This is a genomic window from Streptomyces sp. NPDC055140, assembly GCF_053607285.1.
Genome location: NZ_JBSGTG010000016.1, coordinates 106,373 through 164,043 on the forward strand (window position 1 = coordinate 106,373; position 57,671 = coordinate 164,043).

A 57,671-nucleotide genomic window follows, 5' to 3' on the forward strand; every position below is an offset into this window, starting at 1 on the left:
TGAATGCTGGGCATGTGAACTCGGGGCCTGTGAACTCGGGGCACGCGAAGGGTGGTCCGGTGAATGCTGGGCACGCGGACGCCGGTCACGCGAGTGCCGGGCCCGTGAACGACGGTCACGCGAGTGCCGGGCCCGTGAACGACGCGGAGCGCCCCGCGGGAGCCACCGTGCTCATCGTCGAGGACGAGCCGAGCATCGCCGACGTCCTCGCGATAGCCCTGCGCTACCACCGCTTCGAGGTCATGACCGCGGGCACCGTCCGCGAGGGCCTCGCCCTCGCCACACGCACCCGGCCCGACGCCGCGCTCCTCGACGTGATGCTGCCGGACGGCGACGGCCGGGCGCTCGGGCGCGAGCTGCGCGCCCGCCGGCCCGATCTGGCCCTCGTCTTCCTGACCGCACGCGACGCGCCCGCCGAGATCGTGGGCGCGCTCGGCTTCGGCGACGACTACATCACCAAGCCGTTCAACATCGACGAGGTCGTGGCCCGGCTGGGCGCCGTCCTGCGCCGCACCCGGTCGGCCGACGTCCTGCCCGAACGCCCGCCGCTTCGCTATGGCGACCTCGAACTCGACGAGACGGCCTACACCGTCCACCGCTCGGGCCACACGGTCCAGCTCACGCCCACCGAGTACGCGCTCCTGCGCTTCCTCGTGCGCAACGGCGGCCGCGTCGTGCCCAAGGAACAACTCCTGCGGCACGTATGGCAGTACGAGCACACCGCCGAGTCGACCGTCGTCGAGACGTACATCAGCTACCTGCGGCGCAAACTCGAGGCACTGGGGCCGCCGTTGATCACTACGCGTCGGGGGGTCGGATACGGGCTTGCGGGTGGGGCGTGAACCGGGGGCGGGGCGCGGGTGAGGGCCTTCGTGGCCGACGCGGGCGGGTCCATGGCCGACGCGGGCAGGCGGCCGGCCGGGGCCGGCGGTTCCACTCCCTGCGCGCCAAGCTCACCCTCGTGAACGTCGCGCTGCTCGCCCTCGGCATCGTCGCCGCGACCGCCGTCAGCCTCATCGGGATGCGCCACTACCTCCTCGAGAACGTCGATGCCGAGCTGACGTCGTCACGCACCTCGCTCCAGCGCACCGGCCTCACCCTCAAACAGATCGAGTCGCTCAGCGAACTGGGCATCGCCCTCGACAAACTCTCCCCCGGCCCCAACTCGACCGACGCGGGCGCGAGTTCACTGCCGCGCAACGAAACCGTGTTCGTAGCCGTCGACCGGGCCGGCGAGCCCATCACCGTAGGCACCCTGCGCCCCACCGCCCGCCAGCGCGACCTCGCCTCCGCGGTCGACGACCCGAAGGCGCTCGCCACCGCCGACGAGCCGCGCGACGTCACCATGCACGGCGACCCGTACCGCGCGGTGGGCGCCCGCCTCGCCGACGGCACGACCGTGCTGCTCGCCACCTCAACGGCCAACGTCCAGACCGGCATCCACAAGGCGCTCAGGCTCGACATCGCCCTCGGCACGGGCCTGCTCGCTCTGCTCGCCGTCCTCACGATGATCGGCGTCAGCCACCGGATGCGGCCCCTCGAAGACATGGTCGAGACCGCGTCGGCCATCGCCGACGGAGACCTCGCACGACGCGTGCCGCCGCACCACGACACCGCCCTGGAGGTCGAACAGCTGCGGCTCGCGCTCAACTCCATGCTCCACCAGGTCGAAACGGCTTTCGAGACCCGCGAGCGCAGCTCCGCGCAACTGCGGCGGTTCGTCGCCGACGCCTCCCACGAACTGCGCACGCCGCTCGCCGCGATCCGCGGCTACCTCCAGCTCTACGACAAGGGGATGCTCCGCGACCCGGCCGAACGCACCCGCGCCCTGGGCCGCGTCCACGCCGAGGCCGACCGCATGAGCCGACTCGTCGACGAACTGCTCACCCTGGCCCGCCTCGACCAGGGCCCCGAACTGCACCTGCGGAACGTCGACCTGAGCCGGCTGGTCCGCGAAGCCGCCGACGACCTGCGCGTGCAGCAGCCGGACCGCCCGGTCCAGGTCGCAGCTGACGGCGCACTGCTGGTCCGCGCCGACGAGTCGGGCCTGCGCCAGATCCTCGGGAACCTCCTCGCCAACGTACGCACCCACACACCGGAGGACGCCCCGGTCAGCGTCTCGCTCGAACGCTTGGACGGGACGGTGCGGCTGTGCGTGGCCGACGAGGGGCCCGGGCTTGACGAAGAGGACGCGGCGCGGATCTTCGACCGCTTCTTCCGGGCGGGCGGAGGTGCCGGCAGCGGTCTGGGCCTGGCGATCGTGCAGGGGGTGGTGTCGGCGCACGGCGGCGAGGTGTCCGTGCGCACGGCTCCGGGGGCGGGGGTGCGGGTGACGGTGGTGCTGCCGGGGGGCGGGAGGCCTGTGGGCTCGGCTGCGGCTGAGGGGGTTTCCTTGGGCGAGGGTCCCGTTTCTCCTGGGTGAGGTTCCCGTTTCCCGTGGGTGAAGGGCCTCTGTGAGGGGGCCTCCTCGTCGGAGGCGGTCAGATCCAGCCGAGCTGCCACAACCGGAACACCCCGGTCCCGTCCGACAGATACTGCCCGCCGGTGATGTCCTCCGTACTGAGCACGTACTCCTTGCGCTGCCACAGAGGGATGAGCGGGACGTCGCGTGCGACCGCTTCCTGGAGCTTGCGGAAGTCGCCCATGGTGCGGCTGCGGTCCTCGTACTGCTGACTGGCCCGGATCAGACCGTCGACCTCTTTACTGCTGTATCCGTTGTGCATGCCGGACCCGGTGCGCACGAGCTGCGCGGTGAACGTGTCCGGATCGGGGAAGTCCGGCAGCCAGCCGACCGCGTACGCGTCGAGTTTCCCGCTCGCGTACCGCCTCTGGAAGTCGGTCCACTCGTAGTAGCGCAGGCTCACCTTGAACAACCCGCTCGCCTCGAGCTGCCGCTTGATCTCCTTCGCCTCCGCCGCGGACGCGGCGCCGCGCGAGTACCCGAACTCGAAGCGGACCGGCGTACTCACCCCGGCCTCCTGGAGCAGCGTGCGCGCCCGGCCGGGGTCCGGCTTCGGATACGCGTCGAAGAACGCGGTCGTGTGCCCGGTGATGCCGCGCGGGATCACGGAGTAGAGGGAGTCGACGGTGCCTTGGTACGTCGAGGCGACCAGCCGGTCCCGGTCGAGGAGCGTGGCGAGGGCCTGCCGCACCCGGCGGTCGTGCAGCGGGCGGCCCGTCCGCACGTTGAGGACGAGGTTCCGGGTCTCCGCGCTCTCGACCTCGGTGAGCCGCTCCCCCTTGTCGCTCGGCGCGTACGAGGCGAGCAGCGCGGGCGGCAGCTGCCGAGCGGCGACGTCGACCGAACGGGCCTTCCAGGCGGACTCGAGAGCGGCCGAGTCCTTGAAGTAGCGCAGGGTGGTGGGCTTCCCTACGCTCTTGACCGCGCCCTGGTAGCGGGAGTTGGGGACGAGCTTGGCCTGCTTGCCGGGCGTGTACGAGCTGAGGCTGTAGGGGCCGGTGCCGTCGACGCGGGTACGGGTGCGCAGGCTGTGCGCCGGGTACTGGGTGCTGTCGACGATGGAACCGGCGCCCGTGGCGACCTTGAACGGGAACGTCGCGTCGGGCGAGGCCAGCTGGAAGGTCACCGTCCGCGCACCGCTCGTCTCGACCTTGCCGAGGGTGTCGAGCAAGGTGGCGGGGCCCACCGGAGAGTTGATGGCCCTGACCCGGTCGAAGGAGAACTTCACGTCCTTGGCCGTCACCGCGCGACCACTCGGGAACGTCAGCCCGTCACGCAGCTCGCAACGGTAGGTACGCAGCCCCTGGCCGACGAACCCGCAGTGCTTCGCGGCATCCGGCACGGGCGCGGCGCCACCCGCGTCGAACGTCAGGAGTGACTGGAACACGTTGCTGTACAGCGCCCATGATCCGGCGTCGTACGCACCGGCCGGATCAAGCGATGTCACGGCGTCGGTCGTCCCGACGGTGATCGTCTTCCCCTGCTCGTCCCGATCCGGAAGAAGCTGCCATGCGCCGGCTCCGGCGGCGGCAAGCACCATGAACGTCGCAAAAACCCGCATGCGAATCGACCGCATCGCGCCCCTCCCCAGTGACGTGGATCACTGAATCACAGGAGTTTGAGCTGTGGGAAGGGAAGGTGATGAGGTTTCGAAGACCGAGAGGCACCCTGTGAGCAGCCTGTGAACAAGGGGGTTTCGAGCCTGTTTCGGGGCGGGGTGTTTTTGGGGAGGGAGAGGGGACGGGAGTGGGGGACGGGAGTGGGGGACGGGAGTGGGGGACGGGAGTGGGGGACGGGAGTGGGGGACGGGAGTGGGGGACGGCGGGCGGCTCCTTGTAGGGGGCCGGAGAGGTACCTCCCCGAGCCCCACCTCACGCCCTCTTCGACGCCAGCTCGACGACCGTGATGTCCGAGGGCGCGCCCACCCGCACCGGCGGGCCCCACGCACCGGCGCCCCGGCTCACATACAACTGCGTGTCGCCGTAGCGCTCCAGACCCGCGAGCGTCGGGTTCGCCGCGTCGGCGATGAAGTTGCCCGGCCAGAGCTGGCCACCGTGGGTGTGACCCGACAGCTGGAGGTCGACGCCGTGCTTCACCGCCTCGTGGATCATCACGGGCTGGTGGGCGAGGAGGACGGCGGCGCGGCCGGGGTCGCGGTCGCCTAGCGCCTTGTCGTAGTCGGGCCCGTCGCCGTAGTTCTCTCCGGTCACGTCGTTCACCCCGGCCAGGTCGAACGCGCCCATCTCCACGCGCGCGTTCTCCAGGGGCCGCAGGCCGATCTCACGGACGTGCTCGACCCATGGCTCGGCGCCCGAGAAGTACTCGTGGTTGCCCGTCACGAAGTACGTGCCGTGCCGGGCCCGCAACCCCGCTAGCGGCGCGACGGCCGGCGCCAGGTCCTCGACGCTGCCGTCGACCAGGTCCCCGACGACCGCGATCAGGTCGGGCTGCGTGGAGTTGATCGTGTCGACCACCCGCTGGGCGAACCCCCGGCCCAGAACCGGGCCCAGATGGATGTCGCTGACGACCGCGATCCTGAACCCGTGCGCGGAACGCGGCAGCCGGGCCAGCGGAACCGTGACCCGCTTCACCCTGGGCCCGCGCAGCACGCCGTACGCACCGTTCCCGACGATCCCGGTGGCCGCGACCACGGCGGCACCACCGACGACGCGAGAGACGAAGAGCCGACGCGAGGGGTCGGACGCGGCCGATGGCGTGACGGGCTTGGGCGTGGCGGTGGGGGTTGGGGTGGTGAGGGTTGGGGTGGTGGTTGCGGTGGGCGGCTCGTCGGGCTCGCGCGTCGGAACCAGTACGGGCTCCGGCACGGGCCCCGACTCCGCGCCGCCCGGCGCGGACCTGCGGTCGAGGTAACGCCGCAGCAGGGGGCGCACCACTTCACCCACCAGGACCGCGAGCACCAGATAGATGGAGAAGGCCATCCACAGGAACCCGGGCCAGGACAGAACCTGCTGCAACCAGAACGGCGCACCGGCCCGCTCGCTCGCCACCGCCGCGAACATCAGCAGCGGCCCCAGCACGAACACGACCGTGCCCGCCCGGCGCGCGAGACCGGCGCGGGTCGTGGTGTCGCGCACCAGACGGCGCCACGCGTACCAGTGCAGACCGGCGAAGGCCGCGAGCGAGGCGACCCCTGAGATCACTAAGACGGCGATCACGACGCCGCTCCCCCCGTTGCGTTCATCGCGCTGTTCGCAGTGGCGTTCGTAGTGGTGTTCATCGCTGTGTTCATCGCGTCACGCACGACGCAGGGCACGCAGTCCGCGGAACCCGATGCTCCCAACCACCGTCCCCAAGACAAAGGAGACAACGGCGAGCGTCAGATGCACCCAGAAGTAGGCGGTCGGGGCGCCTGCGTCGTCGAAGGCAAGCCCGCTCCCGTCCTTCCACAGGTTCTTGACGAAAGTGACCCAGATGACCCAGCTCCAGACACCGAAGGCGAGCAGGAACCAGGAGACGGGGCGGCTGAGCTTCATACCCTCAGTATCGCCAGTCCTCCGTCCGCACCGCCGCCGGGGTGGGGAGCAGGAGACACAGGCCACCTCGGCGGAGACTTACGAGACCCAGCCATGTACGTTCACGACCGTGCCTGCCTCGAATGAGTCGTATTTCACGACCGTCTCTGCCAAGACCGAGTCCCTTTTCAAGCGTTCCGGTCTGAAGCGTTCCGGTCCTCGGCGTGCCGGGCGCTGGTCCGCCGTCGCCGCCACGGTGGCCGCCTCCGCCACTCTCCTCTCGGTCTGCTGCGCCTCACCCGCACTGGCCGACGACAAGCCGGGGTCCTCCAAAGGCAAGGCGAAGCCGCCGGCCTCGATGTCGACCGTGGGCGGCGCGCAGCTGGGCAAGCCGGGCACACAGGTGAATCTGGCGAACGGCGCCCCCGTCCTGCCCAAGGATCTGAGCGCACGCTCCTGGATCGTCACGGACGCCGAGTCGGGCCAGGTACTCGCCTCGCACAACGCGCACTGGCGCCTGCCCCCCGCCAGCACCCTCAAGATGCTCTTCGCCGACACAGTCCTCCCCAAGTTCCCCAAGACGCAGACGCACAAAGTCGTCCCCTCCGACTTGGCCGGCATCGGCGAGGGCTCCAGCATGGTCGGCGTCAAGGAGGACTACACCTATACCGTCCACGACCTGTGGCTCGGCGTGTTCCTCCGCTCCGGCAACGACGCGGTCCACGTCCTGTCCGCCCTCAACGGCGGTGTCCCGCAGACCGTCAAGGACATGCAGTCCCACGCCGACGAGCTCCAGGCCCTCGACACCCATGTGGTCAGTCCCGACGGCTACGACTTCCCCGGCCAGGTCTCCTCCGCCTACGACCTCACTCTCTTCGCCCGCTCGGGCCTGCAGAAGAAGGACTTCCGCGAGTACTGCGCGACGGCGACCGCGAAGTTCCCCGAGTCGCAGAAGAAGGGCAAGACCACCAGCTCCTTCGAGATCCAGAACACCAACCGGCTCATCACCGGCGACATGGGCCTCGACCCCTACAAGGGCATCGCCGGGGTCAAGAACGGCAACACCACCAATGCCGGCGCCACCTTCACCGGCGTCGCCGAACGCAACGGCAAGGTCCTCCTCGTCACCGTCATGAACCCCGACTCCGGCGAGAACCAGGCGGTCTACCAGGAGACGGCCCGGCTCCTGGACTGGGGTTTCCAGGCCGACGGCAAGGTCACCCCGGTGGGACAGCTCGTCCCGCCCAAGAGCGCCGACACCGGCGGCGCCGACGACTCATCCGCCAGCCCGAAGGGCAACAAGGGCGCTGCCGCACCCGACAAGGCGTCGACCGGCCACGCCTCCGTCCAGAACGGCTCCAGCGGCATCGGTATCGCCCTGGCCATCACGGGCGGCGCCCTCATCCTCCTGGCCGCGGCCGCATTCCTCGTCAACCGCCGCTGGCCCCTGCCCGAACTGGTACGCCGCCTCCCCCGACGCTGACGGGACCCGTCCGGGGGCGCCACCGCTGTCCGGGATGCCACCGCTGTCCGGCTCAAGTGCACCGGCGCCGTCTGTCTCAGGCGGCGCCGGCCCGCACGCCCCCCGGCGGCTCCGCCCCCGGCTCGGCCTCGTCCGGCACCTCCGAGGAGGGCTGCCCCCGCGTGGCCGTCCAGGCCGCGCAGAACAACAGCAGCTTGGCCGTGAAGTTGATCCACAGCATCAGGGCCACCGGCGTCCCGAACGCCCCGTACATGCTCTTCGACGCCACCTCCTTCATATAGCTGCCCAGCAACAGCTTCAGCAGCTCGAACCCCGCCGCCCCCATCAGCGCCGCCGTCAACAGCTCCCGCCGATGCGGGTGAACCCCCGGCAGCAGCGTCAGCACATAGAGCAGCAGCAGGAAGTCGGCGAGCACGGCGATCGCGAACGCCACCGCCCTGAGCAGCGCGCCGCCCCATCCGCCATGGGAGATGCCGAGCTCGTCCGCCGTCCACCCCACCGCGCTCGAGGCGAGCATCGACGCCGCCAACGAGACAAGTCCGGCCCCACCCAGCCCCACCAGGACCCCGGTGTCCGTGACCTTGCGCATGACCGGGTTCTCCTCCGGGTCCTCCAACTCCCAGACGGCGCGCAGACACTCTCTTATCGAGCCGACCCACCCGATGCCGGCGAAGAGCAGCAACGCCCCCGCCACCAGACCCACCGTTGCCGCGTTCGCGACGAGCGCGCCCAGGTCCAACTGGTCGGAGATGCCGGGCACCTGCTCCGCGATCTTGTCCTGGAGCGTCTTCTGCCGCTCCTCGCTGAGCGTGCCGGCCGCGATCGCCGCGGCCACGGTCAGCAGCGGGAACAGTGCCAGGAAGCTGATGAACGTCATCGCCGCCGCGAGCCGCGTCCAGTGCACCTGGTCGAGCCGCTCGTAGGCGCACCATGCGTGCGTACGCATGAGCCGTGCGACGATCGGCCCGACGCCGGGGAGTCTCTTCAGCCAGTCCATGATCCGAGCCTGCCCTCCCTGACATTTCTCGCACGTCTCGCCGGAATCGCCGCCCGGAAGACAAGGGTCCGGCGGGCAACCCGACCGTCGTCGCGCGCTGCCCCGGCACCGATTTCCCTCGCGGCCGGTCCAACAGCGCCGCGGCCGACCCCCGCCACCCTTGGGCAGACGCATGCACCAACGGCGTCCCGTCTCCCGCTCCCCCCGCGTCCATCCCTTCCCCCGCCCCTTCCCTTCGCTCAGTCCGTTCCGTCATCGCCGGGTACCCCCGGCCACCCAATGAGCCCCGAGCCGCGCGGCGACCGCCCCGAGCGCCGCCCCCGCCGCCACGTCCGACGGGTAGTGCACCCCGAGGACCATGCGCGAGACGCACATCGCCGCCGCCACCGGCGGGACGAGCCGCGCCCCCGCCGGCCGCAACGCCCCGTACGCGACCGCCGCAGCGGCCGCCGAAGCCGCGTGCGAACTGGGGAAGGAATGCCGCCCCGCCGTCCGCACGAGCGGCTCCACGCCGATCTCCGCGCCCGGCCGCGGCCGCCGGACGACCCGCTTGATCCCCATGCTGGCCACGTGCGCCGCGGCGGTCAGCGCCGTACCGCGCAGCCACGCCCCTCGCCGCTCCCGGTCGACCGCCGCCCCCAACAGCCCCACGCCGAGCCAGAGCGCCCCGTGCTCCCCGCTCCAGGACAGTGCGCGCGCGGCCGTTGCCACGCGCCGGTCCGTACCGCAGTCGCGCAATGCCGACAGCAATCGGCGGTCCATATCGTCCATGTAGCTCACCCTGCGACTCAAAACACGCATAACTCAGACAATTTGGGGTGACACCCATTCAATCACCCATTTCGGTGAGGGCTTGGTTTGTTTGGGGTGAAAGGCCTATCTATGGGCGATACGGTCGCGGTCATGGCTGCCGATCCCGCTCCCCCCACCGCCCGCACGCCCGCCGTCGCCTCCGGCGTCACACCCCCCGGCCCAGCCGCCCCTGCCGCGCCGTCCACAACTGCGCCGACCTCTGCGCCCACACCCGCGCTCATCTCGCCGGCCGTCCCGGCACCCAGCACTCCCCCCACCACGCCGCCCTCCCCCGACGCCGTCCACGACGGCCCCTCCGGCGGCATCCTCGACACCGTCCCCATGACCGGCTGGGGCCGCACCGCCCCCACCGCCGCCCGCATCGTGCGCCCTCGCTCCTATGCGGAGGCGGCAGCCGTGGTCCGTGCGTGCGGGACGCCGGGCCACCGGGGCAACATCGCCCGTGGCCTTGGCCGGGCTTACGGAGACGCGGCACAGAACGCCGGTGGCAGCGTCCTGGACATGACCGCCCTGGACCGCATCCACGCGATCGACGCGTCCGGTGGGACCGTGCTGTGCGACGCGGGCGTCTCACTGCACCGCCTGATGGAAGTCCTCCTCCCCCTGGGCTGGTTCGTCCCCGTGACCCCCGGCACGCGCTACGTCACGGTGGGCGGCGCGATCGGCGCCGATATCCACGGCAAGAACCACCACGTCTCGGGATCGTTCTCCCGCCACGTGCTCGCCCTGGAACTGCTCACGGCCGACGGCGATGTGCGGATCGTCGAGCGCGGCAACGAACTGTTCGACGCGACCGCCGGCGGTATGGGACTCACCGGGATCATCCTCACTGCCACCATCCAACTTCTCCCTGTCGAAACCTCGTTCATGTCAGTCGACACCGAACGTGCCGTTGACCTCGACGACTTGATGGCCCGTCTGACCGAGACCGATCACCTCTACCGCTACTCGGTCGCCTGGATCGACCTCCTGGCCCGCGGAGCCTCGATGGGCCGCTCGGTACTGACCCGCGGTGATCACGCCCCGCTGGATGCCGTTCCCGCACGGACGCGCAGGGCGCCACTGACGTTCCGCCCCAGGAAGCTTCCGGCCGCACCCGGATACGTACCCGAAGGACTCCTGGGCCGCAGGACCGTCGGCCTCTTCAATGAGTTCTGGTACCGCAAGGCCCCCATGTCGCGCGTCGGCGAGATCCAGAGACTCTCCTCTTTTTTCCACCCCCTGGACGGCGTACCGCACTGGAATCGCATCTACGGGCGCAGTGGATTCGTCCAGTACCAATTCGTCGTCGGATATGGCCAGGAGGAAGCACTTCGCCGCATCGTGCAGCGGATCTCCGAGCGCCGGTGTCCCTCCTTCCTGGCGGTCCTCAAGCGCTTCGGCGACGCGGATCCCGGCTGGCTGTCCTTTCCCATGCCCGGCTGGACGCTGGCCCTCGACATTCCCGCGAACCTGCCAGGACTCGGCGCGTTCCTCGACGAACTCGACGAGGAGGTGGCCGGTGCGGACGGGCGCGTCTACCTCGCCAAGGACTCGCGGCTAAGGCCCGAACTGCTCTCGACGATGTATCCCCATCTCGATGAATTCCGCGCCCTGCGAGCCCAGTTGGACCCGCAAGGCGTGTTCCGCTCGGATCTGTCCCGGCGCCTCGGACTCTGACCGGAATGGGAACGAGTGCCGTGACCGGGGCTCTCGCACTTACCGGCAGTCCCGCTCCCCCACATCGCACGCACGTCGCATCCCCCTCACCCGGCACGGCCCCTCCGCACCGATTCACTTTTGGTACACCGCTCGGGCCGTCCGGGTTCCCATCCCGCCCCCACCGATTTCGGTCCCGCCCATTTGGAGTTTGGTTCTCATGAAGGACGCCTTCGGCACCCCCCAGTCCTTGCTCGTCCTCGGCGGCACCTCCGAGATCGCGCTCGCCACCGCCCGACGCCTCGTGGCCCGGCGGACCCGAACGGTGTGGCTGGCCGGCCGCCCGTCCCCCGCCCTCGACCGTGCGGCCGCCGCACTCCGCGACATGGGCGCCGACGCCCGTACCGTCGCCTTCGACGCGCTCGACTCCGAGGCGCACGAGGTGACGCTGGGCAAGGTGTTCGCCGAGGGCGACATCGACATGGTGCTGCTGGCGTTCGGGATCCTCGGCGACCAGGCCCGCGACGAGGACGAGCCGCTGGCCGCGGTGCGCGTCGCGCAGACCAACTACACCGGCGCGGTATCGGCGGGCCTCATCTGCGCCCGCGCCCTGCAGTCCCAGGGCCACGGCTCGCTGGTGGTGCTCTCTTCGGTCGCGGGTGAGCGGGCCCGCCGGTCCAACTTCATCTACGGGTCGAGCAAGGCCGGCCTGGACGCCTTCGCGCAGGGCCTCGGCGACGCGCTGCACGGCACCGGCGTGCATGTGATGGTGGTGCGCCCCGGCTTCGTACGGTCAAAGATGACGGCGGGCATGGCGGAGGCGCCGATGGCCACCACGCCGGAGGCGGTGGCACAGGCCATCGAGACAGGACTCCGGCGCCGGTCGGAGACCGTGTGGGTGCCGGGGGCCCTGCGCGTGGTGATGTCGGCGCTGCGGCATGTCCCGCGTCCGGTGTTCCGGCGCCTGCCGATGTAAGTCACGTCCGACAGCGGCCGGCCGATTCGCTTCGCGTCAGCGAGCCGGCTGTCGGCCCCGCTTCGAGCGGTCGGGGCCCTGCGCGGGAACTCCCGGGCCGCCGAAGGGGAACTCGCGCAACTTGCGCCAGATACCGTCGGCGCCCTGCTCGTACAGCGCGAACCCGGTGCACGGCCAGGCCGCCTCGTACTCGGCGAGCTCCGCGTACGCCCGGTCCATCGCTTCCTCCGCGATGCCGTGCGCCACCGTGACGTGCGGGTGATAAGGAAACTGCAGCTCGCGTGCGACCGGACCGGACGCGTCACGGACCTGGTTCTGCAGCCACGTACAGGCCTCGGCGCCCTCGACGACCTGTACGAACACAACGGGAGAGAGCGGACGGAAGGTGCCCGTCCCCGCGAGCCGCATCGCGAAGTTCCGCCCTGCGGCGGCGACCGCCTCGAGATGGGCCTCGACCGAAGGCAGCGACCTGTCCTCCACCTCGGTCGGCGGGAGCAGAGTGACGTGCGTGGGGATGCCGTGCGCCGCGGGGTCACCGAAGCCCGCGCGCCGCTCCTGGAGCTGGCTGCCGTGTGGCTCCGGGACCGCGATCGAAACGCCGATCGTTACGGTCCCCACGTCGTACTCCTGTCGTCGTGTGGTGGGCGGGTGGCGGTTCAGGCGGGGCTGGGGCTCAGTGCTTCGCGGGCAGCAGTCCGACCTTGTCGTACGCCTGGGCGAGGGTTTCGGCGGCGACAGCACGCGCCTTCTCCGCGCCCTTGGCCAGGATCGAGTCGAGCGTCTCCGGGTCGTCCAGGTACTCCTGGGTACGGGTCCGGAACGGTGTCACGAAGTCCACCATGACCTCTGCCAGGTCCGTCTTGAGCGCACCGTACATCTTGCCCTCGTAGTTCTGCTCCAGTTCCGGGATACCTGTGCCGGTGAGGGTGGAGTAGATGGCAAGGAGGTTGCTGACGCCCGGCTTGTTCGCCGGATCGAACCGGATCACGGTGTCGGTGTCGGTGACCGCGCTCTTGACCTTCTTGGCGGTGGTCTTCGGCTCGTCGAGAAGGTTGACGAGCCCCTTCGGCGTCGACGCCGACTTGCTCATCTTGATCGACGGGTCCTGGAGGTCGTAGATCTTCGCCGTTTCCTTGAGGATGTACGGCGCCGGGACCGTGAAGGTCTCGCCGAAGCGGCCGTTGAAGCGCTCGGCGAGGTCGCGCGTCAGCTCGATGTGCTGGCGCTGGTCCTCTCCCACGGGCACCTGGTCGGCCTGGTAAAGCAGGATGTCCGCGACCTGGAGGATCGGGTACGTGAAGAGACCGACGGTCGCGCGGTCGGCGCCCTGCTTGGCGGACTTGTCCTTGAACTGCGTCATGCGGGAAGCCTCGCCGAAGCCCGTCAGACAGTTCATGACCCAGCCGAGCTGTGCGTGCTCGGGGACGTGGCTCTGCACGAACAGCGTGCACCGGTCCGGGTCCAGGCCGGCGGCGAGGAGCTGCGCGGCGGCGAGCCGGGTGTTGGCCCGGAGCTCCTTGGGGTCCTGCGGCACGGTGATCGCGTGCAGGTCCACAACCATGTAGAACGCGTCGTGAGACTCCTGCAGCGCAACCCACTGGCGGACCGCGCCGAGGTAGTTGCCGAGGTGGAACGAGCCTGCGGTGGGCTGGATTCCGGAGAGCACGCGGGGACGATCAGAGGCCATGCTCCTCATTCTCTCAGGTGTCTCTCATTGATTGGAAACAGGTGAGCGACGGGTGCACGACAAGTGCTGAAACCGTGCACGGAGCGCTGTCGCCCACCCCGCCCGGCGTGTCGCCGGAACCTGGCCACAAAACCTGGCTTCGGAACCTGGCTTCGGTCTCCCTTCGGACCTTCCTTGCGGAACGAGTACGGAAAAACCTGTGCGACGGGTGGGAACCGATGCGAGGGGTGCGGTGTATCAACGATGTGAGGACACAGGGGGAGGTCCTGGAGGGGGGCCGCGTCGTCGACGACGAGCGTGCGGTGATCGCTCGCGTGCGCGCCGGAGATGTGGAGGCGTACGCGGTGTTGGTGCGCGCCTTCACCGGGCTGGCGCTGCGGGCAGCCCGGGCCCTAGGGGCGGGAGCGGACGCGGAGGACGTGGTGCAGCAGGCCTTTTTCAAGGCGTACTGCGCCCTGGGACAGTTTCGGGACGACTCGTCGTTCAAGCCGTGGCTGCTTGCGATCGTCGCCAATGAGACGAGGAACACAGTGCGCTCGGCGGTGCGACAGCGTTCGGTCGTGGGGCGGGAAGCGACGTTGGTAGAGGCCGAGCCGCTGATACCCGAGACCACGGATCCGGCGGTCGCGGCCGTCCACGACGAACGGCGGACGGCGTTGCTCGCCGCGCTCGAGGAGCTGAGCGAGGAGCATCGGCTGGTCGTCACATACCGGTATCTGCTCGAGATGGACGAGGCGGAGACGGCCGAGGCACTCGGCTGGCCGCGCGGCACCGTGAAGTCGAGGCTCAATCGCGCGCTGCGGAAGCTGAAGCGGATTCTTCCGGCGGAGCTGGACCCGCGGGAGGGAGGTGATGGGTATGAGTGAACCGCGTCACGAGGACGACGGGAGCCGGCGCCCCGGCAAGGGCTACGGGCCCCGCGCGGACCATGGGCTGCCGGCTGAGCTGCGGGCGCTGGGCAGGTCCCTGGACGGTCTGGGCCCAGGCGGCGAGTCGATGGCCGAGCGGGTGCTGGCGCAGATACTCGCCGAGTCCGTTCCGGCGCCGGTGGCCGAGCCGACGGCGGGCCCTGTCCGGGGGCGGCGGGCGCGTCGCTGGATACGGAAGCAGTGGCGGATGCTCACGGCGGGGCTGTGCGGAGTACTGACCGTGCTCGTGCTCACGCCTCCGGTGCGGGCCGCGGTCGCCGAGTGGTTCGGCTTCGGCGGGGTGGAGGTCCGGTACGACCCCTCGGCCCTGCCGTCGTCCGGTATGCACGTCCCCGGGTGCGGCACGTCGCTCTCGCTGGGCGAGGCCCGACGAGGCGCCGGATTCGAACCGCTGGTGCCGGGCGAGCTGGGGATGCCGGACGCCGTGACGGTGACCCGGGAACCGAAGTCGCGCTTCTTGATCACACTGTGTTGGCGCGAGGACGGGCGCACGATCCGGCTCGACGAGTACCCGGCGCAGCTCGACATCGGGTACACGAAATCGGTGCGCATGCAGCCGCGCTGGGTCGGCCTCGGCCGGGACACGGGGCTGTGGTTCGCCCAGCCGCATCTGCTCAGTTTCTGGATGCTCGACGGCAACGGCGACCGGTGGACCCGTTCCGAACGCACCGCGGGCCCGACGCTCCTGTGGACCCGCCGGCAGGAGATGACGCTCCGCCTGGAGGGAGTCGATTCCCGGGAGCGGGCGATGGAGATCGCACGGTCGGTACGGAAGCCGAACGCCGTCCGCTGATTCCCGCGGGCTGGGCCGGCGAACTCACACACCCGAGAACTCGCACACCGAAGTTGGGAACCCGGTCGGGTCGAGCGGTGTACCAGAAGTGAATCGACACGGGCGGGCCGTGCCGGGAGCAGCTGGGGGAACGGATGCGAACAGTACGAAGGCCGGCCGCGCTGGCGGTGGCACTGACGGCGGCACTCGCCGCGATGCTGCTGAGCGCGTCAGGGGCGTCGGCGGGCGGACCGACGAGCGTTCTGGTGGTGTCGCCCGAGAGCGGCCAGAGCGCGTCGCTCTACTTCAGTGACAAGAAGTACGAGCCGCTGGCGAGTCTCCTGGGCGAGCCGGACCAGGGGCGACGGGAGGAACCGCCCGGCTTGGGCATAGGCGCGGGGCGTCAGCTCAATGTCACATGGCTGGTCCACGACGTGCTGCCGTGGCGGGTCGACCGGGTCTATCCGGACTCGCCGGGCACGAAGGACGTCTGGATACACACAGCGACGCACGTGCCGGACTCCTACAACGGGTACTGGCACAAGGCGCGGAAGCCGGCGGAGCTGCGCGCGCTGCTGAAGGACCTCGGGGTCATGGGCGCGCGGTCCGAAAAAGGCGGGAGCCCGATCTTCCCGGTGCCCTGGCAGTCGCCCGACCGGTCCAGGGAAGCGCTCGGTGGAGCTCCGGCTCCGGCAGCCGACGGTCGCGATGGCGGGCCTTCCGGAGGCGCGCGGGCCTCGGCGGCCGGGTCGAACGACGGGGTGGACTGGTGGTGGGCGATACCGGGGCTGGCGGCGGGTGCCGCGCTGGCTCTGGTGCTGCGGCCCCTGGCCGACAGGCTGCCGGGTCGTCGCGGGACGGGCGGGACCCCGCCCGACGCGGGACCACGGCAGCAGCTGATCGATTCCTGAGGGTCGCTCTCCAGCTCTCACGGCTGAGGGAACGCACTGACCGGCCCGTCGGTGCGGCTGGTGACGGGCCGGTCAAGGGATCAGGTGAGGTCGACCTCCGGGTAGAGCGGGAAGCCGCTCAGCAGGTCGGACGCTCGCGTGGAGACCTCGTCGGCGATCTTCTCGTCCAGGACATGCTGCGCCTTGGAGGGCGCGCCCTTGCTGGTGGTGCCTGCTTCGGCGGCGGTGAGCACGCGGTCGATGAGGCCAGCGACCTCGTCCATCTCCGCGGTGCCCAGGCCACGGGTGGTCAGGGCAGGGGTGCCGATGCGGATGCCGGACGTGTACCAGGCACCGTTCGGGTCGGAGGGGATGGAGTTGCGGTTGGTGACGATGCCTGAGTCGAGGAGCGCGTTCTCGGCCTGGCGGCCGGTGAGCTCGTAGGAGGTGGCGACATCGATCAGGTTGAGGTGGTTGTCTGTGCCGCCCGTGACGAGGGTGGCGCCGCGGCGGGTCAGGCCCTCGGCGAGGGCACGGGCGTTGTCGACGACGGACTGGGCGTAGTCGCGGAACTCGGGACGGCGGGCCTCGGCCAGGGCGACGGCCTTGGCGGCCATGACGTGCGGCAGCGGACCGCCGAGGACCATCGGGCAGCCGCGGTCGACCTGGCCGGCGAGCGAGTCGTCGCAGAGCACCATGCCGCCGCGCGGGCCGCGCAGCGACTTGTGCGTCGTGGTGGTGACGATCTGGGCGTGCGGCACCGGGTCGAAGTCGCCGGTGAGGACCTTGCCGGCGACCAGGCCCGCGAAGTGCGCCATGTCGACCATGAGGGTCGCCCCGACCTCGTCGGCGATCTCGCGCATGATGCGGAAGTTCACCAGGCGGGGGTAGGCGGAGTAGCCGGCGACGATGATCAGCGGCTTGAAGTCGCGGGCGGTGGCGCGCAGGGCTTCGTAGTCGACGAGGCCGGTCTGCGGGTCGGTGCCGTAGCTGCGCTGGTCGAACATCTTGCCGGAGATGTTCGGGCGGAAGCCGTGGGTGAGGTGGCCGCCGGCGTCCAGGGACATGCCGAGCATCCGCTGGTTGCCGAAGGCCTGACGGAGCTCGGCCCAGTCGGCGTCGGAGAGGTCGTTCACGTTGCGGACGCCGGCCAGCTCCAGGGCGGGCGCCTCGACGCGCTGGGCGAGGACGGCCCAGAAGGCGACGAGGTTGGCGTCGATGCCGGAGTGCGGCTGGACATAGGCGTGGCGGGCGCCGAAGAGCTCGCGGGCGTGTTCGGCGGCGAGGGCCTCGACGGTGTCGACATTGCGGCAGCCGGCGTAGAAGCGGCGGCCGATGGTGCCCTCGGCGTACTTGTCGCTGAACCAGTTGCCCATCGCGAGGAGGGTGGCCGGGGAAGCGTAGTTCTCGCTGGCGATCAGCTTGAGCATCTCGCGCTGGTCGGCGATCTCCTGGCCGATGGCGTCGGCCACGCGGGGCTCGACAGCCCGGATCACGTCGAGGGCGCTGCGGAACGCTACGGATTCGGTGGAGAGGGCGGACTCTGACATGACGGACCTCCGGACGAATGGGACCTCCCCTGCTCGAGCGAGGTCGAGAGCAGGAGGTTTCTCGGGTCGGCCCAGGCGCACGGCACACAGTTCACAGGCCGCTCCCCGATGGTCGGTCCCATCCCAGCGCGCCAGTCACGGCCCTGCGGGCCACACTACCGGGCGCGCCGCAGGGCGAAGTTTCCCGGTCCACGATGCGAGCGACGATAGGAAGGGGCCACAAGCCCACGTCTTCGCGCCATCAGAGCTGTAAGAACGGAGATCCCGTGACTGCTGTGACTCCTCCGAATGCCGCAACGGAAGCCTTCATCACCGCGTCCGAAGCGCACAGCGCGCACAACTACCATCCGCTGCCCGTCGTGGTCGCGACGGCGGAGGGCGCGTGGATGACGGATGTCGAGGGGCGCCGGTACCTCGACATGCTCGCCGGCTACTCAGCCCTCAACTTCGGCCATGGGAACCAGCGGCTCATCGAGGCCGCCAAGGCGCAGCTGGAGCGGGTGACGCTGACGTCCCGCGCCTTCTATCACGACCGGTTCGCCGCGTTCTGCACCCAGCTCGCGGAGCTGTGCGGCATGGACATGGTGCTGCCGATGAACACAGGGGCGGAGGCGGTCGAGACCGCCGTGAAGACGGCGAGAAAGTGGGGGTACCAGGTCAAGGGGGTGCTCGACGGCAGAGCGAAGATCGTCGTGGCGGGCAACAACTTCCACGGGCGCACCACGACCATCGTCAGCTTCTCCACGGACCAGGAGGCGCGCGCGGACTTCGGGCCCTACACGCCGGGGTTCGAGATCGTGCCGTACGGCGATCTGACGGCGCTGCGCGGCGCTGTCACCGAGAACACCGTCGCGGTGCTGCTCGAACCGATCCAGGGCGAGGCCGGTGTCCTCGTGCCGCCGGCCGGATATCTGCCGGCGGTAAGGGAGTTGACCCGCGAGCGGAACGTGCTGTTCATCGCGGACGAGATCCAGTCGGGGCTCGGGCGGACCGGGCGGACGTTCGCCTGTGAGCACGAGGGCGTGGTGCCCGACATGTACGTGCTGGGCAAGGCGCTCGGCGGTGGGGTCGTGCCGGTGTCGGCGGTCGTGTCCAGGAGCGAGGTGCTCGGGGTGTTCAAGCCGGGTGAGCACGGGTCGACGTTCGGCGGGAATCCGCTGGCCTGTGCGGTGGCGCTCGAAGTCATCGCGATGCTGCGCACCGGGGAGTTCCAGCAGCGGGCGGCGGAGCTGGGCGAGCATCTCCACGCGGAGCTCGGGCTGCTGACGGGCACAGGCAAGGTGACGCAGGTGCGGGGACGCGGGCTGTGGGCGGGCGTCGACATCGGTCCGTCGTACGGGACGGGAAGGGAGATCTCGGAGAAGCTGATGGCCAAGGGCGTCCTGGTCAAGGACACCCACGGCAGCACGATCCGGATCGCTCCCCCTCTGATGATCAGTAAGGAGGACCTGGACTGGGGGCTCGACCAACTCCGGGCGGTCCTGGCGGTCTGACGGCGGTGCGCCTCCGACACGGGCGGCCGACTCGTGGTCCGGCCACTCATCGGGGCACCCCACAAGGAGGGGCCGCTCACGGGCCGGTCGGCGTAGGCACACCCTCTACAGTCGCTTTGTGCTTGTTGGAATGCTTTGCGCGCTCGGGGCGGCGGTCTGTTTCGGTACGGCTTCCGTGTTGCAGGCGATGGCCGCGCGGGCCGCGGAGCCGGGGTCGGGGTCCGGTGTCGACGCCGCGCTGTTGCTGCGGGCGCTGCGGCAGTGGCGTTATGTCGCCGGGCTGGGGCTCGACCTGCTCGGGTTCGTATTGCAGGTCATGGCGCTGCGGTCCATTCCGATCTACGCCGTCGGGGCGGCGCTCGCCGCGAGCCTGGCGGTGACGGCGGTGGTCTCCACACGGCTGCTGGACGTACGGCTGAGCGGCGTCGAGTGGGGTGCCGTCGGGGTGGTGGTGGCAGGGCTCGCGATGTTGGGGCTGGCGTCGGGGACGGAGGGAGAGCAGGCCGGTTCGGACGCGTTGCGGTACGCGATGCTCGGGACGGCGCTCGGGGTGCTGTTGATCGGGGCGGTGGCCGGGCGGCTGCCGGGGCGGGGCCGGGCGCTCGCGCTGGGGCTCGGCTCGGGGTTCGGGTTCGGGGTGGTGGAGGTGTCGGTACGGCTCATCGACGACGTGTCGCCCGGCGCGCTGCTGAGCAATCCGGCGACGTACGCACTGCTGCTCGGTGGGGGTGCGGCGTTTCTGCTGCTGACCTCGGCGTTGCAGAAGGGGTCGGTCACCACGGCCACCGCGGGGATGGTCGTGGGCGAGACGGTGGGGCCGGCGCTGATCGGGGTGATCTGGCTCGGGGATCGCACGCGCGAGGGGCTGGGCTGGCTGGCGGTTCTCGGGTTCGTGGTGGCCGTGACGGGGGCGTTGGCGTTGGCGCGCTTCGGGGAGGCGCCGGTGGAGGACGCCTCCGCACCGGCCCGGGTCTGACCCGAACCCGGGCCGACCCGAGACGCCTACCGCCCGATGCCGGTCCCCTACGGCAGAGCCCGGCACAAAGCCTCCAGCGCGCTTGTCCAGGCGTGGTCCGGTGGGGTTCCGTAGCCGACCACCAGGGCGTCCAGGGGTGGTTCGGTGGTGGCCGCGTCGTGGCGGAAGCTGGAGAGGCCGGAGACTCCGAGGCGTTGCCAGGCGGCGGCGCGGACCACGGACTGTTCGGTGCCGGACGGGAGTTGGAGGACGGCGTGCAGGCCGGCGGCGATTCCGGTGGCACGGACGTCGGGGGCGCGTTCGGCGAGGGCGGCGACAAGTTGGTCGCGGCGGCGGCGGTAGCGCAGGCGGGCGCCGCGGACATGGCGGTCGTAGGCGCCCGAGTCGATGAACTCCGCGAGGGTCAGCTGGTCGAGGACACCGCACGACCAGTCGGCGACGCCCTTCGCCTCGATCACCTCCCCGATGACGGAGGGCGGCAGCACCAGCCAGCCGAGGCGCAGGCCGGGTGCAAGCGATTTGCTGGCCGTGCCGCAGTAGACGACACGGTCGGGGTCGAGGCCCTGGAGGGCGCCGACGGGCTGGCGGTCGTAGCGGAACTCGCCGTCGTAGTCGTCCTCAAGGATCAGTCCGCCGGTGCGGCGGGCCCAGTCGACGACGGCGGCACGGCGGTCGGGGTGCAGGGCCCCGCCCATCGGGAACTGATGGGCGGGGGTCAGGAGGGCGGCGCCCACATTCGGTTCACCGGTCGCCAACTCGTCGGTGCAGGTGCCGAGTTGATCGAGGGGAAGAGGGTGGGTGCGCAGGCCCGACCGCGTCAGGACGTCCCAGTGGATGTCGAGCCCGTACGTCTCCACAGCGACGTCGCGCACGCCCCTGTTGCGCAGCACCTCGCCGAGCAGCATCAGGCCGTGGACGAAGCCGGAACAGATGACGATGCGGTCCGGGTCGGCGTGGACGCCACGGGCACGGGCGAGGTAGCCGGCGAGTGCGGTACGCAGTTCGATGCGGCCGCGGGCATCGCCGTACCCGAGGGCGTCGTTCGGGGCGGCGTTGAGGGCGCGGCGCGCGGCCTTGAGCCATTCGGCGCGGGGGAACGAGGAGAGGTCGGGGGTGCCGGGGTGCAGGTCGTGGCGGAGGCCGGCCGGGGCGCGCCGCCCGCGGGTCGAGGCCGGCCGGGGTGCCTCGACCGGTCGCTCCGCGACACGCGTCCCCGAGCCCTGGCGCGCGGTGAGCCAGCCCTCGGCGACGAGGTCGGCGTAGGCATCGGCGACCGTGTTGCGGGCGATGCCCAGATCGGCGGCGAGTGTGCGGGATGAGGGGAGGCGGACACCGGGGGCGAGACGTCCGCCACGTACGGCGTCACGGAGCGCGTCGGTGAGGCCTTTGCGCAGGCCGGAGCCGGTCGGCTCGACGTGCAGATCGATACCGAGCGCCTGACCGGAGGGCGAAGTGGCCCAGGATTCCACCATGGAAATGGACCATACCCGTGGGCTACTCCGCTCGTAGGGTCGATGCCATGACGACGAACGAGAACACCACCGACAGCACCGGCCAGCCCACCAAGGAGTACGTCCACGAGCACGCGCCCCGGCTGGCCTGGGCCAAGCACGCTCCGGAGGTCTACAAGGCCATGATCCGGCTCGACGCGGAGGCCCGTAAGGGCGTCGATCCGGTGACGCTGGAGCTGGTCAAGATCCGCGCTTCGCAGCTCAACCACTGCGCGTTCTGCCTCGACATGCACTCCAAGGACGCGCTCGCCGCGGGCGAGAGCGTCGAGCGGATCATCCAGCTCGGCGCGTGGGAGGAGTCGCAGCACTTCTACACGCCCAGGGAGATCGCGGCGATCGAGCTGACCGAAGCGATCACCGTGCTCACGGACGGATTCGTGCCGGACGAGACGTACGAGAAGGCGGCGAAGCTGTACGACGAGAAGGAGCTGACGCAGCTGATCGCCGCGATCACGGTGATCAACGCGTGGAACCGGTTCGGTGTGTCGACGCGGATGGTGCCCGGGCACTACACCGCGGGCGACTTCAAGTGACAGCCCGTACAACGCACCTGGACGCCGGTGTGCGCGACGCGATGATCGCGCTCGGCGCCGCCGCGAAGAAGGGGCTCGGCGACCCGGTTCTCGCCGAGCTGGTGATGATCCGGGCGTCGCAGATCAACGAGTGCGCGTTCTGCCTGGACATGCACGTGGACCTCGCCGTCGAGAAGAACGGTGAGAGTGCCGTTGGGGTGTCCCCTGCTCGAGCGAAGTCGAGAGCCTGGAGAAGGATCGCGCTGCTCAACACGTGGGCGGAGGCCCCCGAGCAGTTCACCGAGCGCGAGCGGGCCGCGCTCGCACTCACCGAGGCCGTCACCGTCCTCACCGACGGCTACGTGCCGGACGAGACGTATGAGGCGGCGGCCAAGCACTTCGACGAGGACGAACTCGCCCATCTCCTCGGTGTGATCACCGTCATCAACAGCTGGAACCGGCTCATGGTGAGCCGCCGGATCGCGCCGGGCGGACCGCAGTGGTGACGTGCCGGGTGCCGCCGTCAGGAAAGGCACCCGGCACGCGCGCTGGGAGGAGCCGTACGGCTACTTGGGCAGCCAGGACCGCCACGTCGACTCGTGCTCGTCGATCCACTTCTTCGCCGCCTCGTCCGGCGACAGCTTCTGGTCGGCGATGAGCAGGGAGACCTCGTTCTGGTCCGCGGTGGTCCACTTGAAGTTCTTCAGGAAGGCCGCCGCCTTGCCGCCGTTCTTCGAGAAGTCCGCGTTGAGGTACTTCTGGAGCGGCGTCTTCGGATAGGCGCAGGCCACCTTCTTCGGTTCGGCGTCGCAGCCGTCCGTGTACGCCGGCAGCTTCACCTCCGTCATCGGCACCTTCTTGAACAGCCACTGCGGCTGGTACCAGTACGTCAGGAACGGCTTCTTCGCCTTGGCGAACTGCTTGATCTGGGTGATCTGAGCCGCCTCGGAACCGGAGAACACGACCTGGTACTTCAGCTTCAGGTTGTTGACCAGCGCCTTGTCGTTGGTGACGTACGACGGGGAGCCGTCGAGGAGTTGGCCCTTGCCGCCGCTCTCCGCGGTGCGCAGCTGGGACGCGTACTTGTTGAGGTTCTTCCAGTCGGTGACGTCCGGGTGCTGTTTGGCGAAGTACGTGGGGACGAACCAGCCGATGTGTCCGGTGACGCCGAGGTCGCCGCCGTTCACGATCGTCTTCTTGTCCTTGACGTACCGCTGCTCCTGGTCCGGGTGGCCCCAGTCCTCCATGATCGCGTCGACGCGGCCCTGGCTGAGCGCGTCCCAGGCGGGGACCTCGTCGACCTGGACGGTGTCGACGCGGTAGCCGAGCTCGTGCTTGAGCAGGTACTCGGCCACGGCGATGTTGGCCTGCGCACCGACCCAGGACTGCACGGACAAGGTCACCGTCTTCGCGCCCTGCGCGTTGGCGTACGGGGAGGACTGCTTGGTCATGTCGGCGGCGCCGCAACCGGTCGCCACCAGGAGGGTGCTCGCGGCCGCGAGCCCCATGGTCATCCGGCGCGCCCGCACGGGGCGCAACGTGGTCATCCTGCGTGCCCGCACCGGGCGGAAAGATCGAAGTGCTCGCATCGCGATCACGCTCCCTTCGTCGCGCGTCGTTCGGTCGGCTGGGTGACCCGGTCGAGCATGAGACCGAGGCAGACGATCGCCGCGCCGCCGACGAGCCCGGTCGCCAGGTCGCCCTGGGCGAGGCCGAACACGACCTCGTAGCCGAGCGCGCCACCGCCCACCAGACCGCCGATGATCACGACGGCGAGGACGAGGACGACACCCTGGTTCACGGCCAGGAGCAGCGCGGGCCGGGCCAGCGGCAGCTGGACCTGGCGCAGTTGCTGCCAGCTCGTCGCGCCCATCGACCGGGCCGACTCCATGGCGGCCCCGTCGACCTGGCGGAGTCCCTGCGTGGTGATGCGGATGACGGCCGGCAGCGCGTAGACGACGGCGGCGGCGACCGCGGGGGCGCGGCCGACGCCGAACAGCGCGACCACCGGGATCAGATACACGAACTGCGGCATCGTCTGGAAGACGTCGAGCACGGGCCTGAGCAGGCGTTCGAGCCGCCCGCTGCGCGCCGCCGCGATCCCGACCGCGAAGCCGACGACGAGCGTCACGGCGACGGCCGCGAGCACCTGCGACAGCGTGTCGAGCGAGGGCTTCCACACGCCGAGGACACCGATCGCGGCCATGGCGAGCACGGCCGTCACGGCGGTGCGCCAGGTGCCGATCAGCCAGGCCAGCGCGGCGACGATGAGGAGCACGGACCACCAGGGCAGCCACTGCAGCCCGTCGCGCAGCGGGTCGAGGACCCAGGTGGTGAAGTGCCCGGCCCAGTCGGCGGTTCCGCCGATGTAGGGGACACCGGAGTAGAGGTGGTCGGTCATCCAGTCGACGGCGTTGTTGACCGGGTCCGCGATGTTCACGGTCCAGGTCTCGGGCCAGTCGATCCGGTCCGCGAGACGGGCCACGAGGGCGACGGCCACCGTGAGAACCGCGGCGACGCCCCAGCCGTACGGGCCGTGCAGTCGGCGGCCGTCGGGTTCGGCGGCGCCGAGCCGCTCCCCCGCCGCGGCCGTCGTGCGGTCCAGGATCACGGCGAGCAGCACGATCGGGATGCCGGCAGCGAGGGCCGCGCCGACGTCCACGGAGGCCAGTGCCTGGTACACGCGGTCGCCGAGGCCGCCCGCGCCGATCACCGACGCGATGACGGCCATCGAGAGCGCCATCATGATCGTCTGGTTGAGCCCGAGGAGGAGTTGCTTGCGGGCAAGCGGGAGCCGGGCCGTCAGGAGCCGCTGACGCGCGGTCGCGCCGAGCGAGGCGACAGCCTCCATCACGCCGCCGTCGGCGCCGCGCAGGCCGAGCGCCGTCAGACGGGCCATCGGCGGGGAGGCGTAGACGACGGTCGCGAGGACGGCCGCGGGCACGCCGATGCCGAACACCAGGACGACCGGCAGCAGATACGCGTACGCGGGAAAGACCTGCATCGTGTCGAGGACGGGCCGCAGCGCCCGGTACGTGCGGTCGGAGAGACCGGCCGCGAGTCCCAGGAGCATGCCGAGCACGACCGAGGCGAGGACCGCGACGATCATCAGCGCGAGGGTCTGCATGGTCGGCACCCACATGCCGAACCAGCCGCACACGAGGATCGCGACGACGGCGGACGCCGCGAGCTTCAGGCCCGCGACCCGCCAGGCGATGAGCCCGGCCGCGGCGGTGACGCCCGCCCAGCCGGCCGCGAGGAGCACCAGGTAGACGCCGCGCACGCTCACGACGACGGCGTTGCTGATGTGGCCGAAGAAGTAGAGGAACAGCGGGTGGCTGTCCCGGTTGTCGATGATCCAGTCACTGGTCTTCCCCAGCGGTCCGGTCAGATCGACGGTGAGCGCGTGCGGCCAACTGCCGCTCGCCCACTTGGCGTTCACGATCGGTACGAGGACGGCCGCGACGACGGCGAGCAGCAGGAGCTTGCCGAGGACGCGGTTGCGCAGGAGCGCGCCGGAGCGCGGGGTGTCCGCCGCGGTGGCGGTGGCGGTACTGGCGGCAGCCATCAGGCGACCTCCTCGCCCGGCGGCGTGACGGGCGCGGGCGCGTCGGCGTCGGCGCCTGCCACGGCCGAACCGGAACCCGAAGCGTCAGCCCCGGCCGAACCGGAACCCGAACCAGAAGCGTCAGCCCCGGCCACGTCCGCCTCTCCGGAGAACCCCTCCCCGGAGGACCCGTCCGTCCCCGCCACCACACCCAGCAGCCGCGCATGGTCCACGACACCCAGGCAGCGCCCCTCCTCCATGACCCGCACCGCGAACCCGGTCCTGGCGACTGCCTCGATCGCCTCCGACACGGTCGCGCCGGGCGCGATGGCCGGGCCGCGGCTCTCCTCGTCGGCGTCGGCGGGCCGCATCGCGCGGCGCACCGTCATGACCTGTTCGCGCGGCACGTCCCGGACGAACTCGCGGACGTAGTCGTCGGCGGGCGAGCCCACGATCTCCTCGGGCGTGCCCAGCTGCACGATCCGGCCGTCGCGCATCAGCGCGATCCGGTCGCCGAGCCGCAGCGCCTCGCTGAGGTCGTGCGTGATGAAGACCATGGTCCGGCCCTCCTCGCGGTGGAGCCGGATGACCTCCTCCTGCATGTCGCGGCGGATCAGCGGGTCGAGGGCGCTGAACGGCTCGTCGAACAGCAGCACTTCGGGATCGACCGCGAGGGCGCGCGCGAGCCCGACACGCTGCTGCTGGCCGCCGGACAGCTGCCCGGGCCGCCGCTGCTCAAGACCGTCGAGGCCGACCTTCTCGACGACCGCCGCCGCCTTGGCGCGCCGCTCGGCGCGGCCCACGCCCTGGATCTCCAGGCCGTACGCGACGTTGTCGAGCACGGTGCGGTGCGGAAGGAGCCCGAAGTGCTGGAAGACCATGGCGGCGCGGTGCCGGCGCAGTTCGCGCAGGCGCCCCTTGTCCATGCCGAGGACGTCCTCGCCGTCGATGGATATGCCGCCGGAGGTCGGCTCGATGAGCCGGGTCAGGCAGCGTACGAGGGTGGACTTGCCGGAGCCGGAAAGGCCCATGACGACGAAGACCTCGCCCTTGCGCACGTCGAAGCTGACGTCGCGGACGGCGGCGGTGCACCCGGTGCGGGCGCGCAGCTCGGCGGCGCTCAGGGCGGCCAGCTCCGCGTCGCCCGGCACCCGGTCGGCCTTCGGCCCGAAGACCTTCCAGAGGTTGTTCACGGAGAACACCGGCGATCCCGCCTGCGCGTCCGTCACCTCAGCGTTCGCCATCGTGTTCGTACTCATCACGCATCACCACCCAGCAGCTCGGCACACTTCTCCCCGACCATGAGCACCCCGATCATCGGGTTCACCGCCGGCATCGTCGGGAAGACGGACGCGTCGGCAATGCGGATCGCCTCCAGACCCCGGATCCTCAACTCCGGGTCCACTACGGCGAGTTCATCATTCTCCGCCCCCATGCGACAGGTCCCGGCGGGGTGGTAGACGGTGTGCGCGACCTTGCGCGCGTACTCGCCGAGCTCCTCGTCGCCCACGACGTCGGGCCCGGGGCACACCTCGCGCTTGAGCCAGCCGGCGAGCGGCTCGGTCTTCGCGATCTCCCGCGCGATCCTGATGCCGTCGACCAGCGTGCGGCCGTCGTAGTCGTCCTCGTCCGTGAAGTAACGGAAGTCGAGGGCGGGCTTCTCCTCCGGATCCGCGCTGGTCAGGTAGAGGCGGCCGCGGCTGCGCGGCTTGGGGATGTTCGGCGTCATCGAGACCCCGTGCTCCGGCCGGACGTAGCCGAGGCGCTCCGGGTTGTCGGTGAACGGGATTTGGTAGAAGTGGAACATCAGGTCCGGCCCGCTCGCCTCCGGATCGCGCTGCACGAAGAGGCCCGCGTCGCTGTCCATGGCGGAGTTGTCGGGGATCGGCCCGTCCGTCTCCCACACGATCACGGACTCGGGGTGGTCGAGCAGGTTCTCGCCGACGCCCGGCAGATCGTGCAGGACCGGAATCCCGAGCTTCTCCAGGTCGGCCTTCGGCCCGATGCCGGAGTGCATGAGCAGCCGGGGCGTGTCGACGGCGCCGGCGCACACGACGACCTCGTGCCGCGCCTCGACAAGCAGTTCCTCGCCGTCCTTCGTCCGCACGTGGACGCCCCGCGCCCGCGTGCCGTCCATCTCCAGCCGGTACGCCCAAGTCTCGAGCAGGAGCGTCAGATTGGGCCGGTCACCGGCCTCCATGTGCGGGTGCAGATAGGCGACGGAGGCGCTGGAGCGCTTGTTGTTCTCCGGGTGGTACGCGAGGTCGAAGAAGCCGACGCCGTCCTTGAACGGCGCCTTGTTGAAGCCGTCCACGCGCGGCACGCCCGTGGCGGTCTGCGCGGCGTCGACGAAGTCGCGGGCGATCGCGTTCCGGTCCTTCTCGTCGACCGCCACGATGTTGTTGCGCAGCTTGCCGAAGTACGGGTCCATCGCCTTGTGGTCCCAGCCCTCGGCGCCGGCCGCGGCCCACTCGTCCCAGTCGCCGGGCAGCGGCTTGAACGAGATGAGCGTGTTGTGCGACGAGCAGCCGCCGAGCACCTTGGCGCGGCTGTGCAGGATGTGCGAGTTGCCGCGCGGCTGCTCGGTGGTGGTGTAGCCGTAGTCCAGGTCGCCGCCGAGGAGGCCGAGCCAGCGGCGCAGGGTCAGGACGTCGTCGCGGTCGATGTCGCTCGGGCCGCCCTCGATGACGGCGACGGTGACGTCGGGGTTCTGGGTCAGCCGGGACGCTATGACGGATCCGGCGGTTCCGCCGCCGACGACGACGTAGTCGTAGGTGTTCACGGACTTCTCAGGCATGCGTCAACTCCAAGGTTCTGCGCGTAATGGGCAGTGCGAAGTGCGGTCGGCCGGCCCAGCGCGAGAGAAACGGGTGGTCAGCCCGTTGCGAAGGGTGGGTGGTCAGCCCGCGAACCAGCGCACGGGCTTCGGCGCCAGGTTCTGGTAGACGTGCTTGGTCTCGCGGTACTCGGCGAGCCCGGCCGGGCCCAGCTCGCGGCCGATGCCGCTCTTGCCGAAGCCGCCCCACTCCGCCTGCGGGAGGTAGGGGTGGAAGTCGTTGATCCACACGGTGCCGTGGCGAAGGCGTCCGGCGACGCGCCGCGCGCGACCCGCGTCGGCGGTCCAGACGGCGCCGGCGAGCCCGTACTCGGTGTCGTTGGCGAGCGCGACGGCCTCGTCCTCGGTGCGGAACGTCTCGACCGTCAGGACGGGCCCGAAGACCTCCTCACGGACGACGCGCATCTCGCGGTGGCACTGATCGAGGACGGTCGGCTCGTAGAAGTACCCGTCGGCCGGCCGTACTTCGCTGGGCTCTGGCCGCTTGCCGCCGCTGCGCAGCACGGCGCCCTCGGCGAGGGCCGACGCCACGTACGACTCGGTCTTGCCGCGCTGCTGCGCGGAGACGAGGGGGCCGCACTCGACGCCGTCCTCGGTGCCGCGGCCGAGCCTGATCCGCTCGGCGCGGCGGGCGAGTTCGGCGACGAAGCGCTCGCGCACGGACTCCTCGACGATGAGCCGGGCACCGGCGGAGCAGACCTGTCCGCTGTGGATGAAGGCGGCGTTCAGCGCCTGGTCGACGGCGGTGTCGAAGCCGTCCTCGGTCTCGCAGGAGTCGGCGAAGACGACGTTCGGGTTCTTGCCGCCCAGTTCGAGGGCGATCTTCTTCACGTCGGCGGCCGCGGCCTGCGCGACCTTCGTGCCGCTGATCAGGCCGCCGGTGAAGGAGACGAGGTCGACGTCCGGGTGCTCGGCGAGCCGGGCGCCCACGGTGTGGCCCGGTCCGGTCACGATGTTGGCGACGCCCGCGGGAAGGCCGGCCTCCGCCAGGAGCTCGATGAGGACCACGGTGGTCAGCGGCGTGATCTCGCTCGGCTTGATGACGAAGGTGTTTCCGGCGGCGAGGGCCGGGGCGACCTTCCAACTGGCCTGGAGGAGCGGGTAGTTCCACGGCGTGATCAGGGAGCAGACGCCGACGGGCTCGTGCACGACCACGCTGTGGATCTCGTCGGACCCGGCGTCGACGACGCGTCCGCCACCCTCTCCGACGACCAGATCGGCGAAGTACCGGAAGGCGTCGGCGACACAGTCGACGTCGACGCGCCCCTCCTCGACGGTCTTGCCCGCGTCGCGGCTCTCGAGCAGACCGATCTTCTCCCGGTCGCGTACGAGGAGATCGGCGACGCGGCGCAGCAGAGCGGCGCGCTCGGCGACGGGCGTTGCCGGCCACGTTCCTTCGTCGAAGGCGCGGCGGGCGGCGGCGACCGCGGCGTCCGCGTCCTGCGTGCCGCCTTCTGCGATCAGTGCGAACGGCTGGGCATCCGCCGGGTCGAGGATCTCGCGCGTGGCCCCGGAGGCGGCGCTGCGCCACTCTCCGTCCACGAAAATGCTCTGGTTTTCAGACACGTCCCGTTTTGCCTTCCGTTCCCGAACAGCCCCCCTGAACATCGCGGGACTCCCATTTCACGAAGAGCCTGCGACGTCGGAAGCCCCTGCCCTGGGGATCGGAAAGCATGCACAACCCGTGGCCGAAAGTGGTCCGCGTCACCGCACACATGGCCAATAAGCCCGAAAAGTCGCCACTGGCGTGGCTACTCGGAGTACATGCCCTGTACAAACATGCCCCGTACAGACATGCCGGGTACAAGAAGCCCAGGGCAAGCCCGCCCGGTACGGACACGCCTGGTACAAACGCCGCGCCCCCGCCCCTCCGGATCGACCGGACGGGCGGGGGCGCGGGTAAGGCCGCGTGCAGGTGACCTACGGGTGCCTGCGGGACGCGTGGATCAGATGAGGCCGAGCTCGCGGACCGCGGCGCGCTCCTCCTCGAGCTCCTTCACCGACGCGTCGATGCGGGCGCGGGAGAACTCGTTGATGTCCAGGCCCTGGACGATCTCGTACTTGCCGTCCTTGGTGGTGACGGGGAAGGAGGAGATCAGACCCTCCGGGACGCCGTAGGAGCCGTCCGACGGGATACCCATGGAGGTCCAGTCGCCCTCGGCGGTGCCGTTGACCCACGTGTGGACGTGGTCGATCGCGGCGTTCGCGGCCGAGGCGGCCGAGGACGCGCCACGGGCCTCGATGATCGCGGCGCCACGCTTGGCGACGGTCGGGATGAAGTCGTCGGCCAGCCACTGCTCGTCGCCGCCGATGGCCTCGATGGCCGGCTTGCCCGCGACGGACGCCTGGAAGATGTCCGGGTACTGGGTGGCGGAGTGGTTGCCCCAGATGGTGAGGCGCTTGATGTCCGCGACCGTCGTGCCGGTCTTCTTCGCGAGCTGCGTCAGCGCGCGGTTGTGGTCCAGACGCGTCATGGCCGTGAAGCGGTCGGCCGGTACGTCCGGGGCGGCGGCCTGCGCGATGAGCGCGTTCGTGTTGGCCGGGTTGCCGACGACGAGGACCTTGATGTCGTCCGCGGCGTTGTCGTTGATCGCCTTGCCCTGCGGCTTGAAGATGCCGCCGTTGGCGGAGAGCAGGTCGCCGCGCTCCATGCCCTTGGTGCGGGGGCGGGCGCCGACGAGGAGGGCGACGTTGGCGCCGTCGAACGCGACGTTCGGGTCGTCCGAGATCTCGATGTTCTGCAGCAGCGGGAAGGCGCAGTCGTCGAGCTCCATGGCGGTGCCCTCGGCGGCCTTGAGCGCCGGGGTGATCTCCAGGAGGCGCAGGTTGACCGGCACGTCCGCGCCGAGCAGCTGGCCGGAGGCGATGCGGAAGAGCAGTGCGTAGCCGATCTGGCCGGCTGCGCCGGTGACGGTGACGTTCACGGGAGTGCGGGTCATGGCGTTCTCCGTATGACAGCAGGGCTTTTTTTGATCGATCTCTCGGCATCAAGAGATCCGCCCGTCAGGCTATCGCGCCCCGGACCCCCCGCACCTCCGGGTACATGTGGCTCGCCCCACAGAACACCCACTCCCCGCAACCGGAGGCGACGCGACGGGAGAGGCATCGCGACGCGAGAGGTGACACAACGGCAGGCGGCCGCCTGCTCGGGAGAGGTGGGCAGACGGCCGCCTGTGGGGGTGCCACTTGGTGACTACTCCCGTGGGGGTACTGCTCCGCCTGCCCCGGACCGGGGCAGGCATGCCCCCGTGTCGCATTGAATTTCGCGACGCCTCCGCCGTTACTGCGTGCAGCCCTTCTGGCCCGCCTTCAACGTCGCGCAGGCCTTCGCCTCGCTCGCCTTCGTGACGGCCACCATCGGGGTGTACGCGTCGAAGTCCGCGTTGACCGTGCCCTTCTGCACACCGGTGGTGCCGGCCTGCTGGATCCGGACCTCGTCGCCCGGCGCCGCCTGCGTGATGCGCGCCCACGCGGCCCCGCACGTCTTGCTGTAGCGGACCTCGATCTTGGCCTGACCCACGAGCACCGAGTCCGTGGTCCGCGCGAACTCGCCGCCGCAGCCCATCGTCTCGGGGTCCTTGCCGGTGCAGTCCTTGCCGCTGCACTGAACTCCCGCGGGCAGTTCGGGGGCGCTGCTGGTCGGCGTCGCCTCCGGCTTCGCGGCGTCGTCCTTGTGGCCCCTGCCCGCGTCCGTGAGGTACACGGCCGCGGCGATGACGACGAGCGCGCCCACCACGCCCGCGAGGAACATCGTCAGCCGGCGCTTGCGCCGCTGCCGGTCCGGCGAACCGCCGCCGGTCCCCGGCTGCCCGGCCGGCCCGCGGCCGTCGCCGTCCGCGTAGGCCCCCGCCCCGTCCGCGTACGGAACGCCTCCCCCGGCGCGCTCCCCCGGGCGGAACCCCTGCTCCCTCTCGCTCCCGTACGGCAGCGAGTCCGCCAGGGGAGCCTGCCCCTGGGGCGGCACGGTCGGTGCGACGCCCGCGGGCCCCGCGACGCCGGTCGCGCCGCCGCCGGACGGCCTGGCCGCCGTCCCGCTGCCGCCACCCGCGCTGCCGTTCTTGCCGTTCTTCGTGGCCGTAGGTCCGAACTCCCCGAGCGCTGCGCGCGCCTGGGAGATCCGTATCGCCTCCATCGTCAGGTCGTGACGCATCTCGGAGCGGCTCCAGGCGCGCTCCGCGAGCTCCCACATGGTGGTCAGATGGACCGGATTGGTGCCCGTCACCTCGGCCAGGGTCACGATCGCGCGCTTGGGCGCGAGCAGCCGGCCGTTCAGATACCGCTCCCAGGACGTCTTGCTGTACCCGGTGCGGTCCGCGACCGCGGCGATGCTCAGTCCGCTGCGGTCGACGAGCCTGCGGAGCTGGCTTGCGAACTCCCTGACCTGCGGGTCGAGTTCATCCGGTAGCGCCCTCCAACGAGGCATTGCTTCCCCCTATTCCCCCCATACGTGCCCTGATCCCCCGCGCCGCGCCGCACCCCTCGCGCCGCCCCCCGGCCGGAGTTGGCTTCGCCGGCCCACTCTGGCTACCCAGTGGGATGCGCGAAGCCAGGATGTCAGTTCCGGGGGTGGGGGCGCACGGGGGCATTCGGCGGCGTTCGGCCCACCGGCGTGCACCGTTGCACGACCGGAGACCCACGGCCCAGTGTCCCACCGGGGTCCCCCACCCCCGCGCGGAACCCCGAACGCCCCAGCTCAGCGCCTGGGTCGCCCCGGACCGTCCCAATTGCCCACGTTAACCCCGCTGTTGAGGCAACAGACGGTAAATCCGCGAACTTGTCGACACATCAACACACTTCGACACAGGAGGAATGGCGCATTACGGGAAGCATCCGGCGGACCGATCGTTGCCGTCCTCGCACACCGTGGCGGAATGGTCACTTCCGTGCCACAGCGGCCTGCTCAACCTTGAAGGACACCTGACGCGTCCATGACTCTGATGACCACGGCGAGGAGATCTCCACGGCGAGGGTGAGGCCCACGTGGACGACCCGGACCTCAAAGACCGGCGGCGCCCGTCCTCCCTCGGGGGAGAGGACGGGCGCCGCCTTTGTGCGTGCGCTGCGGGTCTCAGCTGATCGTGAAGTGCAGCGTGTCGTTCAGGAACGGGATGACCAGCCAGGGCTTCGGCTGCACCATCAGCGCGAGCAGCACGATGACGAGGCCCAGGAACCCGTACGTCACCATGTCGGTGAAACGGGAGCGCACCGCGAGCATGCCCACGGACGGGAGTGTCCAGCGCAGCACCGCACCGCCGATCAGGGCGACGCCGATCAGCAGCGTCCCGACGCGGAACACGTCGAACGCGGTGAGCAGCAGTCCGACACCCACCAGCGATATCACCGCGAGGATCGGCCACTGCCGCGCCGGGGCCGGGGCGTCGCCCGGCGCCGCGCGGCCGCCGCCCTCGGGGCGCGCGGTGTCCCTGGTGAAGAGCGGGAACCGGCGCGAGGCGCGCCGCGGCTCCCCATCGGCGCCCGGGGCCGACACCGCACCCTCGGCGCCTTCCGGGGTGCCGGTGCCGGCGTCAGGCGACACCGTTCGCGTTCCGTTCGGCGGCCTCGACGACGTTCACGAGGAGCTGGGCGCGGGTCATGGGGCCGACGCCGCCCGGGTTCGGGGAGATCCACCCGGCGACCTCGGTGACGCCCGGGTGGACATCGCCGACGATTTTGCCGTTCTCGTCGCGCGAGACGCCGACGTCGAGCACGGCGGCGCCCGGCTTGATGTCCTCGGGCTTGATCAGGTGCGGGACGCCCGCGGCGGCGACGACGATGTCGGCGCGCTTGAGGTGGGCGGCCAGATCACGGGTGCCGGTGTGGCACTGGGTGACGGTCGCGTTCTCGGACTTGCGGCTGAGCAGCAGCGGCATCGGGCGGCCGATGGTGACGCCGCGACCGACGACCACGACCTCCGCGCCGTTGATCTCCACGCCGTGCTCGCGCAGCAGCGTGATGATGCCGAAGGGGGTGCAGGGCAGCGGCGCCGGCTCGTTCAGGACGAGGCGGCCGAGGTTCATCGGGTGCAGGCCGTCCGCGTCCTTGGCCGGGTCCATCAGCTCCAGGATGCGGTTCTCGTCGATGCCCTTGGGCAGCGGGAGCTGGACGATGTAGCCGGTGCAGGCGGGGTCCTCGTTGAGCTCGCGGACGACCGCCTCGATCTCCTCCTGCGTGGCGGTGGCCGGCAGGTGGCGCTGAATGGAGGCGATCCCGACCTGGGCGCAGTCGCGGTGCTTGCCCGCGACGTACTTCTGGCTGCCCGGGTCCTCACCGACCAGGACGGTGCCGAGGCCGGGCGTGACGCCCTTCTCCCTCAGGGCCGCCACGCGGGCGGACAGATCGGACTTGATCGTGGCTGCGGTGGCCTTGCCATCGAGAATCTGGGCGGTCATGCCCCCATCTTCGCGGATGGGACCGCCCCGGTTCCAATCCGGGCGTCCCAGCTTGATCACCGTTGTTGCACTTCCACAACGCATACGGAATGCGGCTGGACAAATAAGCCGCACCTAAAGAACCATGAGCAGCAACAGTGCCGCGGGCAGTACCGGGGGGACGACCGCTCTGTAGACCTTTCCTCCACTTGGTGCCGCGCGTTGTCCCCGCACTAAGGCAACGGAGGAAAAAGCCATGAGTTTCGGCGACCCGAACAACCCCTACGGTCCGCCGCAGGGTCAGCAGCCCGGCTACCCGCCGCAGGCGCCCCAGGCTCCCCAGGGCCAGCCCGGCTACGGCTACCCGCAGGGCCAGCCCCCGCAGCAGCCCGGCTACGGCTACCCGCAGGGCCAGCCCGCGTACCCCGGCTTCCCCGGCGGCAACCAGATGCCGATCGAGATGCCCGGCCTGATGAAGACCGCGCGCGTGCTCCTCTTCATCCTCGCCGGCTTCCAGCTCCTCTTCGGCATCATCGCGGGCATCGCCATCGGCGCGGTCCAGGACGTGTCCAACGGCGTCGGCTCCGGTGACGCCACGAACACGCTGGCCGGGCTCGGCTTCCTCGTCGCGGCCCTCATGGTGGCTCTCGGCGCCCTGTCGATCTTCCTGGGCGTCAAGTTCAAGAACGGCGGAAGTGGCATCCGCATCACGACGATCGTCTACTCGTCGCTGATGATCATCGGCGGCCTCGTGAACACCATCAACGGCGGCGGCGGTTCGGCGACCTTCGGCGGACTCATCTCGCTCGCCATCGCCGGCATCATCCTCGGCTCCATGGTGAACAGCGCCGCGACCACCTGGTTCAACCGCCCGCGCTACTGATCGAGTTCGCAGCGAACCAGGGGGTTCCCCCTCGTCACCCGTAAGGGCCGCTCCCTCCCGTCACAAGGGGGGCGCGGCCCTTCGCTGTCCCATCTGGTCCCTGTCCCATCCGGTCCCTCCAGCCCTGCGGAGCCTGACAGCCGGAGCGACATGGGGAACGACCGCGGGCCGCGCCTTCACCGGGGAAGGCACGGCCCGCGGTCGTGTGCGAGGGGTCCGCTCAGTGGAAGAAGTGGCGCGTGCCGGTGAAGTACATCGTCACGCCCGCCTTCTTCGCGGCCTCGATGACCTGCTCGTCACGGATGGAACCGCCGGGCTGGACGATCGCCTTCACACCGGCGTCGATCAGGATCTGGGGCCCGTCCGGGAACGGGAAGAACGCGTCCGACGCGGCGAAGGAGCCGCGCGCCCGCTCCGCGCCCGCGCGCTCCACGGCCAGCTTGCAGGAGTCGACGCGGTTGACCTGGCCCATGCCGACGCCGACCGAGGCGCCGTCCTTGGCCAGCAGGATCGCGTTGCTCTTCACCGCACGGCACGCCTTCCAGGCGAACGCCAGCTCGTCGAGCTCGCCGGGGGACAGCGCGTCGCCCGTGGCGAGGGTCCAGCTCGCCGGGTTGTCGCCGTCGGCCTGGACGCGGTCTGTGACCTGGAGGAGCGCGCCGCCGTCGATCTGCTTCGTCTCGACGACCGCCGACGGGCCCTGGTGGGCGCGCAGCACGCGGATGTTCTTCTTCTTGGTGAGGGCCTCGAGCGCGCCGTCCTCGTACTCGGGCGCGACGATGACCTCGGTGAAGATCTCCGCGACCTGCTCGGCCATCTCCTTGGTGACCGGACGGTTCACGGCGATCACACCGCCGTACGCGGAGACCGGGTCACAGGCGTGCGCCTTGCGGTGCGCCTCGGCGATGCTCGACGCGACCGCGACGCCGCACGGGTTGGCGTGCTTGATGATCGCGACGCACGGGTCGTCGTGGTCGTACGCGGCACGGCGCGCGGCGTCCGTGTCCGTGTAGTTGTTGTACGACATCTCCTTGCCGTGCAGCTGCTCGGCCTCCGCGAGACCGCCGGTGCCGTCGACGTAGAGGGCGGCGCCCTGGTGCGGGTTCTCGCCGTAGCGCAGGACGTTCTTGCGCCCGTACGTCGCGCCGAGGAACTCGGGGAAGCCGCTCTCGTCGGCAGCCGCGTAGCCGTCGGCGAACCAGGACGCCACCGCGACGTCGTACGCCGCCGTGTGCTGGAAGGCCTCACCGGCGAGACGCTTGCGGGCGGTCAGGTCGAAGCCGCCGTCGCGGACGGCCGAGAGGACGTCGGCGTACCGGGCGGGGCTGGTGACGACGGCCACCGACGGGTGGTTCTTGGCGGCGGCGCGCACCATCGAGGGGCCGCCGATGTCGATCTGCTCGACACACTCGTCGGGAGTGGCGCCCGAGGCGACGGTCTCCTTGAAGGGGTACAGGTTCACGACGACGAGCTGGAAGGGCTCCACGCCGAGCTCGGCGAGCTGGCGCTGGTGGTCCTCCAGGCGCAGGTCGGCGAGGATGCCCGCGTGGATCTTCGGGTGCAGCGTCTTGACGCGCCCGTCGAGGCACTCGGGGAAGCCCGTGAGCTCCTCGACCTTGGTGACGGGTACCCCGGCGGCGGCGATCTTCGCAGCGGTCGAGCCGGTCGACACCAGCTCCACGCCCGCCTCGTGCAGCCCGCGCGCGAGGTCTTCCAGACCGGTCTTGTCGTAGACGCTGACGAGCGCCCGGCGAATGGGCCGCTTGTTGCTCTCGGCGGTCACTGGATAACTACCTTTCGTCCCTCAATGCGATAGCCGTTGCGGGCCAGACGCCCCACGACATCGACGAGCAGCCTGCGCTCGACTTCCTTGATGCGCTCGTGCAGAGCGCTCGCGTCGTCCTCGTCCCGGACCTCGACCACGCCCTGAGCGATGATCGGGCCGGTGTCGACGCCGTCGTCGACGAAGTGGACGGTGCAGCCGGTGACCTTGGCGCCGTACGCGAGCGCGTCGCGCACGCCATGGGCACCGGGAAAACTGGGGAGCAGGGCGGGGTGCGTGTTCACGAACCGCCCGCCGAACCGGGCGAGGAACTCCTTGCCCACGATCTTCATGAACCCGGCCGAGACCACGAGGTCCGGCTCGTACGCCGCCGTGGCCTCGGCGAGCGCCCGGTCCCACTCCTCGCGGGTGGCGAAGTCCTTCACCCGGCAGACGAAGGTGGGCAGCCCGGCGCGCTCGGCGCGCTCGAGCCCGGCGATGGAGTCACGGTCGGCGCCGACGGCCACGATCTCGGCGCCGTAACCCTCCGCGCCCTCGGCCGCGAGGGCGTCGAGCAGAGCCTGCAGATTCGTGCCTGATCCGGAGACCAGCACGACGAGCCGCTTGGCCACAGCGAGGGCCTTTCTCGGGAGTGCGTTTGTAGGGTCGCACAAAGGCTTCATGGTTCCCGATACGGGGAACTCTACGAAGCGGTCGACCGTCAGCAACGATACCGGCACATGGAGCGGCCCCCACGGGACGGGGGCGCGGCCGGAAGGTAGCGTCTGTGGCGGATTCGCCGACCGAAGGAACGCCGCCCGCTCGCGGGACGTTCACTTCAGGACGGGCTCGCACGCAGTCGCGCCACGATCGACCTAGGGGAAGACGCACACCTGATGCCGGACCGAAGCCTCCGCCTGCCGCTGCTGCCCGCCGGCTCGACCCTGTTGCGCGAAGGCCGTCCCACGCCTCCTCCGCCCCAGGACACACCGCCCAAGTCCTCCGATTCCCCCGAGAAGTCCCCCGAGTCCCCCGAGTCGTCCAAGCCCTCCAAGGACGACAACCCGTTCGCGCCGCCGCCCGAGGGCTCGCCCGACCGCCCGTGGCAGCCGCGCCGCCCCGAGGGCGGCCAGGACGGGCACGGGTCGGGCGGGGACCGGAACCCGTGGGGCGGTCAGTGGAGCGACCGGCAGCCGGGCCGCGCCCAGGGCGGCGGCTTCGGCGACCGCCCCCGCCAGGGCGGCGGACCCGGCGGCCAAGGCGGACCCGAAGGCCCCCAGGGACCCGGCTCCGGCATGCGCTGGGACGCGACGGACCCGGCCCAGCGCCGCGCGCGCTACGCCCTGCTCTCCGGCATGTGGGGCTTCTTCTTCGCCCTGTTCAGCTGGCCTTACGTGGCGCTGCTGCTCGGCGCGCTCGCCCTGTACTGGGGCATCAGCGCCCTACGCGCCAAGCCCCGCAAGCCGAACCCGGACGCCCCGGCCCCCACGGGTCCCGCCGCCGGATCGAGACCGCAGACCACGGCGGCCGTCAGCGGCCTGGTCACCGGCTCCCTCGCCCTGGCACTGGTCGCCGCCACGTTCACGGCACAGCTGGTCTACAGCGACTACTACACGTGCGTGAACGACGCGCTGACCAGCGCGTCCCAGAAGGCATGCAACGACAAGCTCCCCAAGGAACTGCGCACACTGCTCGGCACACGCGACTAGGACGGGGCCAGCGGTTCTTCGGAGCCCGCGCCTCCGCTCTCACCGGCACCCTCGTCCGGGTCCGTGTCCCTGCTCGTGTCCGACGCCTCCTTGAGCGCTGCCCAGCGCGCTTCCCTCGTGGCCTCGACCGGCCAGGCCCCGTCCGGGAAGGGGTCCGCGGAGAACGGGTCCGCAGGGAAGAAGTCGTACGGCTCGAACGCGGCGTCGCGCGACTTCGCCTGCCCGGCCCGAGTAGCCCCCTCCCGGCTCCGACGCGGCAGCCAGCTCTTCGGGGACGGGATCCGGGGACGCCGCCACCACGACGGGGCCCGCTGCTCCTCAAGCGGTTCCCCGGCCCGCTCCTCAAGCGGCTCACCGACCCGCTCATCGCGCGGCACCCTGACCCGCCGGGCCCGTAGTCCCACCGCCACCGGCACCCCCACCAGCGCCGTCCACCCCGTCGCCGCGAGCCCTGTGAGCCACCCCACGGGCCCGAACTCCGCGAGTCCCGCGACGCCCATCGGCCCGCCGGCCGCCACCGCGAGCCCCGCGAAGACCAGCCCGCACAGCACCGCCGCGACGGCCACCGTCATGGCCGTACGCCCCCGCGACCACGCCTCGTCCCGCTCCCCGTGCCGGGGCGCCGCCGCCCCCGCCACGAACCACGCCACCGTCAGCCCGGCCACGACCGGCACCGCCCCCGCCGACCAGGTGAGCGGCGACCCGGGACCCGGCTCCGGCACCACCGCGAGCAGCGGGAACGCGGGCAGCAGTGGTCCCGACGACACCCCGAGCGGCCCGGCCACACTTCCCCCGCCGAGCGCGACACCGGGCCCGAGCGCGTACGCGGCGCCCCACACCGCAGCGTTCGGCACCAGCGCGGCGGCCAGCAGGAGCACCGCGAGCCGTCCCGACCACACGTCCGTCATCTGCTCGAACGAATGCCGTACCGCCTCCACGTGCCACACCGTCGAGCCCGCCACGATCAGCGCGCCGCCCGCCACGAGCACGAGCGCCCCGGCGGCCGCGGCCCGCGCGGCGACCGGCAGCAGACGTCGTACGAACACCTCGCGCCTGCCGTCCGGGCGGGCGTCGAGACGATGGCGCAGGAGTGCGGGCAGCGGGGTGCGCGGGCGGCCGTGGGCCGTCCAGATCCCGGCGCCCGCGGCGGCCACGGCGACGACCGTCAGATGCGCGGTGACGCTCGGCCAGGACGGCCGCAGCTCACCGCCCGACGCGTAGAACGCGGCGCCGCCGCCCACCAGCAGATACCCGGCCACGACCCCGCACCACGCCGTCCGCCAGGCCATCTGCGGGGCGTCCCCGTCGTCCTCGCCCTCCGCCGCGTCACGCGCCGCACGGTGCAGCAGCCACACCGGAAGCACCAGAAGGAGCAGTGGCGCGACACCGATCGGCGCCGGGGTCCCGGAGAGCGTGTCCGTCCTGATGACCTCGGCGCCGTGCGCGAGCAGCCACAGCGCGGCGGCGGCGTGCAGAGCACCGCCGGGACCGCTGTCCGGATAGGGCGAACTGATCCACAGCACCATGCCGAGCACGGCGGACGAGCCGAGCCCGAGCCCGGCTGCGAGGACCCCGCCGAGGAAGCAGGCGGCAGGCCCCGGAGAGCGGTCACGCACGCGGGAGAGCAGGAGCGGCAACGACGGGCCACGGTCGGTCATTTGGGTCACGCGGCCATGCTCCCAACGACACACGCTTTAACCGCGCAACAGGCGAAGACCGGATGTGTCGCTCAAGATACGTTTATGTAGTTTTTCACGCGAAAGGGTGTGTGGAGTTCCCTATGACGCAGAGCCCTGCCTCCCCGCTGCCGACCCCCAACGAGCGCCGCAGGCTCCGTGAGTCGAAGTCGCTGACCCAGTCTCAGGTCGCCGCGAAAGTAGGCGTCACCCGCGAAACGGTCCGCGCATGGGAATCTGGACGCAGCACCCCGAGGGGCCACAAGAGGGAGACGTACGCGAAGCTCCTGGCGAGCGTCGAGGCGGAGACACAAGCGCCGGCCGCCAAGGCCGCGGCCACCGCCACGGCAGCGCCCGTCCGGAGCAGACGATCCGTCTCACGCCGGGACTCCGCCCCGCTCGACCGGGGCCAGGAGCGCGGCGGAGGGTGGGTGCGGCCCGCGGCCAAGGCCGAAGCGGGCGAGAGCCCCGGCCCGGCGGCGTCCCCGAAGGACGCCACGGAGGCCTTCGACCGGCTCTACGCCTACGCGGCCCCCGCCCTGGTCCGCCAGGCCTACCTCCTCACCGGCCGCCGCACCCTCGCCGGCGAGTCCGTGGAGCGCGCCTTCCAGCTCGCCTGGCAGCGCTGGCCCGAGGTCGCCGTGGACCGCGATCCCGCGGGCTGGGTCAGGGCCGCCGCGTACGAGTACGCCATGTCGCCCTGGCACCGGCTCCGCCCGAGCCACCGGCACCCCGAGGCGCCGCCCGCCGACGCCGACGACCGCGCGCTGCTCGACGTACTCCTGAGCCTGCCGTCCTCGTACCGCCGCACCCTGCTCCTCTACGACGGGGTGGGGCTCGATCTGCCCGAGACCGCGGCCGAGACGGAGGCCACCACGCCCGCGGCGGCGCAGCGGCTGCTCCACGCGCGGGAGGCCGTCGCCGAGCAACTGCCCGCCCTCGCCGTGCCCGACCAGCTCCACCTGCGCCTGACCGAACTCGCGGGCGCCGAGAAGCTCCAGGCCCCCAAGGCGACCCTCGTCCGCACGGACGGCGAGCGCCGGACCCGGTTCTGGACCCGTTCGGCCATCGCCTTCACCGTCCTGATCATCGGCGCGACGGTCCTCACGCTGCACACCGCCCCTACCCGCTACGAACCCGTCCCCGCCCCCGGCGCCATGATCAGCGGCGTACCGCCGCGGACGGGTCCGGGACCGCTCACGCGCGCGGACAAGAAGCTGCGCGACAAGCTGCACAAGGCGGCAGAGAGCGGCCCGCACCGCCTCGCCCCCGAGGTCGACTGAGCCCCCATGGGCATCCCGTACGGGCTTCCCGCACGGGCTTCCCGCACGGACGAACGACAGTGGGCCCGCACCCCCGGAAGGGTGCGGGCCCACTGATGTCAGGCAGGTGGCGGAACTACGAGAGCAGCTCGCGCGCCAGCTTGGCCGTCTCGGTCGGCGTCTTGCCGACCTTCACGCCGGCGGCCTCGAGGGCCTCCTTCTTGGCCTGTGCGGTGCCAGAAGAGCCGGACACGATCGCGCCCGCGTGACCCATCGTCTTGCCCTCGGGGGCGGTGAAGCCCGCGACGTAGCCGACGACCGGCTTGGTGACGTGCTTGGCGATGTAGTCCGCCGCACGCTCCTCGGCGTCGCCGCCGATCTCGCCGATCATGACGATCAGGTCGGTGTCGGGGTCGGCCTCGAACGCCTCGAGGGCGTCGATGTGCGTCGTACCGATGACCGGGTCGCCACCGATGCCGACGGCGGACGAGAAGCCGAGGTCACGGAGCTCGTACATCATCTGGTACGTCAGCGTGCCGGACTTCGAGACCAGACCGATGCGGCCCGGCTTCGTGATGTCGCCCGGGATGATGCCGGCGTTCGACTGGCCCGGGGTGATGAGACCGGGGCAGTTCGGGCCGATGATGCGGGTCTTGTTGCCCTTCGACTTCGCGTACGCCCAGAAGGCGGCGGAGTCGTGGACGGCGATGCCCTCGGTGATGACGACCGCGAGGGGGATCTCGGCGTCGATCGCCTCGACGACGGCGGCCTTCGAGAAGGCCGGCGGCACGAAGAGGACGGACACGTTGGCGCCCGTCGCCTCCATGGCCTCCTTGACCGTCCCGAAGACCGGGACCTCGGTGCCGTCGAAGTCGACGGAGGTGCCGGCCTTGCGCGGGTTCACGCCGCCGACGATGTTCGTGCCGTCACCGAGCATGAGCTTGGTGTGCTTCATGCCCGTGGCACCGGTCATGCCCTGGACGATGACCTTGCTGTCCTTGGTGAGGAAGATAGCCATGGTGGTCTGAGTCCCTCTTCCTTACTTCGCAGCCGCGGCGAGCTCGGCGGCCTTGTCGGCCGCGCCGTCCATGGTGTCCACACGCTGGACGAGCGGGTGGTTGGCGTCGCTGAGGATCTTGCGACCCAGCTCCGCGTTGTTGCCGTCGAGTCGCACGACCAGCGGCTTGGTGACCGCTTCGCCCTTCTCGGCGAGAAGCGCCAGGGCCTGCACGATGCCGTTGGCGACCTCGTCACAGGCGGTGATGCCACCGAAGACGTTGACGAACACGGACTTGACGTCCGGGTCGCCGAGGATGATCTCCAGGCCGTTCGCCATCACCTGGGCGGACGCGCCGCCACCGATGTCGAGGAAGTTGGCCGGCTTCACGTTGCCGTGGTTCTCACCGGCGTACGCGACGACGTCCAGGGTCGACATGACCAGACCGGCACCGTTACCGATGATGCCGACCTCGCCGTCGAGCTTGACGTAGTTGAGGTTCTTGGCCTTGGCGGCAGCCTCGAGCGGGTTGGCTGCGTCCTTGTCCTCGAGCGCCTCGTGCTCGGGCTGGCGGAAGTCCGCGTTCTCGTCGAGGGAGACCTTGCCGTCAAGGGCGATGACCTTGCCGGAAGCGACCTTGGCGAGCGGGTTCACCTCGACGAGGAGGGCGTCCTCCTTGATGAAGGTGTCCCACAGGGTGACGAGGATGTCGGCGACCTGGTCGGCGACCTCGGCCGGGAACTTCGCCTGGGCGACGATCTCCTGGGCCTTCTCCTTGGAGACACCCTCGTTGGCGTCGACCGGCACCTTCGCGAGGGCCTCGGGGTTCTCCTCCGCGACGACCTCGATCTCCACGCCGCCCTGGACGGACGCCATGGCGAGGAAGGTGCGGTTGGTGCGGTCGAGGAGGTACGAGACGTAGTACTCCTCAAGAATCTCCGGAGCAGTCTCGGCGATCATCACCTTGTGGACCGTGTGGCCCTTGATGTCCATCCCGAGGATGTCCGTCGCGCGGGCGACGGCCTCGTCCGGGGTGGCGGCGAGCTTGACGCCGCCTGCCTTGCCACGGCCTCCGACCTTCACCTGCGCCTTGACGACCGACTTGCCGCCCAGTCGCTCGGTGGCCTCGCGCGCCGCCTCAGGCGTGTCGATGACTTCACCGGCCAGCACCGGTACACCGTGCTTGGCGAAGAGGTCCCTCGCCTGGTACTCGAACAGGTCCACGCGCGTCCGTCCCTTTTCCGTGATCTCGCTGCGATCTCGCTGCTTTGTGGTCAGCTGTCTGCGTGGGCGTGCCGCGAAGGGCAACGTGACTGCGCTGTCACAAGGGAGGCGTAGGACGGAGTCCGGTACGCGGCATGTCCGTCTCGCAGGTTATCGCCGCTCGCCCGGGGTCCCTAAATCGCAGATCACACCTGAGCGGTGATAACAGTCACAGAGCGGGGCCCCACCGGCCTGGGGTGCGCCCGGTGGGGCCCCTGAGAGCCCCTGAAAGACCCGGCGGGAGGACCTGGAGAGCCCTGCCGCCGGACCGGGAAGGGCCCTGGCGGGTGATCCTCACCCCAATGGGGACCACCCACCGCCATCTGCCGGGCCGGGCCCGGCTTGTCACTCCGGTCCCCGGCTGCCCGCAGACGACGTATTTCAGTCCGCCGTCTTCAGTCCGCCGACGCGTTCCACGGTTGCGGAGGCGGACTTGTCAGATGCGGAACCTCAGATGCCGATGCCGTTGGCGGCGGCGTCCGTGGCGCTCGTCAGGTAGCTGGGGGCGACCGAGGCGGCCACACCCTGGACGCCCTGGACCGCGTTCCCGGCGAGCGGCTGCGCGTCGGCGCCGACCGTACCGGTCAGGCCCTGCGCGAACGGCGAGACCTCACCGACGACTCCACCGGCGAACGGCGTCACGTCGCCGACCACACCACCGGCGAACGGCGCGACGTCGCCCACGACGCCCTGCGCCAGGTACGTCGCGCTGCCGCCGACGCCCTGCACGACCGGCTGCACCTGGTCGTACACGGCCTGCACGAGGGGCTGGACCGCGCCGACGACACCGCCCGTGAACGGCGTCACGTCGTCCGCGACGACCGACTGCGCGAAGGGCTGGACCTGGCCCACGACCCCGCCCGCGAACGGCGAGACGTGGCTGACGACGCCACCGGCGAACGGCGTCACGTCGCCGACCGCACCGCCCGCGAGCGTGCCGACGTCACCGACGGCCTGTCCGGCGACGGGGACCACGCCGTGCACGGCGGTCGCGGCGATGGGGGGAAGCACTGCGGCCGAGGTCTCGTCGACGACGGGACCGGCGGCGGTCGTCACCCCGCCCACGGTGCCGGAGGCGGTGGCCGGGACGTTCTGGGCGTAGCCCGGGACCTGCGCCGCGGCGCCGTACGCCTGGGCGGCGATGCCTTGGACCTGGGCGGTGGCGCCCTGGAGCCGGCCCTGCGCGCCGGTCACCGTGCGGTCGACGTCGGGGGCGAACGCGGACAGGGGGCCGAACAGGTAGTCGATCTCCTGGGTGGCGGCGTCCTGGACGGCTGCGGCCCGGTCGCCGGCGTTCTGCGCGACGGCGTCGGCCGACACGTTCGGGACCCCGGCGGTGTGGGCGTGCGCGGCGCGGGCGGCGGCGGTGCGGGCGGTGTCGGCGATGCCGGTGACGCCCTCGACATAGGTGCGGGCCTGCTGCTTGGCGTGCGCGGCGGCCGCCTCGACCCGGGCGTCGGCGTGCCGGACGGTGCCCTGGGCGCCCGTGACAGCCGGACCGGCCTGGGGAGCGGCCTTGGCGGCGGTGCCGGAGACCGTGCCGGAGACGGTGGAGGCGGCGCCGGACGCGGTCGTCCGGGCCTGGCCGGTCACGCCCGCCACGGTGTCCTGGACCTTGTCGGTGACCGAGCCGACGGTGCCGTGGGTGACGTCGTCGACGGTGCCCTGGACGTGGGAGACCGTGCCCTGCACATCGGCGACCACGTCACCGGCCAGGTCCGGCACCGCCACGGAGTGGGCGGGCATTTCGTCGGCGCTGGCGACGGCGGAACCGAGCGCCCACGCGCCGGAGACGCCGGCGGCTATCACGATGGAACGGCGGATGTTCTTGTTCATGCTTGCGTCAGATCCTTCGAATTCTCATGTCCGGCCCCGCGCTGGAGTGGTCCAGCGGTGGGCCGGCGGCGTCCGGCCGGATGGTCCGGTCGGCGGGCAGACCTGTGCCGCCCCCGCGCGGCAGGTCACGTGCGGGGAACGGGCTGCCCTAGCCGGGGAATTCGGGGATGTCTCGGTGCCTGTCGCGGGTCGGCGCGGTGTGGGAGGGCGCCGTCGCCCCGGGCAGCAGCCGGGCCGTCGCGCCGCTGCCGAAGGCTGCCGCGGCGAGATCGGAGTGCCGCGTCGAACTGCCGTCCCCCGCCGACTGGCCGACCGCGCTGCCGCTGGGGAACGCGGGGGCGGGAGTCGAGGTTCCGGCCGCCTTTGTGGCCGGGGTCCGTCCGGGTACGGCGTTGGCGCCTGCCGGGGCGAACACGTCACCGACGGCTTCGGCGGCCTCTCGCTTGCCGGGCCGCGCGGCATCACTGTGCCCGGCGGCCGCATGAGTTCCGGCGCTCGGAGCCGGTGCCGCGTGGGCGCCGTCCCCCGCCGGACCGGGGGTGCCGGGGGTGCCGGGGGTGCCGGGCCCGCCCGGGATGCCGGGCAGGCCCGGCATAGACGGCGGTGCGGGCAGGAACCGCGGCGGAGCCTCGTCGGTGAGCTCGCCCACGATCCCTCCGGCGAACTCACCCACTTCCCGGACCTCTTCCCGCACCGCGTCCCGGACCGTTCCCCGCACTTCGCGTACTTCTCGTACGGCGGGTGCGGCGACCTGGGTCCGGACCGGCTCGGCCACGCGGGTCCGGACGGGCTCGACCACGCGCTTCCGGACGGGCTCCACGGCTTGCTCCCGCACGGCCCCGACTGCTCGGGAACCGGTGGCGGGAGGCGTGTGGTGTGCCGCACGCTCGGGGACGGATGCGTGAACGGTTGCCTGAGCCGGCGCGTGAACGGTTGCGTGAACCGCCTGCTCGCCCGCGGCCTCCGTCGGCGGCAGAACTCCCTCCGCCGCATGCGCCCTTCCCCCGCACAGCAGACCGAACACGATCAGGCCTCCCGCAAGGAACATCACCCGGAGCGCCACGTTCAGCGCACGCCGCCCGGCCGCTGCGCGCACGACGCGCGGAGCGGCACCAGGCAGAGCGATCGGGGAAGTCAAGGTGGGGGAACCCTCCCGTACGAGGGGCGCGGGGACGCGGGATGCGTGGGCGCGGGGATGAGAACAGCCGCGCCGATCCTTGCACGGGACGCCCGAGGTTGCGCAAGCCCCCTGTTACCGATGGGTAGTCATGTCCGGATTTACGGCTTCCTGTTCGCCGGGTTCCCGGAGTCCGGTATCGGCAGCGGCCGCTTCTCGATCGCCGCCGCCATCACCTCCGGGAAGAGATCCGGAGTGCACGCGAAGGCCGGTGCTCCCAAGGCCGCGAGCGCCGCCGCATGCTCCCTGTCGTAGGCGGGCGCCCCCTCGTCGGACAGCGCGAGCAACGTGACGAACTGCACTCCTGACGCCTTCATCGCGGTGACCCGCTTCAGCATCTCGTTCCGGATGCCGCCTTCGTAGAGGTCGCTGATGAGGACGACGACACTCTCGGCGGGGCGAGTGATCTGCGACTGGCAGTACGCGAGTGCTCTGTTGATGTCGGTGCCGCCGCCGAGCTGCGTGCCGAACAGGACGTCGACCGGGTCGTCGAGCTGGTCGGTGAGGTCGACGACGGCCGTGTCGAACACGACGAGCCTGGTGTTGATGGACCGCATCGAGGCCAGCACGGCGCCGAACACGGAGGCGTAGACGACGGACGCCGCCATCGAGCCCGACTGGTCGATGCAGAGGATGACCTCCTTCTTTACCGACTGGGACGCGCGGCCGTATCCGATGAGCCGCTCGGGGACGACCGTGCGGTACTCCGGCAGATAGTTCTTGAGGTTGGCCGCGATCGTGCGGTTCCAGTCGATGTCGTGGTGGCGGGGCCTGTTGATGCGGGCGCTGCGGTCGAGCGCGCCGGTGAGCGTCGCGCGGGTCCGCGTGGCGAGGCGCTTCTCCAGGTCCTCGACGACCTTGCGCACGACGGCGCGTGCGGTCTCCTTCGTCGTCTCCGGCATCGCCTTGTTGAGGGAGAGCAGCGTGCCGACGAGGTGCACGTCGGCTTCGACCGCTTCCAGCATCTCCGGTTCGAGCAGCAAAGCTGACAGGCCGAGGCGGTCGATGGCGTCGCGCTGCATGACCTGGACGACGGAGGACGGGAAGTACGTCCGGATGTCGCCGAGCCAGCGCGCCACGGACGGCGCGGACGCCCCGAGGCCGGCCGAACGGTCGCGCCCCCGCCCCTCCTTCTTGTCCCCTCCCCCGTAGAGCGCGGTCAGGGCCCCGTCCATCGCTGCGTCCTGGCCGCCGAGTGCACAGCCGGTACCGTCCGCCTCGTCCCCTCCGAGCACGAGCCGCCAGCGCCGCATCCGCTCGTCCCGGGCTCCCCCGCTGAGCTCGTCCACCTGGTCGACCGCCATCAGGCCACCCCCACAAGGTCGTTGTCACCCCGGCCGGAACCGGAACACGAGTCAGATCTGGCATCCGCGTCGTCGGTCCCGAGCAGCAGCCGCAGCACGGGCAGCACCGCGTCCGCGCGCGCCTGGTCGAGGCCGGGAGCGAACCCTGGTGGTGCCGTGCCCACGGCCGTCGTGGGTCCCACCCCCGCGGGCCCGCGCCGCACCAGCTCGCCCAGCGTGCGCCGCACACCGGATTCGTAGGCGGAGAACGTGCGGCGCAGCAGCGGCAGTACGTCCGTGAACGCGTCGGCGGAGACGCCCGTCAGCCAGTCGTCGACGAGCGTGAGCAGCCGCTCGTCGTGTACGAGGAGCAGCCCACCGCCGGAGCCGCCGCCGACGAACCCCTCGATCCAGGCGGCGGCCTCGGCGGGCCCGGTGCTGGGCGAGAGGGCGAGCCCCATCAGCCGCGCGGCCTCGCCCTCGGCCAGCTGCCCGTCGTCGAGGAGCAGTCGCGTGCACCGCCCCCGGATCACGCCGGCCACGCTGTCGCGTGCGGCGAGGACCCGCAGCACGGAGTGCCAGCGGCCTCTGTGTCCGGCCGTCCCGTCGTCCTCCAGGAGCCCCACCGCCCCGTGGACCGCGTCGACATGCCCGCGCATCTCGGCCGCGGCGTCCCCGTCGAGCCCCGCGCATGCGGGTGGCAGGCCCACGAAGACGCGCTCGGCGAGACCGGCCGCGACCTCGTTCAGTGCCTGGGTGTCCGTGCCCCGCACGTCGCCGTAGCGCAGGGAGCGGACGAGGGCGGGCAGGGCCTGGGCGAGATGGCCGACGTCCGCGTCCATCGCGGCGCGGTCGGCCAGTACGCGCATCACCACCAGGAGGGCTTCCGGCAGTTCGGCGAGGAGGCAGCGCTCGGCAAGGGCCGTGACGTCGGCCAGGGCCTGTGTGCCGATCGCGTCCGCCTCGGCTCTGGCGGTGGCGGCGGAGAGCACGGTCGTGCCCCAGACCCCCGCCTCGGCGACGCGTACGGACAGCTCGGGTTCCCAGCGCAGCCGCCAGGTCTCCCGGAACGTTCCGGTGGAGGCGCGCACAGACCGTGCCGGTTCGCCCCAGCCGACGTCGAGGAGGCGGAGCCGGTGCAGGAGCCGGCTGCGCGCCGCGTCCGTCTCCTTGCGCAGGTCGAGCTCCAACTCCCGCTCCAGTGCCTCCGGTTTGAGCCGCAGGGAGCGCTGGAGTCGTGTGAGGTCGCGTTGCAGCGGCACGGCGGGCGCCGCGTCCGGGACCTCGCCGAGCACGTCCCCCACGACGAGCTTGTCGTGGACGAGCGACAGGGGTACGTCCGACCCCTCGCACATCACGGCGCGGATCGCGTCCGTCGTCTCGGTCAGCCCGGCCAGCGGACGGCCCCGCATCGCGGCGAGCGTCTCGGCCAGCCGCACCGCCTCGATGACGTGTGCCGACGACACGATCCGGTCCTCGTCCCTGAACAGCCCGGCGACCTTGGTCATCCAGCGTTCGACTGGCCGGTCCGGGGCGCTGAACAGATGCCCGTACCAGCCGGGCGAGTCGATGCCCGCTCCGTATCCCCCGGCCCGCGCGAGACGGCGGTGCGTCCAGGGCACCCAGGTCATGTCGACCTTGGCCTTGGGCAGTCCCTTGAGGACGGCCCGGTCTGCGGCGACGGTCGTCTTCACGCGCAGCGCCGGAACGTGCCAGGCACCGCACACCACCGCGACCCCGCCCGCGAACTCCTTCTGCGCGGCACGCAGTTGTAGGCGCATATAGGCCTCTCGCGCGAGGTCCCGCTCGTACCCCCCGTCGCCGTACTCCTCCCGCAGCGCCCCCATCGCCTCGCCGAGCGCCTCGAACGGCGCGAACGCGTCCCCCGCCCCGGCCCGGTGCTCGACGACGTCCTCCCACCAGCGCTCCGGGTCGTCGTGTCCCGCGGTCTCGGCGAGCACTGCGAGCGGATCGACACGCATCGCCTCCCTGATGTCCTCCCCGCTCTGGTCCTCGCCCTGCTCCCCGACCCCCTCGGGGTCGTCCGGCGTCACGGCCTGCTCGCGCAGGGCCAGGCTGTGGGCGGCCGGCAGGTCGATGAAACGGACCGGCACGTCCCGCTCCAGGGCCCAGCGGATCGCGACCCACTCCGGGGAGAACTCGGCCAGCGGCCAGAACGCGGAACGGCCCGGCTCGTCCACGACATGCGCCAGCAGCGCGACCGGCGGCACCATGTCCTCGTCGGCGGCGAGCGACACCAGGGCGTCCGCCTCGGGCGGCCCCTCGACCAGGACGACACCCGGGCCCGCCGCGTCGAGCGCGGCCCTCACAGCCCGGGCCGATCCGGGGCCGTGATGACGCACCCCGAGCAGCAGCGGCCCCCTCCCCCGCTCGCTCATACGCTCACCTCACGGCACGCGCGGTAGAAGTCCTTCCAGCCGTCCCGCTCACGCACCACGGCCTCCAGGTACTCCTGCCAGATCACCCGGTCCGCGGCCGGGTCACGGACGACGGCGCCGAGGATGCCCGCCGCGACGTCCGACGGCCGCAGCACCCCGTCCCCGAAGTGGGCGGCCAGCGCGAGCCCGCTCGTCACGACGGAGATCGCCTCTGCAGTGGACAGCGTGCCGCTCGGCGACTTCAGCTTCGTACGCCCGTCCTCGGTGACGCCGCCGCGCAGCTCGCGGAAGACCGTGACGATGCGGCGGATCTCGTCCGAACCGTCCGGAGCGGCCGGCAGGTCGAGGGAGCGGCCGATCTGGTCGACGCGGCGCGAGACGATGTCGACCTCCGCCTCGGCGCTCTCCGGCAACGGAAGCACCACGGTGTTGAAGCGGCGGCGCAACGCGCTCGACAGGTCGTTGACGCCCCGGTCCCGGTCGTTCGCCGTGGCGATCAGGTTGAAGCCCCTGACGGCCTGCGCCTCCTGGCCCAACTCCGGTATCGGCAGGGTCTTTTCCGACAGGATCGTGATCAGTGTGTCCTGCACGTCGGCCGGGATGCGGGTCAGCTCCTCGACCCGGGCAGTCATGCCCTCGGACATGGCGCGCATGACGGGGCCGGGCACGAGGGCGTCGCGGCTGGGGCCGTGCGCGAGCAGCCGCGCATAGTTCCATCCGTACCGGATCGCCTCCTCGGGGGTGCCCGCAGTGCCCTGGACGAGCAGCGTCGAGTCGCCGCTGACAGCCGCCGCGAGATGCTCGGAGACCCATGTCTTCGCGGTGCCCGGCACGCCGAGCAGCAGCAGGGCGCGGTCCGTGGCGAGCGTGGTGACGGCGACCTCGACGATGCGGCGCGGCCCCACGTACTTCGGTGTGATGACGGTCCCGTCGGGCAGCGTCCCGCCGAGCAGATACGTGGCGACGGCCCACGGCGAGAGACGCCAGCGCTCCGGGCGCGGCCGGTCGTCCTGCGCAGCCAGCGCCGCGAGTTCGGCGGCGAAGGCGTCTTCGGCATGCGGCCGCAGCGCCTGCGCGGCTCCCTGATCCCCCGCGGACGCGGCGCTCTTCTCGGTCGGTTCGACGGACACGGTCATGGCGATCCCCCCTCGATTTCGGCCGGGCTCGGCCGGCACGTCCGGCACATCCCGAGCACTCGGCCGGGATGTGACTCCACCGTGCACCACGCCACTGACAATCACCGGTCGCACGCCTCTGACCTGCACAAACACCCGCGCCACCGGCGATTGTCAGTGGCGGGACCTACCTTCGAGAACATGACTCAGCAGGGGGTGCGCTGGACGGCGGACCAGGTGCTGGCACTGGCGCCTGACGCCCCGTCACGCAAGGCGGGAAGCAAACTCGGCGTCGCCGGGCCGTGGTCGGAGGCGGGAAGTTCGGGCGAGGGGATGGTGTGGGGGCTCTGCAAGGGCAGTGGCAGCAAGCCGTATCAGACGGTCGTGGATGTTGCGGACGCGGCGGGCCCGGCCTACAAGTGCAGTTGTCCGAGCCGTAAGTTCCCGTGCAAGCACGCGCTCGGACTGCTCCTGCTGTGGGCGGGGGCGGACGGCTCGGTGCCGGACGCGCAGACGCTTCCGGACTGGGCGGAGCAGTGGGCCGAAGGGCGCAGGAAGCGGGCGCAGACCAAGCGGGAGACGGATACGGCCGGGGGCGCCACCGCTGATCCCGAGGCCGCGCGCCGCAGGGCCGAGCGGCGCGCCGAGCGGGTCACGGCGGGCGCGAGCGAGCTGGAGCGGCGGCTCGCGGACCTGCTGCGCGGCGGCCTCGCCTCAGTCGAGCAGGCCGGTTACGGGATGTGGGAGGAGACCGCGGCCCGCATGGTGGACGCGCAGGCGCCCGGACTGGCCGCGCGGGTAAGGGAGTTGGGATCGATACCCGCGTCCGGTCCCGGCTGGCCGGTGCGGCTCCTGGAGGAATGCGCGCTGCTGCACCTCCTCGACAGCGGCTGGCTGCGCCGCGACCTGCTCCCCGCCGGTCTCGCGGCGACGGTCCGCTCCCGCATCGGACTGCCGTCATCGGCGGACGGGCGGCCCACCCGGGATCGATGGCTGGTCCTGGCGCAGTACGACACGGCCGACAGCCGGCTCACCACACGCCGGATATGGCTGCACGGGACGGAGTCCGGCCACACGGCGCTCCTCCTTTCCTACGGGGCGGCGGGCCGCGCCCCGGCGCTCTCGCTGCCGGTCGGCCTTGCACTGGACGCCGAGCTCTCCGCCTACGCGGGAGACGGTCAGCTCCGCGCCGACCTCGGCGAACAGTTCACGGCGCCCGCCCCAAGTCCCGTACGGCCCAAGGGGGCAGGCGTGGCGGAGGCGGCGGCGCGGTACGGGGACGCGCTGGGCCGCGACCCCTGGCTGGAGTCCTGGCCGGTGACGCTGAGCCGGGTCATACCGACCCCGGACGAGGCAAGCGGCGGCTGGCAACTGGCGGACTCAGAGGGTGACTTGGAGCGACCGGATCTGGCGCCACCGGCTCCGGAACGACTGGCGGTCCCGATCACTCCGAAGGCGGCGTCGGGTCCCGGGCTGTGGCGGCTGGCCGCGCTGTCCGGCGGAGCCCCGGTCACCGTCTTCGGCGAATGCGGCCACCGAGGCTTCACTCCTCTCACGGCCTGGCCCGAAGGCCCGGGAGAAGCGGTGACGCTGTGCTGACGAGCCGGACGACAAAGACGACGGAGACAACCAGGCGGACCCCTTCCATGGAGAGGAGCGACATGAACGGACCTTCGACCGCCGACGCCACGGCCACGAGCACCAGCACCAGCACCAGCACCAGCACCACCGCCATCGGCGACCCATGGGAAGAGCTGGTCACCGTGGCCCTGCTCGGAACAGACCGGCGGACGCCACCAGGCCACTCGACCGGCGCCGACGCACCCACCGCGCTGCTCGACGCAGCCGCCGTACAGACCGTGCGACGGCGGGCCGGGCTGCGGCCCGCGCCCGCTGCCGCGCCCCCGGCACGGGCGGCGGACGATCCGCGACCCCCGCTCCCGGCCCCCGCGCGACGCAGACTCGCGATGCTGCTCACCGACCGCCCCGGCGCCGGAGGCGGCCGCCGCGGAACGGCCCCCGACCTGATGGAGCTGCTGCCCCAGTGGCTGGCCGGGGCCAACGAACAGGGGTACGCGGCGCCTCCGGATCTCCTCCCCGCACTCCTCGACGCGGCCCGCGGGCGCACGGATCTGCGGCCGCAGGCCCTCACGTTCGCCGGCCCGCGCGCGCGGTGGCTGGCCCGGCTGAACCCGGACTGGAAGTTCGCGCTGCGCTCCACCCCCGGCGGCGGCACAGCGCTCCCGGCGCCCGGGGATGCGGCCGACGTACAACGCCTCTGGGACGAGGGCCTGTTCGCCGAACGGGTCTCGCTCCTGGCAGCGGTACGTGCGCACAGCCCAGCAGCGGCACGCGAGCTGCTCGCCACCACCTGGTCCGCCGAGCGGGCCGAGGACCGGCTGATGTTCCTCGACTCGCTGCGGTCAGGGCTTACCGACACCGACGAGCCGTTCCTGGAAAAGGCGTTGTCCGACCGCAGCCGGAACGTCAGAGCCACCGCCGCGGAGCTGCTCTCGGCGCTCCCCGGCTCGGCGCTCGCGGCCCGGATGGCGTCGCGCGCCGCCTCCTGCGTCGCCGTCGACCGCACCCAGGGCGTGGCGACGATCACCGTCGAGGCGCCGCACGAGTGCGACGCGGGCATGGAGCGCGACGGCGTCGTCGCCAAGCCGCCGACAGGCCGGGGTGAACGGTCGTGGTGGCTGGGCCAGTTGGTCGAGGCGACACCGCTCGACGGCTGGACCGCGCGTCTCGGAGGCCGCACTCCGGAAGAGATCGTCGCGCTTCCGGTGGCCGACGACTGGCAGGGCGAACTGCACGCCGCGTGGTGCCGGGCCGCGGTGCGCCAGCGGGACGCCGTATGGTCGTGCGCGCTCCTGGGCGCGCCCGCGTCACCGGATGCCGGAGGCCCCGGCGCCGCATCCCTGTCCGAACGGGCGAAGCTCCTCGGCACGCTGCCCGACGGCGAACGCGCCGAGTGGGTGGCGGGGTTCATCGCGACGCACGGCCTGTCCGAGGCGTTCCAGTTGCTCGGGGTCTGCGCCCAGCCGTGGGCCGAGCCACTCGGGCGGGCCGTGGTCGACGCGCTGAACATCGCGCGGGACGCGGGCAGTTACCCCTGGAGCTTCAGCGGCGTCATGGGCCTGGCCGAACGCTGCCTGGATCCCGCGGAGGCGTCCCGCCTCGACGGCCTCACCGCCACCCCGGACGAACCGGAGGACGCGGCCCCCGGAGCCGGCGGCTACTGGTCGGAAGCGTTCCAGCGCCTGGTCAGCACATTGCGCCTGCGGCGGGCGATGCGGGACGAGTTGAGAGAGGCGTAAGCGCTGGAGGTACCCGGTGAGGGAGAGCAGGGGAACTGTCCGGTTCGGGCGGAGCACGACCCACGCACCGAACCGGCACCCCTGCGCCCTCACCCAGGAGGGATCGGAGGGATCAAGCCCCGGCAGGCTGGCGGACGTTCGCGTTGACCCAGTCCACGATCGACGCCGTCGTCGCGCCCGGGGTGAAGATCTCCGCGACGCCCTTCTCCTTGAGCGGAGCGATGTCCGCCTCGGGGATGATCCCGCCGCCGAACACCTTGATGTCCGCGGCGTCGCGCTCCACGAGGAGCTCGATGACGCGCGCGAAGAGCGTGTTGTGCGCCCCGGAGAGAATCGAGAGACCGATCGCGTCGGCGTCCTCCTGGATCGCCGTGTCGACGATCTGCTCCGGCGTCTGGTGCAGGCCGGTGTAGATGACCTCCATACCGGCGTCGCGCAGCGCCCGCGCGATCACCTTGGCCCCGCGATCGTGACCGTCGAGCCCCGGCTTGGCGACCACCACGCGGATCGGACCGGCTGCCACACCCATCACTGCCTCCATGAAGCGACTTCTACCCGATACCTGACCTGATGCGTACCCGGGAAGTGAACGAACGTTATCGACAGCATCCCGCAACCGGCCGTTTCGCGGTGCGGAGCGAGGGGGAAATCACACGATGGGACACGTTCGCTGCGCGCCACAGCCGCCGCAGGCGGCTCAGAAGCCGCATACGGGGGCCACTGGCGCAAGGGGAGCCGCAAAGAGACAGCCGCACCACACCGCCGCCGGCCGCGCGGCGGGCGGCACGGCGCGCATCGGCGGGGCGGTACGTACGGGGATTTCGTGACGCACCGCGACCGTCACGCACGGGCATCAATTGATCACTGCCCGCGTACGACGCGCATCGTCGGCCACCTCGGCGCATGCTTCCCATGAGGGCACACGGGAGACAGAGCCGTTTTCCCGGGTGCCGACGGGAGGTCGGCCATGAAGGTCACGAGCATCCTGCCTTTTCGCCCGCTCTGTCAGCTGATCCCCGCCAGGCTGGTGTTCCCCGCCAGACTGGCCGGAGTCTCCGTCTCTGTGCTGAAGGCGACCGCTCTCGAGGTCGCGATTCTCGCCGGGCACCTCCTCCTGTACCCGTCCGGCATCATCCAGGAGCGCAGGACCGCCCCCGCGCTCGCTCCGCTTCGTTACGTCCCCACCCCGGAGGACATGGCCGAGGGGGGCGACGAGGCCTCGTACCTGACGGAGAGCGCCACCCTGCCCGGTCCTGGCACCCGAAACGCTCACAGCACCGACGACACCCACGACACGTGCAGCGCCCGCCTGCCGGCCGCCGAGAGCAAGCCGCCGGTGCTTCTCCTGCACGGCTTCATCGACAACCGCTCCGTCTTCGTCCTGCTGCGCCGCTCGCTCGCCCAGCACGGCCGGACCCACGTGGAGTCACTCAACTACTCGCCGCTGACCTACGACATCCGCACCGCCGCCGCGCTGCTCGCCCGCCACGTCGAGGAGATCTGCGAACGCACGGGCCACGACCGCGTGGACATCGTGGGGCACAGCCTCGGCGGCCTCATCGCCCGTTACTACGTGCAGCGCCTGGGCGGCGATCTGCGCGTACGTACCCTCGTGTCGCTCGGCACCCCGCACAGCGGGACCACGGTCGCGCCGCTGATGGACGCGCACCCGATCGTCCGGCAGATGCGGCCCGGCTCGACCGTCATCGAGGAGCTGTCGCGACCCGCCCCCGGCTGCCGCACCCACTTCGTGAGCTTCTGGAGCGACCTCGACCAGATCATGGTTCCGCTGGAGACGGCCTGCATCGACCACCCCGACCTGATCGCGCAGAACGTCCGCGTCACGGGCGTCGGACACCTCGCGCTCCCCGTCCACCCGGCGGTCGCCGCCGGTATCCGACAGGCACTGGACGCCGAGGAGGCGGAAGAAGCGCGCACCACCGACGCGGTGAACGGCCTGACGGTCGCCTGACTGCGGCCTGAACCTGCCCCCGGAACGGTCCCCGAACTGACCAAACGTCGAACGATTCTCGAACGCAGAGCCAAAGCTCTGCCCACAGTCCGCCGAAAGACAGCC

At 71.2% G+C, this 57,671-nt stretch carries 46 protein-coding genes, 1 pseudogene and 1 riboswitch; of the genes and pseudogenes, 18 read left to right on the top strand and 29 right to left on the bottom strand.

From position 1 onward, the window contains the following. Positions 1–167 precede the first annotated feature (167 nt). Entirely contained in the window at positions 168–842 is a 675-nt protein-coding gene (locus tag ACWFR4_RS27765) for a response regulator transcription factor (RefSeq protein ID WP_227300528.1), read from the top strand. Between the two features lie 119 nt (positions 843–961). Beyond that, positions 962–2,422 (top strand): ATP-binding protein, encoded by a 1,461-nt coding sequence (locus ACWFR4_RS27770; protein WP_453655069.1) that lies wholly within the window; start codon positions 962–964, stop codon positions 2,420–2,422. Between the two features lie 58 nt (positions 2,423–2,480). Here the strand turns inward: ACWFR4_RS27770 and ACWFR4_RS27775 are convergent, their stop codons facing one another. From ACWFR4_RS27775 to ACWFR4_RS27785, 3 genes are all read right to left on the bottom strand, one after another. Further along, positions 2,481–4,037, bottom strand: a complete 1,557-nt coding sequence (locus ACWFR4_RS27775; RefSeq protein ID WP_453655071.1) for an ABC transporter substrate-binding protein — start codon at positions 4,035–4,037, stop codon at positions 2,481–2,483. Between the two features lie 295 nt (positions 4,038–4,332). Next, entirely contained in the window at positions 4,333–5,637 is a 1,305-nt protein-coding gene (locus tag ACWFR4_RS27780; protein ID WP_453655073.1) for a metallophosphoesterase, read from the bottom strand. Positions 5,638–5,715: 78 nt separating this feature from the next. Further along, the gene (locus tag ACWFR4_RS27785; RefSeq protein WP_453461423.1) at positions 5,716–5,955 is read right to left on the bottom strand and encodes an SCO4848 family membrane protein; all 240 of its coding nucleotides are present in this window, start codon (positions 5,953–5,955) and stop codon (positions 5,716–5,718) included. On the opposite strand from ACWFR4_RS27785, the gene ACWFR4_RS27790 reads away from it, so the two are divergent. Then, entirely contained in the window at positions 5,894–7,417 is a 1,524-nt protein-coding gene (locus ACWFR4_RS27790) for a D-alanyl-D-alanine carboxypeptidase (protein ID WP_453655075.1), read from the top strand. The two genes, ACWFR4_RS27785 and ACWFR4_RS27790, sit on opposite strands and share 62 nt — an antisense overlap. Before the next feature lie 76 nt (positions 7,418–7,493). Here ACWFR4_RS27790 and ACWFR4_RS27795 read toward each other — a convergent pair whose 3' ends face one another. Beyond that, positions 7,494–8,414, bottom strand: a complete 921-nt coding sequence (locus tag ACWFR4_RS27795) for a YihY/virulence factor BrkB family protein (protein WP_453655077.1) — start codon at positions 8,412–8,414, stop codon at positions 7,494–7,496. A gap of 252 nt (positions 8,415–8,666) precedes the next feature. Beyond that, a complete protein-coding gene (locus ACWFR4_RS27800) occupies positions 8,667–9,185 on the bottom strand; it encodes a phosphatase PAP2 family protein (protein WP_453655079.1) in 519 nt (172 codons plus the stop codon). A gap of 363 nt (positions 9,186–9,548) precedes the next feature. Here ACWFR4_RS27800 and ACWFR4_RS27805 point away from each other — a divergent pair, with 363 nt between their 5' ends. Then, complete coding sequence (locus ACWFR4_RS27805; RefSeq protein WP_453461474.1) at positions 9,549–10,886, top strand: FAD-binding protein; 1,338 nt, start codon at positions 9,549–9,551, stop codon at positions 10,884–10,886. 199 nt (positions 10,887–11,085) lie between these two features. Beyond that, a complete protein-coding gene (locus ACWFR4_RS27810) occupies positions 11,086–11,841 on the top strand; it encodes a decaprenylphospho-beta-D-erythro-pentofuranosid-2-ulose 2-reductase (RefSeq protein ID WP_453461434.1) in 756 nt (251 codons plus the stop codon). A 36-nt stretch (positions 11,842–11,877) separates the two neighbouring features. Here the strand turns inward: ACWFR4_RS27810 and ACWFR4_RS27815 are convergent, their stop codons facing one another. After that, positions 11,878–12,459 (bottom strand): 2'-5' RNA ligase family protein, encoded by a 582-nt coding sequence (locus tag ACWFR4_RS27815; RefSeq protein WP_453461437.1) that lies wholly within the window; start codon positions 12,457–12,459, stop codon positions 11,878–11,880. 55 nt (positions 12,460–12,514) lie between these two features. Further along, positions 12,515–13,528, bottom strand: coding sequence for a tryptophan--tRNA ligase (trpS, locus tag ACWFR4_RS27820; protein WP_116510850.1), 1,014 nt, complete (start codon positions 13,526–13,528; stop codon positions 12,515–12,517). A 218-nt stretch (positions 13,529–13,746) separates the two neighbouring features. Here trpS and ACWFR4_RS27825 point away from each other — a divergent pair, with 218 nt between their 5' ends. The 3 genes from ACWFR4_RS27825 (at position 13,747) to ACWFR4_RS27835 (ending at position 16,140) form a co-directional block, all read left to right on the top strand. Then, positions 13,747–14,394 (top strand): RNA polymerase sigma factor, encoded by a 648-nt coding sequence (locus tag ACWFR4_RS27825; RefSeq protein WP_453655081.1) that lies wholly within the window; start codon positions 13,747–13,749, stop codon positions 14,392–14,394. Then, on the top strand, positions 14,387–15,250 hold the full coding sequence (locus ACWFR4_RS27830) for a hypothetical protein (RefSeq protein WP_453655083.1): 864 nt from the start codon (positions 14,387–14,389) through the stop codon (positions 15,248–15,250). Before ACWFR4_RS27825 ends, ACWFR4_RS27830 begins: the two co-directional genes overlap by 8 nt. Before the next feature lie 134 nt (positions 15,251–15,384). Beyond that, positions 15,385–16,140 (top strand): hypothetical protein, encoded by a 756-nt coding sequence (locus ACWFR4_RS27835; RefSeq protein ID WP_453655085.1) that lies wholly within the window; start codon positions 15,385–15,387, stop codon positions 16,138–16,140. An 80-nt stretch (positions 16,141–16,220) separates the two neighbouring features. Here the strand turns inward: ACWFR4_RS27835 and ACWFR4_RS27840 are convergent, their stop codons facing one another. Beyond that, the gene (locus ACWFR4_RS27840; RefSeq protein ID WP_453461448.1) at positions 16,221–17,669 is read right to left on the bottom strand and encodes a glycine hydroxymethyltransferase; all 1,449 of its coding nucleotides are present in this window, start codon (positions 17,667–17,669) and stop codon (positions 16,221–16,223) included. A 62-nt stretch (positions 17,670–17,731) separates the two neighbouring features. After that, a riboswitch (ZMP/ZTP riboswitch) is annotated at positions 17,732–17,818 on the bottom strand. A gap of 117 nt (positions 17,819–17,935) precedes the next feature. Here ACWFR4_RS27840 and rocD point away from each other — a divergent pair. Together rocD and ACWFR4_RS27850 are read left to right on the top strand one after the other, a co-directional pair. Further along, a complete protein-coding gene (gene rocD, locus ACWFR4_RS27845) occupies positions 17,936–19,162 on the top strand; it encodes an ornithine--oxo-acid transaminase (RefSeq protein ID WP_453461451.1) in 1,227 nt (408 codons plus the stop codon). A 130-nt stretch (positions 19,163–19,292) separates the two neighbouring features. Continuing rightward, a complete protein-coding gene (locus ACWFR4_RS27850; protein WP_453655170.1) occupies positions 19,293–20,138 on the top strand; it encodes a hypothetical protein in 846 nt (281 codons plus the stop codon). A 47-nt stretch (positions 20,139–20,185) separates the two neighbouring features. Here the strand turns inward: ACWFR4_RS27850 and pdxR are convergent, their stop codons facing one another. Further along, on the bottom strand, positions 20,186–21,610 hold the full coding sequence (gene pdxR / locus ACWFR4_RS27855) for a MocR-like pyridoxine biosynthesis transcription factor PdxR (protein ID WP_453461454.1): 1,425 nt from the start codon (positions 21,608–21,610) through the stop codon (positions 20,186–20,188). Between the two features lie 47 nt (positions 21,611–21,657). Here pdxR and ACWFR4_RS27860 point away from each other — a divergent pair, with 47 nt between their 5' ends. Further along, positions 21,658–22,182: a carboxymuconolactone decarboxylase family protein gene (locus ACWFR4_RS27860; RefSeq protein WP_453461457.1), complete on the top strand. Its 525-nt coding sequence runs from the start codon at positions 21,658–21,660 to the stop codon at positions 22,180–22,182. Beyond that, complete coding sequence (locus ACWFR4_RS27865) at positions 22,179–22,667, top strand: carboxymuconolactone decarboxylase family protein (protein WP_453461460.1); 489 nt, start codon at positions 22,179–22,181, stop codon at positions 22,665–22,667. The genes ACWFR4_RS27860 and ACWFR4_RS27865 overlap by 4 nt, the downstream gene beginning before the upstream one ends. 60 nt (positions 22,668–22,727) lie before the next feature. Here ACWFR4_RS27865 and ACWFR4_RS27870 read toward each other — a convergent pair whose 3' ends face one another. The 9 genes from ACWFR4_RS27870 to ACWFR4_RS27910 all read right to left on the bottom strand — a co-directional run bounded on the left by ACWFR4_RS27870 (position 22,728) and on the right by ACWFR4_RS27910 (position 34,933). After that, positions 22,728–23,675, bottom strand: coding sequence for an ABC transporter substrate-binding protein (locus tag ACWFR4_RS27870; RefSeq protein ID WP_453655172.1), 948 nt, complete (start codon positions 23,673–23,675; stop codon positions 22,728–22,730). Positions 23,676–23,755: 80 nt separating this feature from the next. Then, on the bottom strand, positions 23,756–25,729 hold the full coding sequence (locus ACWFR4_RS27875) for an ABC transporter permease (RefSeq protein WP_453461463.1): 1,974 nt from the start codon (positions 25,727–25,729) through the stop codon (positions 23,756–23,758). Then, positions 25,729–26,967 (bottom strand): quaternary amine ABC transporter ATP-binding protein, encoded by a 1,239-nt coding sequence (locus ACWFR4_RS27880; protein ID WP_453655087.1) that lies wholly within the window; start codon positions 26,965–26,967, stop codon positions 25,729–25,731. Before ACWFR4_RS27880 ends, ACWFR4_RS27875 begins: the two co-directional genes overlap by 1 nt. Next, complete coding sequence (locus tag ACWFR4_RS27885) at positions 26,967–28,505, bottom strand: GMC family oxidoreductase (protein WP_453655089.1); 1,539 nt, start codon at positions 28,503–28,505, stop codon at positions 26,967–26,969. Before ACWFR4_RS27885 ends, ACWFR4_RS27880 begins: the two co-directional genes overlap by 1 nt. Positions 28,506–28,607: 102 nt before the next feature. Further along, positions 28,608–30,110, bottom strand: coding sequence for an aldehyde dehydrogenase family protein (locus tag ACWFR4_RS27890; protein WP_453461468.1), 1,503 nt, complete (start codon positions 30,108–30,110; stop codon positions 28,608–28,610). Positions 30,111–30,490: 380 nt separating this feature from the next. Beyond that, on the bottom strand, positions 30,491–31,483 hold the full coding sequence (locus ACWFR4_RS27895; protein WP_116510870.1) for a malate dehydrogenase: 993 nt from the start codon (positions 31,481–31,483) through the stop codon (positions 30,491–30,493). A 341-nt stretch (positions 31,484–31,824) separates the two neighbouring features. Continuing rightward, positions 31,825–32,967: an XRE family transcriptional regulator gene (locus tag ACWFR4_RS27900; protein ID WP_453469352.1), complete on the bottom strand. Its 1,143-nt coding sequence runs from the start codon at positions 32,965–32,967 to the stop codon at positions 31,825–31,827. Between the two features lie 645 nt (positions 32,968–33,612). Further along, the gene (locus ACWFR4_RS27905) at positions 33,613–34,080 is read right to left on the bottom strand and encodes a DUF3017 domain-containing protein (RefSeq protein WP_453469525.1); all 468 of its coding nucleotides are present in this window, start codon (positions 34,078–34,080) and stop codon (positions 33,613–33,615) included. After that, positions 34,070–34,933 carry a bifunctional methylenetetrahydrofolate dehydrogenase/methenyltetrahydrofolate cyclohydrolase gene (locus ACWFR4_RS27910; RefSeq protein ID WP_453655091.1) on the bottom strand — a complete coding sequence of 288 codons (864 nt, stop codon included), beginning with the start codon at positions 34,931–34,933 and terminating at the stop codon, positions 34,070–34,072. The genes ACWFR4_RS27905 and ACWFR4_RS27910 overlap by 11 nt, the downstream gene beginning before the upstream one ends. A gap of 235 nt (positions 34,934–35,168) precedes the next feature. On the opposite strand from ACWFR4_RS27910, the gene ACWFR4_RS27915 reads away from it, so the two are divergent. Beyond that, the gene (locus tag ACWFR4_RS27915; RefSeq protein ID WP_453469523.1) at positions 35,169–35,795 is read left to right on the top strand and encodes a hypothetical protein; all 627 of its coding nucleotides are present in this window, start codon (positions 35,169–35,171) and stop codon (positions 35,793–35,795) included. Positions 35,796–36,015: 220 nt separating this feature from the next. Here the strand turns inward: ACWFR4_RS27915 and purH are convergent, their stop codons facing one another. Then, complete coding sequence (gene purH, locus ACWFR4_RS27920) at positions 36,016–37,578, bottom strand: bifunctional phosphoribosylaminoimidazolecarboxamide formyltransferase/IMP cyclohydrolase (RefSeq protein WP_453463432.1); 1,563 nt, start codon at positions 37,576–37,578, stop codon at positions 36,016–36,018. Further along, positions 37,575–38,240 carry a phosphoribosylglycinamide formyltransferase gene (gene purN / locus ACWFR4_RS27925; protein ID WP_100594959.1) on the bottom strand — a complete coding sequence of 222 codons (666 nt, stop codon included), beginning with the start codon at positions 38,238–38,240 and terminating at the stop codon, positions 37,575–37,577. The genes purH and purN overlap by 4 nt, the downstream gene beginning before the upstream one ends. Before the next feature lie 213 nt (positions 38,241–38,453). Between purN and ACWFR4_RS27930 the strand changes: the two genes are divergently transcribed. Next, positions 38,454–39,266, top strand: coding sequence for a hypothetical protein (locus ACWFR4_RS27930; protein ID WP_453655093.1), 813 nt, complete (start codon positions 38,454–38,456; stop codon positions 39,264–39,266). A 407-nt stretch (positions 39,267–39,673) separates the two neighbouring features. On the opposite strand, the pseudogene ACWFR4_RS27935 reads toward ACWFR4_RS27930, so the two are convergent. Further along, a pseudogene (locus ACWFR4_RS27935) lies at positions 39,674–40,924 on the bottom strand (cell division protein PerM); the annotation flags it as partial. A 122-nt stretch (positions 40,925–41,046) separates the two neighbouring features. Here ACWFR4_RS27935 and ACWFR4_RS27940 point away from each other — a divergent pair. Then, positions 41,047–42,225 carry a helix-turn-helix domain-containing protein gene (locus tag ACWFR4_RS27940; protein WP_453655095.1) on the top strand — a complete coding sequence of 393 codons (1,179 nt, stop codon included), beginning with the start codon at positions 41,047–41,049 and terminating at the stop codon, positions 42,223–42,225. Positions 42,226–42,340: 115 nt separating this feature from the next. On the opposite strand, the gene sucD is transcribed toward ACWFR4_RS27940, so the two are convergent. The 7 genes from sucD to ACWFR4_RS27975 form a co-directional block, all read right to left on the bottom strand. Then, the gene (gene sucD, locus ACWFR4_RS27945; RefSeq protein WP_366120304.1) at positions 42,341–43,222 is read right to left on the bottom strand and encodes a succinate--CoA ligase subunit alpha; all 882 of its coding nucleotides are present in this window, start codon (positions 43,220–43,222) and stop codon (positions 42,341–42,343) included. Positions 43,223–43,243: 21 nt separating this feature from the next. Beyond that, the gene (gene sucC, locus ACWFR4_RS27950; protein WP_453463423.1) at positions 43,244–44,425 is read right to left on the bottom strand and encodes an ADP-forming succinate--CoA ligase subunit beta; all 1,182 of its coding nucleotides are present in this window, start codon (positions 44,423–44,425) and stop codon (positions 43,244–43,246) included. Between the two features lie 489 nt (positions 44,426–44,914). Continuing rightward, positions 44,915–46,300, bottom strand: a complete 1,386-nt coding sequence (locus ACWFR4_RS27955; protein WP_453463419.1) for a hypothetical protein — start codon at positions 46,298–46,300, stop codon at positions 44,915–44,917. Between the two features lie 148 nt (positions 46,301–46,448). Beyond that, positions 46,449–47,120, bottom strand: coding sequence for a hypothetical protein (locus tag ACWFR4_RS27960; protein ID WP_453655097.1), 672 nt, complete (start codon positions 47,118–47,120; stop codon positions 46,449–46,451). Positions 47,121–47,578: 458 nt separating this feature from the next. Next, positions 47,579–48,781 (bottom strand): VWA domain-containing protein, encoded by a 1,203-nt coding sequence (locus ACWFR4_RS27965; protein ID WP_453655099.1) that lies wholly within the window; start codon positions 48,779–48,781, stop codon positions 47,579–47,581. Next, positions 48,781–51,159: a DUF5682 family protein gene (locus ACWFR4_RS27970; protein ID WP_453655100.1), complete on the bottom strand. Its 2,379-nt coding sequence runs from the start codon at positions 51,157–51,159 to the stop codon at positions 48,781–48,783. Before ACWFR4_RS27970 ends, ACWFR4_RS27965 begins: the two co-directional genes overlap by 1 nt. Further along, positions 51,156–52,295 carry an ATP-binding protein gene (locus ACWFR4_RS27975; RefSeq protein WP_453655102.1) on the bottom strand — a complete coding sequence of 380 codons (1,140 nt, stop codon included), beginning with the start codon at positions 52,293–52,295 and terminating at the stop codon, positions 51,156–51,158. The genes ACWFR4_RS27970 and ACWFR4_RS27975 overlap by 4 nt, the downstream gene beginning before the upstream one ends. A gap of 180 nt (positions 52,296–52,475) precedes the next feature. On the opposite strand from ACWFR4_RS27975, the gene ACWFR4_RS27980 reads away from it, so the two are divergent. Both ACWFR4_RS27980 and ACWFR4_RS27985 read left to right on the top strand, forming a co-directional pair. Beyond that, entirely contained in the window at positions 52,476–53,873 is a 1,398-nt protein-coding gene (locus tag ACWFR4_RS27980; RefSeq protein WP_453655104.1) for an SWIM zinc finger family protein, read from the top strand. Positions 53,874–53,935: 62 nt separating this feature from the next. Further along, a complete protein-coding gene (locus ACWFR4_RS27985; protein WP_453655106.1) occupies positions 53,936–55,594 on the top strand; it encodes a DUF5691 domain-containing protein in 1,659 nt (552 codons plus the stop codon). A 112-nt stretch (positions 55,595–55,706) separates the two neighbouring features. Here ACWFR4_RS27985 and ACWFR4_RS27990 read toward each other — a convergent pair whose 3' ends face one another. Further along, complete coding sequence (locus ACWFR4_RS27990) at positions 55,707–56,123, bottom strand: cobalamin B12-binding domain-containing protein (protein WP_100594811.1); 417 nt, start codon at positions 56,121–56,123, stop codon at positions 55,707–55,709. Positions 56,124–56,561: 438 nt separating this feature from the next. On the opposite strand from ACWFR4_RS27990, the gene ACWFR4_RS27995 reads away from it, so the two are divergent. After that, positions 56,562–57,566, top strand: coding sequence for a lipase family alpha/beta hydrolase (locus ACWFR4_RS27995; RefSeq protein ID WP_453463399.1), 1,005 nt, complete (start codon positions 56,562–56,564; stop codon positions 57,564–57,566). Positions 57,567–57,671 lie beyond the last annotated feature (105 nt).

Bases quoted from the DNA above. Each gene is read 5' to 3' on its own strand.
- ACWFR4_RS27985 (WP_453655106.1), top strand. From the start codon at position 53,936: ATGAACGGACCTTCGACCGCCGACGCCACGGCCACGAGCACCAGCACC.
- ACWFR4_RS27800 (WP_453655079.1), bottom strand. From the start codon at position 9,185: ATGGACGATATGGACCGCCGATTGCTGTCGGCATTGCGCGACTGCGGT.
- ACWFR4_RS27995 (WP_453463399.1), top strand. From the start codon at position 56,562: ATGAAGGTCACGAGCATCCTGCCTTTTCGCCCGCTCTGTCAGCTGATC.
- ACWFR4_RS27970 (WP_453655100.1), bottom strand. From the start codon at position 51,159: ATGAGCGAGCGGGGGAGGGGGCCGCTGCTGCTCGGGGTGCGTCATCAC.
- ACWFR4_RS27990 (WP_100594811.1), bottom strand. From the start codon at position 56,123: ATGGGTGTGGCAGCCGGTCCGATCCGCGTGGTGGTCGCCAAGCCGGGG.
- ACWFR4_RS27795 (WP_453655077.1), bottom strand. From the start codon at position 8,414: ATGGACTGGCTGAAGAGACTCCCCGGCGTCGGGCCGATCGTCGCACGG.
- purN (WP_100594959.1), bottom strand. From the start codon at position 38,240: ATGAAGCCTTTGTGCGACCCTACAAACGCACTCCCGAGAAAGGCCCTC.
- ACWFR4_RS27810 (WP_453461434.1), top strand. From the start codon at position 11,086: ATGAAGGACGCCTTCGGCACCCCCCAGTCCTTGCTCGTCCTCGGCGGC.
- trpS (WP_116510850.1), bottom strand. From the start codon at position 13,528: ATGGCCTCTGATCGTCCCCGCGTGCTCTCCGGAATCCAGCCCACCGCA.
- ACWFR4_RS27840 (WP_453461448.1), bottom strand. From the start codon at position 17,669: ATGTCAGAGTCCGCCCTCTCCACCGAATCCGTAGCGTTCCGCAGCGCC.
- ACWFR4_RS27940 (WP_453655095.1), top strand. From the start codon at position 41,047: ATGACGCAGAGCCCTGCCTCCCCGCTGCCGACCCCCAACGAGCGCCGC.
- ACWFR4_RS27870 (WP_453655172.1), bottom strand. From the start codon at position 23,675: ATGACCATGGGGCTCGCGGCCGCGAGCACCCTCCTGGTGGCGACCGGT.
- ACWFR4_RS27895 (WP_116510870.1), bottom strand. From the start codon at position 31,483: ATGACCCGCACTCCCGTGAACGTCACCGTCACCGGCGCAGCCGGCCAG.
- sucD (WP_366120304.1), bottom strand. From the start codon at position 43,222: ATGGCTATCTTCCTCACCAAGGACAGCAAGGTCATCGTCCAGGGCATG.
- ACWFR4_RS27965 (WP_453655099.1), bottom strand. From the start codon at position 48,781: ATGGCGGTCGACCAGGTGGACGAGCTCAGCGGGGGAGCCCGGGACGAG.
- ACWFR4_RS27860 (WP_453461457.1), top strand. From the start codon at position 21,658: ATGACGACGAACGAGAACACCACCGACAGCACCGGCCAGCCCACCAAG.
- ACWFR4_RS27930 (WP_453655093.1), top strand. From the start codon at position 38,454: ATGCCGGACCGAAGCCTCCGCCTGCCGCTGCTGCCCGCCGGCTCGACC.
- ACWFR4_RS27785 (WP_453461423.1), bottom strand. From the start codon at position 5,955: ATGAAGCTCAGCCGCCCCGTCTCCTGGTTCCTGCTCGCCTTCGGTGTC.
- ACWFR4_RS27825 (WP_453655081.1), top strand. From the start codon at position 13,747: ATGCGAGGGGTGCGGTGTATCAACGATGTGAGGACACAGGGGGAGGTC.
- ACWFR4_RS27875 (WP_453461463.1), bottom strand. From the start codon at position 25,729: ATGGCTGCCGCCAGTACCGCCACCGCCACCGCGGCGGACACCCCGCGC.
- ACWFR4_RS27915 (WP_453469523.1), top strand. From the start codon at position 35,169: ATGAGTTTCGGCGACCCGAACAACCCCTACGGTCCGCCGCAGGGTCAG.
- ACWFR4_RS27955 (WP_453463419.1), bottom strand. From the start codon at position 46,300: ATGAACAAGAACATCCGCCGTTCCATCGTGATAGCCGCCGGCGTCTCC.
- ACWFR4_RS27880 (WP_453655087.1), bottom strand. From the start codon at position 26,967: ATGAGTACGAACACGATGGCGAACGCTGAGGTGACGGACGCGCAGGCG.
- ACWFR4_RS27975 (WP_453655102.1), bottom strand. From the start codon at position 52,295: ATGACCGTGTCCGTCGAACCGACCGAGAAGAGCGCCGCGTCCGCGGGG.
- ACWFR4_RS27790 (WP_453655075.1), top strand. From the start codon at position 5,894: ATGACCCAGCTCCAGACACCGAAGGCGAGCAGGAACCAGGAGACGGGG.
- ACWFR4_RS27775 (WP_453655071.1), bottom strand. From the start codon at position 4,037: ATGCGGTCGATTCGCATGCGGGTTTTTGCGACGTTCATGGTGCTTGCC.
- ACWFR4_RS27805 (WP_453461474.1), top strand. From the start codon at position 9,549: ATGACCGGCTGGGGCCGCACCGCCCCCACCGCCGCCCGCATCGTGCGC.
- ACWFR4_RS27830 (WP_453655083.1), top strand. From the start codon at position 14,387: ATGAGTGAACCGCGTCACGAGGACGACGGGAGCCGGCGCCCCGGCAAG.
- ACWFR4_RS27980 (WP_453655104.1), top strand. From the start codon at position 52,476: ATGACTCAGCAGGGGGTGCGCTGGACGGCGGACCAGGTGCTGGCACTG.
- ACWFR4_RS27835 (WP_453655085.1), top strand. From the start codon at position 15,385: ATGCGAACAGTACGAAGGCCGGCCGCGCTGGCGGTGGCACTGACGGCG.
- ACWFR4_RS27900 (WP_453469352.1), bottom strand. From the start codon at position 32,967: ATGCCTCGTTGGAGGGCGCTACCGGATGAACTCGACCCGCAGGTCAGG.
- pdxR (WP_453461454.1), bottom strand. From the start codon at position 21,610: ATGGTGGAATCCTGGGCCACTTCGCCCTCCGGTCAGGCGCTCGGTATC.
- ACWFR4_RS27850 (WP_453655170.1), top strand. From the start codon at position 19,293: ATGCTTTGCGCGCTCGGGGCGGCGGTCTGTTTCGGTACGGCTTCCGTG.
- ACWFR4_RS27885 (WP_453655089.1), bottom strand. From the start codon at position 28,505: ATGCCTGAGAAGTCCGTGAACACCTACGACTACGTCGTCGTCGGCGGC.
- ACWFR4_RS27910 (WP_453655091.1), bottom strand. From the start codon at position 34,933: ATGACCGCCCAGATTCTCGATGGCAAGGCCACCGCAGCCACGATCAAG.